Source organism: Stenotrophomonas sp. CASM101 (genome assembly GCF_049384845.1).
GTDB lineage: Bacteria > Pseudomonadota > Gammaproteobacteria > Xanthomonadales > Xanthomonadaceae > Stenotrophomonas > Stenotrophomonas hibiscicola.
Window position 1 is genome coordinate 1 of sequence record NZ_JBMRFR010000001.1, and the last position, 53,741, is coordinate 53,741.

Genomic DNA, 53,741 nt, shown 5'->3' on the forward strand with positions numbered 1-53,741 from the left:
GATGGCGCTCTACGAGGCACGCAGGAGCAGCTTTTGCCGTCCCCCGCCTGCCCACACCGCCCCACCCTCCCACTGAAGCCCGGCTTTTGACGTCGCCGTTGCGTCTGCGGGTGCCGGGTGCAACCCGGCCGAAACCCCTTACCCCCGCAACAGTACGAACGGCAGCAGCACCAGCGCAGCGGCAGCGGCCATCCCCAGCAGCACCAGCATTACGAACAGCGGCCGCCGCCGGAACAGGCTGCCGAAGGTCTCCGCCGTGCCATCACGCAATGCCTGCTCACGCTCGGCACGGATGCGCGGCCCGCGTTCGGCCTGGTACTCCGCCATCAGCGCCTTCGCACGTGGATGATCGGCGTCCTCGCGCAGCCACAGGCCTCCGTTGGAAATGCCCCAGGGGCTGGGTTCGGTGCGGTACCAGGCGATGCCGTGCTGGTCGAGCAGCGTGCAGACATCGGCGTACTCGTCGTCACCGACATTGCGCAGATTGAGCAGGAGTTTTGCCATGTCCCCATGATACCCGGCGCCGATGCGCTACCCTTGCCGCCCTCGACCTGCGCCCTACCGGAGACGCCCGATGCGCCGCCTGCTGCTTCCCCTGCTGCTGTCCCTCGCCGCCGCTGGCTGCTCGACCGAACCGTCCGGCCCGCCGCCCGGCGGCACCCTGACCGGCTTCGAGCGGATCGATACCGTGCCAGGTACCGGTGCTGAAGCTGTTCCCGGCAGCAAGGTCACCGTGCACTACACCGGTTGGATCTACGACAACCGTACCGAGACCAAGCACGGCAAGACCTTCGACAGCTCCTTCAAGCACGGCCAACCGTTCACCTTCGCGCTTGGCGCCGGCCAGGTCATCCGCGGCTGGGATGAGGGCGTGGCCGGCATGAAAGTTGGCGGCAAGCGCACGCTGATGATCCCGCCGGACTACGGTTACGGCGACCGCAAGGTCGGCCCGATTCCGGCCGGATCGTCGCTGGTGTTCGACGTCGAGCTGCTCGATGTCAAACCGTGATGCCGCCATGCCCCACCGCGTCACCGTCATCGGCGGTGGCCCGGCCGGCCTGTTCGCCGCCGAGCGCCTGCGCGCCGCCGGGCTGGACGTCGACCTGTACGAGGCCAAGGGGTCGCCCGGCCGCAAATTCCTGATCGCCGGCAAGGGCGGGCTCAACCTCACCCATTCCGATCCGCGTCCGCTGTTCGACAGCCGCTACCGCGAGCAGTCCACGGCCGTGGGCCGCTGGCTGGACGACTTCGATGCGCAGGCGCTGCGCGACTGGGCCGCCGGCCTGGGCGTGGAGACCTATGTGGGCAGCTCCGGCCGCGTGTTCCCGGTCGACCGGAAGGCTGCGCCGCTGCTGCGTGGCTGGGTGCGCCGGCTGAAGGAACAGGGTGTGCGCCTGCATGCCAACCACCGCTGGATCGGCTGGGGTGAGGATGGCGCGCTGCGATTTGAAACCGAAGATGGCGCCGTTGAAGTACATGCCGATGCCACCCTGCTGGCCATGGGCGGCGGCAGCTGGCCGCAGCTGGGCAGTGACGGCGCCTGGGTCGCGCCACTGCAGGCCCGTGGCGTGGACATCGCACCACTGCAGTCGGCCAACTGCGGTTTCGACGTGGGTTGGACCCCATTCTTCGCCCAACGCAATGCCGGCGCGCCGTTGAAGCCGGTGGTCGCGCAGTGGATCGACCTGGCCGGACAGCCACGGTCGCTGCAGGGCGAATGCGTGGCCAGTGAGTACGGCATCGAAGGCAGCCTGATCTATGCGATGGCGGCGGACCTGCGCGAGACCATCAACCGCGAGGGCCACGCGATGCTGTGGCTGGATCTGGTACCGGGCCGCGACGAGGCGCGCCTGCTTGCCGATCTGTCACGCCCACGCAAGGGCCGCAGCTTCGGCGAGCACCTGCGCCGCCAAGCCGGCCTGGATGCAGTGAAAGCCGCACTGGTGTTCGAGATTCTGGGTAAAGAAGCGGGCAGCGACCTGCCTGCCGTGGCGGCTACGCTCAAGCGCCTGCCGCTGCGCCTGCTGCGTCCCCGGCCGATGGCCGAGGTGATCAGCACCGCCGGCGGCGTGCGCCTGGATGCGCTGGATGATGGCCTGATGCTGCGGGCAGTGCCCGGCGTGTTCTGCGCCGGCGAGATGCTGGACTGGGAAGCGCCGACAGGTGGCTACCTGTTGACCGCGTGCTACGCCAGTGGCCTGCGTGCTGCGGAAGGCGTAATCAGGTGGCTGGCCGGGCGGTGACGCCTGCCTTGTAGCGTCGAGCCATGCTCGACGGCGTTACCTGTAGAGCCGAGCCCATGCTCGGCTTGAATCAAAAGCAGCCGAGCGTGGGCTCGGCTCTACAGAACGCAGAAAACGAGCACTCACCACGGCCGGCGCATGCTCACTGAAGCCAGCGCCACGCCGCTGGGATGCGGGTAGGCCTCTTCGCGCACGCTGACGAACCCCTGGCGTTGATAGAACGGCACGGCGTTGAGCGAGGCCGACAGCACCACCTCACGTTCACGATCGGCCATCGCCAGCAGGCGCTGCATCAACGCCTGGCCAATGCCCTGGCCGCCATGATCCGGATTGACGAACAACGCATCGACTTCATTGGCATCGGCATCAAAGACGCCGAAGCCGAGCAGGCCACCCTGCCCGTCCTCGGCCACTACGCATCCGCCCTGCGACAACAGCCGCGCATACTGCGACGGTGGCGGCGAGGCAGACCAGGGCGCAATGACTTCGGGCGGGTAATGGCTGCTGCAGGTCTCGCGCACGCAACGCGTGCGCAGCGCCCACAACATGGCCACGTCATCCATGGTGCCGGTCCTGAACTGCATGACATCTCCTTGTAGAGCCGAGCCTATGCTCGGCTGCTTCTCGATCACGCATCGCGATGTTGGAACGAAGATCAGCCGAGCATGGGCTCGGCTCTACAACATCACGTTATCGCGACTTGCTGGCGCGCAGCGCCTGGATCTTCGGCGGTGGCTGGAACGAGTCGCTGCGCGCATCGGCCCAGAACGCATGGAACACCGCATGGTCGGGCACCTTGTGCAGCAGTTCGCCTGGCTCCAGGTAGCGGTACAACGAGGCCAGCGAACGGATCTCCACCGGCGAGACACGGCGCAGGATGTGTTCCGGCCCCAGCTCGGCCGGATCATTGAGGCCAGCGGCACACAGCAGTTCCTTCAAGGCATGCAGCGTGTGCTCGTGGTAGCTGTAGACACGAGCAGCCTTGTCCGGTGCATCCAGATGCTTCCAGCGCGCGGGATCCTGGGTAGCGATCCCGGTCGGACACTTGTCGGTATGGCAGCTCAGCGACTGGATGCAGCCCAGCGCGAACATGAAGCCTCGGCCGGCATTGCACCAGTCGGCCCCCAACGCGATGGTCCGTGCGATGTCGAACGCACTGGTGATCTTGCCGGCCGCGCCGATGCGGATGCGCTCACGCAGGTCGAGGCCGACCAGGGTGTTGTGCACCAGCAGCAGTGCCTCATGCATCGGCACGCCGACATGATCGACGAACTCGGCCGGTGCCGCGCCGGTGCCGCCTTCGGCGCCATCCACCACGATGAAGTCCGGCAACAGGCCGGTTTCCTGCATCGCCTTGGCGATGCCGAACCATTCCCACGGGTGGCCGATGGCCAACTTGAAACCGACCGGCTTGCCACCGGACAGTTCGCGCAGGCGGGCCACGAACTGCAACAGTTCAACCGGCGTGGAGAACGCCGAATGGCGCGACGGCGACACGCAGTCAACGCCCATCGGCACGCCACGGGTCACCGAGATCTCGGCGGTCACTTTCGGTGCCGGCAGCACACCGCCGTGGCCCGGCTTGGCCCCCTGCGACAGCTTGATCTCGATCATCTTGACCTGATCGTGGGTAGCGTTGGCAACGAAGCGCTCCTCGCTGAAACCACCTTTCTCGTCACGGCAACCGAAGTACCCCGAGCCGATCTCCCACACCAGGTCGCCGCCCATTTCGCGGTGGTAGGGCGAAATCGATCCTTCGCCGGTGTCGTGGTAGAAGCCACCGCGGCGCGCGCCTTCGTTCAGTGCGCGGATCGCATTGGCTGACAGCGAGCCAAAGCTCATCGCCGAGATGTTGAACACGCTGGCCGAATAAGGCTTGGCGCAGTTCGGGCCGATCAGGACGCGGAAGTCATGCTTGGCAATCGTCGTCGGTGCCAGCGAATGGTTGATCCACTCATAGTCCACCGCATAAGTGCTGCGCAGGGTGCCGAACGGCACCGTGTCCATCTCGTTCTTTGCGCGCTGGTAGATCAGCGCGCGCTGCTGGCGCGAGAACGGCACGTCTTCCAGGTCGCTCTGCACGAAGTACTGGCGGATCTCCGGACCGATCGACTCCAGCCCGTAGCGGAAGTGCGCCATCACCGGATAATTGCGGCGCAACGTGCTGCGTTTCTGCAGCAGGTCCCAGGTCCCCAGCGCCACCATCGCGGCAGTCAGGCCGACGCCCCAGTACCAGGCTGGCCAGATCGTGGCCAGCCACAGGCATATCGGGAACATCAGGATGGCGAGCAGGTAGACGATATACCGGTGCATGGCGTTCCTCGGTTGCAACTGCCCCCGAGTCTACCGCGCCGTTCGCAGCCGGGGCTTACAAACGATCGTCAACCACGTTGCGCGGCCAGGCCGATTTCACGTCGTAGACCAGGCCACCGGGCGCCAGCAGCGCCCGGATTGCGGATTCATCCATCGCCTTGAAACGGGCGTGGGCCACCGCCAGCACCACCGCGTCATAGCGCCCTGCCCCGGGCTCGGCCAGCCAGTCCAGGCCCTCGCCGGTCAATGCCGCCGGGCCGACCCACGGGTCGCTTACCTCGACCCTCGCACCGGCATCGCGCAAGCGCTGTGCCAGTTCCAACGCGCGACTGTTGCGCAGGTCCGGGCAATCCTCCTTGAAGGTCACGCCCAGGACCAGGATGCGTGCATCCGCCGGCGCACGGCCACGCTCGGCCAGCATCGCCAGCACCCGAGCCGCTACGTGCTCGCCGACGCGGTTATTGACCTGTCGCGCGGTGTGGATCAGGTCCGGGTGGTAACCCACGCTCTCGGACTTGTGCAGCAGGTAGTACGGATCGACGCCGATGCAGTGACCACCGACCAGGCCCGGGCGGAACGGCAGGAAGTTCCACTTGCTGCCGGCGGCATCCAGCACGTCCTGGGTGTCGATGCCGAGCCGGTCGAAGATCAGGGCCAGCTCGTTGACCAGCGCGATGTTGACGTCACGCTGGATGTTCTCGACCACCTTGGCCGCTTCAGCCACGCGCATCGAAGGGGCCGGGAACGTACCGGCGGCAATGATGCGCTGGTACAGACCATCAATCACCCCAGCGACCTCCGGGGTCGATCCGGAGGTGATCTTGCGGATGTCGGCAAGGCGCCGCCGGCGGTCACCGGGGCTGACCCGTTCGGGGCTGTAGCCGCAGTAGAAGTCTTCGTTGAAGCGCAGGCCGGACCTTTGTTCCAGCAGCGGCACGCACACTTCCTCGGTGGTTCCGGGGTAGACCGTGGACTCATAGATCACCAGATCTCCGGCGCGGAGATGGCTGGCAATCAGGCGCGTGGCCGAACGCAACGGCTCCAGATCGGGCTGTTCGTAGGCATCGATCGGGGTCGGCACGGTGACGATGTAGACATTGCAGGCATCAAGCAGTGCCGGATCGCTGCCGTACTGCAACAGGTGCGCACTGGCCAGCTCGTCGGCTTCCATTTCCAGTGTGTGGTCCTGGCCGCTGCGCAGCTCGGCGATGCGACCGGCGTCAATATCGAAGCCCAACGTCGGCCACTGCCGGCCAAACGCCACCGCCAACGGCAGGCCGACATATCCCAGGCCGACCACCGCAAACCGAGGGTCACTGGCGGCCGCAACCGGCACACTCATCGGCACATCCCATGCAATCGATGCAATCGCACATACGCTGCCATGGCCTCGGCCAACACACTCATCTGCTGCACCACTCCGGAAAACCTGCGCCAGAAAGGCTACAGCCTACCGGCCCCGGCGCCCTGCCGCCAAGGCGGGCTCAGGACCCCAACGCCACCGCCGCCGGTTCCAGCTCACCGTCGGCACCGGTCCAGGCCTGCAGCAGGCGTTCAAATCCACCGCTGCCAAGCAAGAAGCCGGGCCAAGCGGCGTCGACGATCTGCGCCAGTGGTTCTGGCTCGATGCGCCGCGTACCCATCGACCAGCGCGGAAATGCCCGCTGCACCACCGGAGCGCGGCACAGTACGTGCAGCTGCCCATGGCTGCGCGCGTTGAGGATGCGCTGGAACACCGAATCGATGCCGTCCTGCGGGCCTTCGAGATACTGCAGGAAACGGCTGCCATCGAACATCAGGACGCCGGTGACTCCAGCTACACGATTGAATGCCGTGGCATCGGCCAGCAGGCGGTCAAGATCGGTTGTCTGCAGATCGGCGCGGGCCTCGCTGGCATAGGCAATCGCGTGCAGCGACATCAGATGGCTCCCCCCCTGGGAACGATGGCAGGGACTATGACATGAATACGATCGGCAGTTAAGCACGCGACCGCCGTGATGCAAACAGGCCGAGGCACCGCAGGTGGGCTACAATCGGCGCCGCGCTGCTGGCCCGGATGGCGAAACTGGTAGACGCATCGGACTTAAAATCCGCCGGGGGCAACCCCATGCCGGTTCGATTCCGGCTCCGGGCACCATACGCACGCCGCGCAACCCACACTCAGATCGCCCGCGAGTAACGCGGTTGCTCGTGAGTGGCACGCAGGTACGGATCGAAGCACATCGCCAGCAACCGCAGCAGCGGTCGCCCCGGTTCGCTGGAACGCACTACGCCATCGCGGTATTCGGCCAGCCCGTCTTCCTGCAGCCGCTGTACCGAATGCAGGTCCTCGGCAAAGTACTGTTCGAAATCCACGCCGTGGCGCTGACCCAGCTGCACGCCATCGACCTCGCCCTGGCACATCAACTGCTGGATCAGTTCCGCACGCAGCTGGTCGTCAGCGCTCAGCGCCACGCCGCGCCACACCGGCAGCTGCCCCTGGTCCACGGCATCCTCCCATGACGGCAGGTCGCGCGGATTCTGGCTGTAGGTGGCACCGATGTGGCTGATCGCACTCACGCCCAGGCCGAGCAGATCGGTATCTGCGTGGGTGGTATAGCCCATGAAATTGCGATGCAGCTGCCCGGCGCGTTGTGCGCGCGACAGATCTTCTTCCGGCAATGCGAAGTGATCCATGCCGATGTACTGGTAGCCGGCCGCAGAGAGCGTCTCCACCGCCAGACCCAGCAGCGCCAGTTTGTCCTCCGGCGAAGGCAAGCGGCTTTCGTCGATCTGCTTCTGCGCACGGAACAGATGCGGCAGATGCGCGTATCCGTACACCGCCAGGCGGTCCGGACGCAGCGCCAGCACCCTATCGAGGGTGCGGCCGAACCCCTCCAGGCTCTGCCCGGGCAGGCCGTAGATCAGGTCGACGTTGACCGAACGCATGCCGCTGTCGCGGCAGGCACTCAGGATGTCCAGTGTCTGCTGCACGCCCTGGATGCGGTTGATCGATTCCTGCACCTGCGGGTCGAAATCCTGCACGCCCAGGCTGGCCCGGTTGAATCCCAGGCGCGCCAGCATGGCGACGTCGCGGGTGTCGATGAAGCGTGGATCGAGTTCGATCGAGAAATCGCGCTGCGGTGAATCGCTGAAATCGAAGCGCCGGCGCAGCCCTTCCACAAGTGTGGTCATCGCCTCGGCCTCGAGGAAATTCGGCGTGCCACCGCCCAGATGCAGCTGGATGACCTCACGGCCGTCCTCGAACTGCGGCGCCAGCAGGTCGGCCTCGGCCAGCACGCGCGACACATAGCTGTGGCCACGTCCGCGGTCGCGGGTGATCACCCGGTTGCAGCCACAGTAGAAGCAGGGGCTGGAACAGAACGGCACATGCACGTACAGCGACAGCGCGCGGGCCAGCTGGTTGCTGTCGGCGATCGCCTGGCGCAGCGCCGGCGCGTCGAAGCCATCATGGAAATGCGGCGCGGTCGGATACGAGGTGTAGCGCGGGCCCGGCCGGTCGTGCCGGCGCAGAAGGTCGGGGTCGAAGGTCCAGGCCAGGCCACCGGCGGCGGGAGAGAACGTGTCCATGCCGCCAGCATCGCGCCAGGCGGCCTGTGCCGCCTTGACCCAGATCAATGCTTGCCGGCGATCCCCAGTACCGGCAGGCCGACCTGCGGCCAGCGCAGCATCTGGTAGCGCTTCCAGAAGGTGTCACCGATCCGCGCAGCCACGTCGTTGGCCAGTTCCTGCATCGGCGGGTTGCCGCACTCGGCAGTGGTGACCCGGAACAGCACCAGCCAGCGATCAAACAGGTCCTTGTCCAGCTCGATGGCCATGTGCTTGGACATCGGCGAGCCCTTGAAGCGGCGAGTGCCACGCAGCATCGCCGACCAGAAATCGACCAGCTGCGCCAGGTGCCCGGGCCAGTCGTGCACGTGCGCCTCGAACACCGGTCCCAGCCGCTCTTCCACTCGCACGCGGGCATAGAAATCGTGGACCAGTCGGGTCACTTCCTGCTCGGTGCACAACCCGGGCGAGGCGACGGGGAGGACAGGCGGCTGTGTTGCGTTCATCGGGGCATCCAAAGCTTGCAGGCAGGCTGCCGCACCCAGGCGGCAGCGCCGTTGATCCAGATCAATGTCGGCGCAATCCGCTGCGCCTAGGCTGGCACGCTTGCAGGAAGCATGCCCTGCGGATACGGCGCCGATCCTGGCGAAGTATACGCGCCGCCCACTTTTCGATCGGGGACAGCATGAACAGACCTTTTCCCAACCGCCGCCAGCGGCTGATCCAGCACTGGGGCGCGATCCTCTGGCCCAGCTTCATCGCCGCCGGCGTTGCCAGCGTGGTGTTCTTCGCCTTCGTCGATCCATTGCGCCTGCAGGCCATCAGTTTCCCGGGCACGGCCATCAGCCGCGAACTGGGCTATACGGCAGGATTCTTCATGTTCTGGTCGGTCACTGCACTGTCCAGCGCGGTCACCTGGTACCTGCAGCGGCCCCTGCCGGGCGATGACGACGAGGAGCTGCCGCTGGGATGAGCACGTCCTGCACCCGGGTACCCCGTCCCTGGCATTGGCGCGGCACGCTCAGCGCTGCCCTGCTGGTGGTGTTCTACGCACTGCCGTGGCTGCGCTGGGAAGGACGCCAGGCGCTGCTGCTGGACATCAGCGCGCGGCGATTCGACCTGTTTGGCTGGACCTTGTGGCCCGGCGACGTCGGCGCGCTGATCGGCCTGCTGGCGGTACTGGTAGTAAGCCTCGCGCTGCTGACCCACCTCGCCGGCCGCGTCTGGTGCGGCCACGCCTGCCCGCAGACGCTGTGGCGCCGTGCCTTCGACTGGATCGCCCGCAGCGCGGCGCGGGTACTGCCCGCACCTGCGGCAGGCCCAGCCACCCAGCTGGCCTGGGGCCTGCTGTCAGTGTGGACCGGCATCACCTTCGTCGGCCTGTTCAGCCCGATCAGCGGATTGCTGGCCGCCGCGCCAAGCGCTGGCTGGAGCGGCTGGGAAACGTTCTGGGTGCTGTTCTACGCCGCCGCCACCTGGGGAAACGCCGGGTTCCTGCGTGAGCAGGTGTGCCGTTCGCTGTGCCCGTTCGCACGCATGCAGCCGCTGCTGACCGATCCGCATACGCCGCGCATGCTGTACGACGCCCGCCGCGGTGAGCCGCGCGGGCCACGCCCGTCCGGTCTCGGCGGGGTGCTGGGCCGTGGCCGCGGCCTGCTCGACCCGACCACTGCGCAGGACTACGTATTCCGCGCTGCGCATCCGCTGCTGGCAGGACCGATGCCGACCTTCAGCGCCGACCGCCTGGGTGACTGCACCGATTGCGCAGCCTGCGTCCGTGCCTGCCCGATGCAACTGGACATCCGCCAGGGACCGCAGGCCGATTGCCTGGCCTGTGGCGCCTGCCTGGAGGCCTGCGCACAACAACAGCTCCGGGCCGGTTTCGGTCCTGGGCTGGTGCGCTACTGCAGTCCGCAGGCGATGGCCGGACAACCGAAGCGCCTGTGGCGCCCCCGGACGTTGGCCCTGCTGTCCTTGTTGCTCGCGCTGCTTGCCTGCGGCGCCTGGCGCCTGCTGTGAATCAACGCGACGCGTTGGCGTGCGGCGGCACAAGCTGGGCGCGCCGGACGATGCCCAACTGTTCGATGATCAGCGCCATCTCGTTGGTGACTTCGGTACGCTCGGTCCCCTGTGGGACCAGGCGATCCAGCACCTGCTGGTAGGTATCCCAGAACGCCGGACCGCATCCGTGTTTGTGATAACTGGCTTCCAGTTCGCGGCGTACCCGTTCAGCCAAGCCATTCATGCCGTATTCCATACGACCTCCGTTGGACTTGTTCTGCATCGTTGACGGACTACCGACTCACTTGCGTGCTACTGAAAGACTCCCAGGCTTCACGACTGGTTGACTCCAATTAGTCACAGATTTCACGACAGGTCAATTACATGCAGCGACTTTCGTGATTGAAATTATTAATCGTTCACGAAACTACATACGGGGCCCTGGGGGTGCCGGATGGGGCGAAGCCGACAGGCGTCAGGAAGCACAGCACGACGTCCGCAGTAGGCGGCACTGATTATCAGCTTGGGATCGATTGAACTTGCCTATTTTGCTAAGTGTACTTAGCGCATCGGGTTAAGCAGGCTGGATGCGACAAAAGGCGGCGCAAATCAGATGGATTCGTCTGCCCGCGCTTCAGTTGTCGGAAAAAGGTTCGGGTAGCGCTGATGGAGGATGTACTGCCGCAATGGAGGAATGGGAAAGTCCCTCGGCCATTGCGACACTGCGGAACGGCTGATGCCAAAGAAGCGCGCCAGTTCCGCGTCGGTGCGGAATCCCAGCCGGGTTCGTACCTGCCGCTTGCTCCAGAATTCGGTCACGGTCGGTCCTTCTGTTAACCAGACTGATTCTTGCGGCAAGGCTTCTTCGCAATCCACGCGTTAAGCTGGCTTGCATAGATGAATACTCTCGGCCAACGACTCGCGGCAGCCATGAAGAAAGCCGGGCACCCACGCCCGGCCGATCTGGCACGCGCCGCCAAATCAACGACAGCAACCATCAGCAACTGGCTCAACGACCACGTGAGCGCCTCGCACGTAAAGGCCGAACAGCTGTTCCGCATCGCCGATGCGGCTAAGCTGGACGCACGCGAGCTGCTGTACGGGGTCAGCGGGCTTGGCGTCGGTGAGCCTGGCAATGCCTACATCCCCAGCCAGGCCCACCTGGATGTCTGGCAGGACGCCTACGAGCTGGTCAGCCATCTGGTGGCCGAGAACGGTCTGGAGATCGACCACCGGCGCCACGCGGCCTTGGATCTGCTCGCGTTTGAACTGCTGATGGACGGCTTCAGCCGCAGCAAGGTTGCCCGGGTTCTGACGACCTCGATGACGTAAATGCACCGCCGCTGGTAGCATGGGCCTCGATGGGGATGGGGCTCCCCCGATAACCGCCTGAGAAGGCTGATGGCTCCTGCCATGACGAATCCGGTGTTCGTCGACGGCGGGTCGTGCCTGCCCTCGGCGTTCGCCATTGACCCTGCGAACCCGTATTCGAGGCACCCCATGCACGCACTGAACGGCTATTTCCTGGTCTTCATCGGAGGCGGCATCGGTGCCTGCCTGCGCCACGCCTGCAATCTGCTCGGCGCGCGGGTAGTGGCCGGCAGTCCCTGGCCCTGGTCGACCTTCCTGATCAACATCAGCGGCGCGCTCCTGATGGGCGTCGTGGTCGAGGTCTTCGCGATGCGCAATGGCGCCTCGCCACAGCTGCGATTGTTGCTGGCCACCGGCATCCTCGGCGGCTACACCACGTTTTCCACCTATGCACTGGAGATCGGCCTGCTGCTGCAGCGCGGCCAGCATGGGCTGGCGGCCCTGTATGCCGGCGGCTCGGTGGCACTGGGCCTGGCCGGCCTGTTCGGCGGCATGAAGCTGGCCCGGCTGCTGCTGGGCTGAGCGCTCAGGCCGCGCTGGCCCGGGTCTGCCCGCGCCATTCCCGCGGCGACAGCCCGGTATGCGCCTTGAACGCGCGCGACAGCGCGGCTTCGCTGCCATAACCCACGTCGTCGGCAATCCGTTTCAGCGGGCGCCCCTGACGCAGTGCCTGCTGCGCCAGGCCCACCCGCCAACCCTGCAGGTACTGCCCGGGCGTGGTACCCATCGCCTCGCGGAAACTGGCAGCAAACACGCTGCGTGACATGCCGGCAACCTCGGCCAGGTCTTCCAGGGTCCAGGACTGTGCGGGCGCCTCATGCATTGCTACCAGTGCCAGCCGCAGCCGTGGATGACCCAGCCCGGCAAACAGGCCACCACGCATCCCGCCCCCTTCCATCAGTTGGCGCAGCACCTGGATCATCACTACCTCGAACAACCGGTTGACCATCACCGCACGTCCGCAGCGCTGCTCGAAGGCCTCCTCGAACAGCAGTTCCAGCGCTGCGTTGCCGCCATGGAGATCCGCCAGCGGCATGCAGATGAAATCGGGCAACGCGGCGCTGATCGGGTTGAGCCGACCGCCCTCGAAATGCAGGTTGGCGCAGGCCATGTCGGCGCCGTGCTGCGGATCAGTGCTGAAGCGATGCGGCATCGGTCGCGGGTACAGCAGCAGGCTGGGGACTTCGACCTGCACGGTCTGCCGGCCGTGGCTGACCTGCAACGGGCCGCGCCGCACCAGGTGCAGCTGCCCGGCCTCATTCTCCCCCTCCAGCATGTTGATACCGCACAGCGCACCGGCATGGAACACCGAGGCAGTGACCGCAAAGCGTTCAAGCAGAATGGCGAGACGGTCGACCATGACGGGACCCTGGGTAAAGTAGAAAGAGATCAAGGCGACACATCGTATCGGAATCCTCCCGTAGCGGACGTGATCGACTCGGGGAGCGCCCCCCGCCCTTCCTGCGGCAGTGCAGCGCGCGCAGGCTGCTGGCGGGGTCTAAGCTGACGCCATTCCCGGATGGAATGCCCGTGATGTGTCACTTGCTACGATGTGCCCTCACCCTCGCCCTGCTATTCCCGGCGACACCGGTGTTGGCCGCACCCGCTGCATCACCGCGCACGTTCAGTGGCCAGTTGCAGAGGGCCCCGTGGCGCCTGGACGTGCCGGCTGACTGGAACGGTGACCTGGTGATGCTGGCGCACGGCTACGAGCCGGTAGGCATGCCACGTGCTACGCCAATGGCTGCCAATGACGGCACCGCGCCACTGCTGGCTGCAGGCTACGCCGTCGCGCAGAGCGCCTATGCCAGCCAGGGCTGGGCGGTGGCCGATGCGATCACCGACATGGAACGCCTGCGCCGGCATGCAGTGGCCGAACTCAAGCATGTGCGCCATATCTGGATGCTGGGATTTTCGATGGGCGGCGCCGTGACCCTCGCCAGCCTCGAGCGGTTCCCGCAACACTACGCCGGTGGTGTGTCGCTATGCGGCGCCAATCTCAGTGGCGAACAGATCGCGAGTGATCTGCTGACCACGCTGGTCGCTTTCGATTACTTCTTTGCCAAGGCCGAAGGCCTGCCGGGTGCGGGACTGCTCTCACCCGAAGCGGCTGCGCTGCCACAGGGCGAACTGTACCAAGGCATCTCCAATGCGCTGCAACGCAGCCCGTCACATGCCGCGTTGCTGGCACAGCGGCTGCAGGTGTCCGCTGATGCACTGGCCGGCACGATCAGCCTGCATGCACTGGTCCTGCACGAACTGGCCACGCGCAGCGGCGGCATGCCGGTGGGCAACAGAGGCGTGGCTTACAGCGGCTTCGGTGACGACATGGCGTTCAATGCCGGCGTGCGACGTGTCGATGCCGTGCCTGCCGCGCAGGCCACTGTCCGCAGGGAGCTGGCATTGAGCGGTGCGTTGAGGCGACCGCTGGTGATCCAGTTCAACAACAACGACCCGACGATCGTGCCGCGCATGCAGACAGTGTATCCGCAGACGGCCGCACGGGCCGGCGCCCGTCCGCTGCCACAGGTGCTGCCGCCCGTTGGCGAAGGCCATTGTGGCTTCTCCGGCGCGCAGATCATCGAGGCGTTGAAGGCCGCGCAGCGTTGAGCAATCGCGGCCCGCGCGCAGCTCAGCCGCCCAGCGTGCCCATCGTAAAGGTGTAGCCCGAGCTCATCAGGAATTCGCGCATGCGCATTTCCGCGCGACGCGGCGAAGCCAGATTGGCCGGCGCATAGAGGGCGTAGACCAGGCCCGACCCCTCGATATGCTCACGGCGCACCCCGCAGCGGGCGGTTTCCGAAGCGATGATCCAGCCATCCTTCAACCGGTCCGGCCCGATGGATTGCCCGTTCTTCAAGCGGAAGGTCAACCAGCGCACATCTGCCGTGACTTTGCTCATTTCCGTTTCGCTCCGTGGCTGGAACGACGCGTGATGTCTGTGCTCGCCATTGCGGCTCCCTGAGACGTGGAACTCGACCATAGCGCCTTTCCATGTCGTGGCCGGCTGAGACTGGCGATCGGGACGTGGCGAACGGCTGCAGGTGAAGCAGCGCGGCGTCGGAAATGGCGGCGGCAGGGAGCATCCTGCCGGCGCAGTTCACAGGCAGGGAACCCGACTCACGCAGCGCGGTCGCTGCCCTGGTTCAAGGCTTGCAGCGCATCGGCCAGCGCCTGGATTTCGGCACGCAGGGCCAGCCGCTGCAACCACCGCCCGGGGATTCCGCGCGCACCATGGAATGCCCCCGCCAGCTGCCCGGCGATGGCGGCCGTGGTGTCGGCGTCCTCGCCAAGATTGGCCGCCTCGAGTACGACGGCTTCAAAGGTGTCGTGGCGATCAAAGCACCAGAGTGCTGCTTCCAGACTGTCAACAACATAACCATTGCCACGGATCTGCTCACGCGCGGCACCGCGGTAGCCGCCCGCCGCGATCTGCTGCAGCCGCGCGCTCTTGACGGGAACATCGCTGAGATCCAGCACTCCGTCGCGGGTGCTCCCCGCCAACGCCCGCTCCAGCGCGACCGCCAGCAAGCGGCACGCCTCCAGGCACTCCTGCGCAGCGTGCGTCGTTCGCGAACTCAGCTCGGCCATGGCCTGCAGATCGGGAGTCCCGGCGTAGCGCAATGCTACCGGCGCCAAACGCATGATCGAGCCATTGCCAGCGCTGCGTGGGTCGTCACTCCCCGCCAGCGGATGGCCGTCCTGCAGGAACCGGTCGATCGCAGCTCGCGTTGCCATACCGATATCGAAGCACTCGCCGGTCGCACTCCAGTAACCGTGCCGGTACCAGTTGGCGTAGCGGTTCATCTGATCGCGCGGGTCGAAGGTGTCGCAGCGCGCCAGGCTCTCGGCCAGGCACATCGCCATGGAGGTATCGTCAGTCCATTGCCCCGGCTGCAGGTGGAACGGCCCACCACCCACCATATCGGTAATCGGGGTGAAGCTGCCACGGGGCTTGAATTCCAGCGTGGTACCGACGGCATCGCCGCACGCGAGGCCGAGCAAGGCCCCGCGGAAGAGATCAATCTGGTTCATCAGACCAGTGTAGCGCCACCGCATCTGACATGACTGACTGCCGGGCGGTGATCGCGCGAGCGGGGAATTGATCGCAGCCAAACAAAAAAGCCCTGACCGGAGTCAGGGCTTTTCAATTGGAGGCCTCAAGCGGAATCGAACCGCTGTAAACGGATTTGCAATCCGCACCGAAACGTTATTTTTCAATGACATATACCACCTTGCCACCCCATGAGCCGCCCAGCTGACCCTAGCGACGCGTAGGACGCGCCCCGCCTGACCACTACGGCCCCCAATGCCCCTTCGACTGCGCATGCTCCCTCTCGAACGCCATCTACCTGGCTTGCGAGAACACTTCCTGCAGCTGCTTGATCAAGCGCTCCAGAGACGGAGGGACGTATCCAAGCACCGCCATCGTATCGGCAGCCGCTCGGGCGAAGGCCATTTTCCGCTCTGGGATTACCGAATTGGCGACGATCCTTCGGTGGGCTTCAGAAGCAACCCGCGCCTCGATCAACTGCACCATAGTCATGTCGCCGCCGAGCTTCTGGAAGTTGAGCTTGAGTAACTCATCAGTTCGAGGCTGAAGCCATCCCTTCCCTTCGGCTTCGCCCCAGTCGAACGGGTCGCACAATTCATCAAGAGCCCAAGAGATACCCATGCCGCTTTGCTTTATTGCCCTGACATGGTCGTCACCGTTGTCCCTCCCCACAAAGATGCACTTCACCCTCCCCGCCCGACCAAGCGCTTCACACACCATTCGAATTCGCTCAGCTGCCGCCCGACCTGCATCGTCATCATCCAGTAGGGCAACGGTTTTGCCAGACACATCTGCCAAGGCCGCGCGTGCAATACACCTGTCCGCCACCCAATTCGCACCGCCCCCCCTGCCTTCTACGACCTCTATCTTGGCGTCGAGCTGAATTTCCATAACCTGTAGCGCGCCGAGCAGAATCACCTGATCCGAGGAGCCCTCAATGAAAAGTGCATTGCCCTTGTAGAGCAAGCCTTCATCGCGAAGCTGTGACAGCGCTTCCAGCACTTTCTGCCGCTCCACTTCCGCACGATCCAAGTATGGCTCCACGAATGGCATCAGCCCCAAGGTCCCGTCAACGGCCTCAGGCAAGGGTTCATCACGAAACTGAGTCCGACCATCGATTCGAGCAGCAAATTGAATGGACCCAGACTCGCTATCCTTTGCCACCTTATAGAAGGCCGGCGAGTGGGTACTTACAACAATTTGCACATCCTGTGCATATTCACCAAATTCACGAGCAACCTCGACTTGCTTGGCAAGCTCAAGATTATTCTCCGGCTCCTCAAACCCCCAAATGGTCTCAGGCGCGGGCTTGCCCTTGGCGGAATTCTTTTTCCGCTGTTCCGCCAAAAACTTCAGGATAAGTGGGACGTGCCGCCCTTGAACGCCATCGCCTCTGTTGTGAAGCGCAGTCAGGACCCCGACATCTGACGAGCTGAACTCCAGCGCCTCAAACAGGTCGCCAAGATCTTCGGGTAGGGAGAACTCTGTTCTCAGATCAAGCAGGCGGAGCGAATCCTGTTCAATCTTCGCGACTTCTGCGCGAAGGCCCTCAAGAAACATTCCTGATGCTTCCTTCAGCTTTTCTGCCACAGTTGCTGCCAGTGCAGCATGAAGGCGTCGTTTTAGAATATTGAAGAAAGGTCTGCCACGAACAGCTGGAACGTACTCGAAGGCGAGGTTTCGCGCCCAATAGTTTACTTTGGAGTTCGGGGAGAAAGGCTTGCCATCTTTGCGCCTAATTTCATCCGGGAATGGAGTCTGCTGACCCGCTCGATAGACCTTTCGCCAAGTAATCGCATCGGAATCGCGATAGTGCGCTGGCGGCTGAAGCTCTAGCTCAATAACAATTTCGCGCGCCTTCTTCTTACCAACTCGGGCCTTCTGAGAGAAGTCCCTCTCGAACACCAATGGCTCATCAATATCCGTTTCCTGATTAAAGAACAGATTGAGCGCGCGAAGAACATTGCTCTTACCCGCATCATTAAGGCCAACTAGAGCGGTGTAAACCGTAAAATCGACATGCAAGTCAACGAGCGACCTGAAATTGGTCACCCGCACACTAGAAATGAACATCTGTCCCTGATCCCCTGGCTCACGTGATGCAAGCTGGTTTTATCACACTACGATCAGGTTTGGCTCAATGACTGGCCGCCGGCTTAGAAGGCTGGCGTACTGTGCGTTGTAGTCAACAGCTTAGATTGAGTTCAATTCAGGAGGCCTGCGAACAGGCCCCTAGTCTCGCAATGGGCAGCTCCCGTGTATTCGGGAACCCTCTCCGCTCACCAACCACGTAGATCGCGCAGCCCTGCCCTCAGCCATGCCTTACGCGCATCCCTCGGACGGGGTTTCGTCTCGGCCGGAGGCTTACGCGGCTCCAGCGCTGCCTTGATGCGCTCCACCTCCTTCGCCCCAGCCTCGGCCAAGCGCCGGGCCTGTTGCTGCTGCTCGCGGGTTGGTGGCAGTCCGGGCAGTGGCGGCGGCGGCTGGATCGGGGTGCTGTCGGTCAGCCGGGCGACGGCCTCGCGAAGGGGTAGATCGGGATACAGCCTGGCCGCGCACCAGCGCTCGGCGTAGCGCTTCGCCTGTCGGACGTTGGCGGCGCGCGCTTCCTTGGTGTGCCACATCTTCTTGCCTTCCATCCATAGCCGGACCCCATGACCGCCATCGGGCGTGACACTTGCCGTCTCGCGACCGTTGTACCAGAGCGCCCAGCGCTCGCCAGTCTGGACCCAGCCAGAGGGAATTGGGGCGGTGCGGAAGCCGTGGGAGGAATACATGGCGGGAAGGATACGGCCGGCCGTCGCAGATCCTGCGAACGCGGCGGCCACCTGCCTGAACCGTTCGGGGAAGGAATTGTTACGCGCTGCATCGGCGATTTGACGAAATCGTCAATTTGCCCGAATCGTCTTGCGGGGTGCCGGCGCGGCGCTGCTCACGCGCCCCCGGGTTGAGCTGCCTGCGGCCCCGGATCCGGCACAGTCAGAATGCCCGCCTTGGCCGGCCGGCACCATCGGGCAACCTCGCCCTGTCGGGTCGGGCTGTCCCTACACGCCCCGGGCACGGCCGGCCGGGCTACCCTCCGGCCATGTGCGGTCGATTCGTCCAGCTCCCCGTGATCGACTTCGGCCAGCCGGGGCTGGCTGACCTTGCACCCGGCCTGGCCGAGATCCAGCCCAGCTACAACCTTGCGCCGACGCAGCGCGCATCGGTGATCCTGGACCGGGGCGAAGGGCGGCAAGTCACCCGCCTGGCATGGGGCCTGCTACCGTTCTGGGCGAAAGCCAAGGGCCTGCAGGGATCGACCATCAACGCCCGGATCGAGACGGTGGCCACCAAGCCCGCCTTCCGAACCGCGTTCAAGAAGCGCCGCTGCGTGATACCGATGGCCGGCTACTACGAGTGGTCGGTCAGCCCCGAGGACGGGAAGAAAGACCCGTGGTTCATCCACGCCACCGGGCCGCTGCTCGCCGCCGGCCTGTGGGAGGACACCAGCCCGCTGCTGCCCGACGGAAACCTGGGCACCTTCACCATCATCACCGGCGACAGCAGCGGCGTCTCGGCCGACATCCACGACCGCATGCCAGTCTGGCTCCAGGTTGACCAGATCGATGATTGGATGGCGGCCAGCCCCGACGACGCCATGGCGATGCTGCTGGCAAGCTCGCCTCCATCCATGGAGGCGTACAGGGTCAGCCGCGCAGTCAACACGCCACGAAACAATCGCGAAGACCTGCTCCAGCAGATTGCGTGATGCCTACAACAAGGTGGCCTGGCTGTCGTCCCAGCTTTTGATGATCAACTCCCCGAACTTCCGCCCTCTGCCCTGCCCGCCGCCGATGGTGTAGTCAAGCTGCAGCGGCACCAGGTCGAAGCCGGCGAACACTTCGCGGATCTGGGGGTGGTCATTGATCGAGACCACAAAGCGCCCAGCCGAGGCGCGCATCAGATCCGCCATGGCCTCGTACTCCGCGAAGGGGAATTCGACGCCATACCCCTCTGTTTCCCAATACGGCGGATCGAGGTAGAACAGCGTCCCCTGCCGATCGTAGCGCCGCACGCACTCCTGCCACGGCAGGCACTCGATCACGGTGTTCGCCAGGCGGAGATGCACAGCACTCAACTCCTCCTCGATTCGAAGAAGGTTCAATCGTGGACCGCCGGCGGTCACGACACCAAACGACTGCCCCTGCACCTTGCCCCCGAAGGCGAGCTTCTGCAGGTAGTAGAAGCGCGCTGCGCGCTGAATATCGGTCAACGTCTCCGGCCGCTCCATCTGCGCCCACTCGAACATCTGCCGTGACACCAATGACCAGCGGAACATGCGCACGAACTCGTCCAGGTGATGGCGCACGCAGCGGTAGAGGGACACCAGCTCGCCGTTGATGTCGTTGAGGACTTCCATCTGGGCCGGATACGGCCGCATCAGCAGCGACGCGGCGCCGCCGGCGAATGCCTCGACGTAGCAGTCATGGGTTGGGAAGTGCGGATAGAGGTGCTTCAGTAGGCGGCGCTTGCCGCCCGGCCAGGAAATGATGGGCTTGGGCATGGGTTCTCAGTATTTGCGATAGGAGGAGCCGACAATCCCGCCGCTCTCGCGAGGGCGACGGGGCCACGGCCAATGCCAGGTGCTGAGCTCACCTGTGTTGCGGCGCTGCCTGGATGCTTGCCGGCATCTGGGCAGCGCCCTGTTTCGCTAGACGACTACTTCCACCAACGGGAGATTGGGCGCGGCTTCCAGCAGTCGGCCACCACTGACCCAAACGTTGTACGGAATAGGCTGCTGCAGCTGACCGAACGCACGCATCTGCGCGCCGTCATAGGTTGTCAGGCTACTGGTGCCATCTGCATTGTGTGCAGTGACCGTTGCCAACAATCGCGGCCGTACGCTGACGAGTTCGCCGAATTGATCCCACAAATCAGTCCGCATCGGTGAAATGCCTCTCCAGAGTTGCTGTCTGCTCGATCACGACAGCCTGTTGATCCACGACGACCTCAATACGGATCGACTCGCATTGGCCGTGCCAGGTTCCTTCAGAACTCAGCACCTGCACCAAGTCCAGCGGCAAGATCACCCCGATCTCCCCCGCCTTCAGCGGCCTCGGGAAAAGCGGCACCGTCAGGTCCACCGCCGCCTGCTCACCGCGATCGCAGAGGATGTTGCGCCCCCTCTCAGCTGCGGCAGCAGCGACGTTGATCAAGGGGCTACTTACCTGCTGCGCGAAGAGCTGCCCCGCCTCCCCGCCCTTTCGTACCTTGCAGGTAACTCCCTTCCCGGCCAGCTCCCCCGTGACCACCACTGCGTCATACAGGGGCGCACTGCGCATCTGCAGGCTTTCGGTCAGAACAATGTCCTCCTGCAGCACGTGATCCGGCGTTGTCTCCCGCCACAGCCATGGGCTAGCCGGGTAGCTGGCGCGGACAACCAGGGCCAGGTCCGAGGGATGGGACTGCACGACCCCGCCACTCGCACCAGCGAGCGCACTGATGGCATCCAGTGGTGTGCTTGCGTCATAGAACCAAGCGCCAGGCGGGACCGGCCAATCCACTGTTTGGTAGTCGCTGGCAAATCCGGTATCAACCAACTCTTCGGCCACAAGCTGAGCCATGCTGCGCTCTTCCGTCGTGGCTTTGACGCGAGCCGGAGCGTAAGGCGGTGCCAGCAGTGCTGTCCTTGAACGCCCACTCAAACGCACACCACCCCCAGCAAACTCGCGCTGTTTCTGGAAGCTCTCGATGATGCCCGTCCAGACGTAGCCGTTCAGCACCAGCTCGAACTGTCGCGGGCCCGAGGCTGTGGGCTTGAGCAGCCCAAGCTGATCGGCATCGGCCAGCTCGATGTCAAAGGTCCAGCCCCAAGCCGAACGGCCCGCACTGAGAGAGACGCGAGCCAACTCGATCGGCACCCGATCAGGAAGCCGCACAAATGAAACCTCATTGATCACGACGTAGGTCCTACGTTGGGGGCGCACCACATAGCACGCCGAGATACCAAGATTCAGGGGGGCCAGACCAGGAACGCCTATCACGGCGCAACCGAGGTTGAGGCCGACACGGTTGCCAGGCGGGAACGTGGGATCTGGATCAGGGTCGGGCCCCGGGCCAGGCGTTGGGCGGACTCCCCAAGGAACTCGACGCGCAGCGCCCCAAGGCAACCGGAAGGCCCTTCGGCTGGCAACTGGATTTGTCCACGCAATCAAGCTATCGGCACTAGCCGGGGTCAGCCGACTACCCCATTGCAAACCGCGAGAGATCCCCTCGGCAGCAAGCCAACGAGCAGGCAACGCGGTCAATCGCCTCAAGCTGTGCATCGAAGAGTGCCACGCGTACAGCGCCTGGCAGACTGCAAGCGGAATGCCCCCCCATCCCGCTCGCCACTTGTCACCAACCGGAGCCATGCCGGTTCGCCACACAAACCCTGCCTCCCCTTGGATCAAACCGCTCAGCCCCCAACTGATAGAGACTTCCCGCCCTACTTCAAGCGTTTCTCCCCAACGTTGGTGGACAACCACATCAACCGCAGCAGATCTCTGCCAATGGAGCGATGACAGCCGACCGAGCCGCCCAGATGACGCCCAGGCGATTGCAGCGACCTGTCGAATTCCCCTGATAACCGGCTCTGGAGCATCATCGTCCCAGTACACCCCAAGGTTGAGCCCAGCTCGTCGCGCATCGGCCTCAACGGAAGACCCCAGATTCAGCCGTAAGCGCAAAGGAGGAGAATCGATCATCAGCTTTCGGCGTAGGGCTGAACCCAGTCCTGAATTGCCGAGTTGACCTCACCCGTCCCGTCTATTCCTACCACCATATAGCGGTGGCTAGGAGACAGTCCGCTGACCAACCACTCTCCAGTACCGCTGCTAAGGGCCTGAGCGCAGCAGACGAGCGTGCTTCGTTCCAGCACAAGCACTCGCCCTCGGAAAGGCTGATTCAGCTTTCGAAGGCGCCCGTCGCTGCCAGTCTGATCTGGTGGCAACCCACCGATGACCCCCCGCCCACAAAACTCCAGCGGGCGCGATACCCTCATTAAGAAACCCTGCGCATTCATTAATCCCATGCTCCACTTATGCGAATGAGTAGCGCACCACGCCATCGCCCGTCGACTTCGATGTTGCACGCACGGTTGATTCGAACAACCAGAACTCGATCCGTCACAGTTCCATCGAGCCCCTCAATGATCATCCCATCCGGAAGACTGTCGACAATCCCGATCTGTTGCATTGGTGCAAGCGCCCCAGGAAGCTCACCGCGCGGAAACCAGGCTCCATTTACAAACCTAACGGACTCGTAGAGGAGCCCCAAGGTCGAGCCACTTGGGTAAGCCCCGGTGCCAGAACCGCCGAACTGCAGTCTCCCGCGAAGAATCCCAAAGAAATTGCATGGCACCGCACCGATCGCAAGAGTATGCGACCTGGCAACATACAAGCCGCATGAGCTTTCACTTGGAGAGAAGGTGTAGTCCTCCCAGCTCAACGAATAGGCGCTTTCCACATACCCACCATTCCACTCCTGCGGATCAACGCACGCAATGACGAATCCATGCATATCGCCAGGCTTGTAGCTAATGCAATCACCGGCAAACCAACTAAAAAAGCTACCTGCGTTGCGTGTGTCGATGAACAGGTAGATAAATCGTTCGTTGGCAACAACTCGCCAGCGGCGAGAAGTTCCATCCAAAGTTATCGACTTCGGCAGAAGCACGCCATTGGATTTCTGAGCAGCAGCGGGCACAGGGTTATTGCCTGATGACGCGGAGGTCATCGACTGATAGCCACGCGCAAAGCCATGTCGGGCGTTCCCCACGGTTGCGGAGTCATCAATGCGGAGGAAGTACCCGCTGCCGCTGACCAAACTTCCTCGGTACGCACGCACGTTCAGAGCGCTGAACTCACGGGTCCATCCCGCTCCGGTCTTCCTCGATGCCCCCACGCCATACCCATCCACGAGAACGGCATCTAACAGCGCGACCAGGCTGCCAACCTGGCCAGTAAGCTGCGGTGCTCCCGGATCGGTGCTTTCGTAAACGGTTGGTACAAGACTCATAGATGATTACTCGCTTGGAATATTGCCGATGACCTGAAAACGGGTGGAGTCAGTTGCACCCTCCGGCGTACCCGGGAGCGTCGTACGCATCATCCAAATGGGTGCCAAGCCACCGACGGTGTTAAAGCGAACAACGTTGTTCGTAGACCACCCAGTTCCCCACCCCTCCTTCTTCATCACGAAGTACGGCTGCCCGGTGCGAGGATTGATGGGTGTGAGATCGGTGGTGGTGTTTCCGGCAGAAATCGTGCCGACCGTCTCGCCGATCACCTCAAACTGGGTTGCACTGGTAAACCGCACCGCCCAACGCTCAGTGATCGCGTCCTTGTTCGTCACGGCGAGCGGATAGTCCGTGTCGTTGTAGGTGCCGGGCGCAACACTGCCGCTCGGGGAATCGGCCCACACGTTGCTCCATGCGGCCTGGTCGAACAGACTCACCACACGCGCCTGCAGGTCCAGCGACCCGTTGGCCTCGCCCAAGCGCAGTGCGGTGCTGATCATCGCCTCCCCCACGGGATAGTCGTGCGTCAGGGAGGTGTTGATCTCGATTTCCCCGGTGATCTGAGGCTGAACCACCAAGCGCCGGTCCTCGACGCGCTCACTGATCGTCAGCGGTAGCGTGTACGCGGCTAGGTTCAGCGGGTCACTGAAGCGCAGATTGCCAACGTCCAGATCCGCCGTGAACCATGCGGCGTCGACCGGACGTCCGGCCGCGTCACGTACTTCGATGCCTGCAATCCTGCCGCGACCAAAGGTGACGAGCTGTCCCGCTTGTGGCGACGGCACCACGTGCTTTGCCGTGTGGTGGATCAGCACGGTCTGTCCCGGCTTGAACGCTGGCGCACGGCCGTCGCTGGGCAGACGCACAGACGACAAGCCGATCACGACCTCCGACAGTGGGATCGATCGATACACGACCGCGCCCATGTAGATCGTGCCCGGCAGTACGAGCGTCGGCCTCCAGACCTGATCCCCCTCCACCTGATCGGGATCGAACCAGGGCTTGCCCTCATTCCCGGCCACGGGTACCAGCTGGCCGAACTGAACCTTGACCACGCCACTTTCCCAATCGACCTTGCCACGAATTTCCGCAGCTGATAGCACGCCGTTAATGTCTGCAGTCACCGTGAGCAGCTCACCGTCGATACGGGTCGCGCGCAGCGTGAACATGCCTGGCCGCAGTGGTGAACCTGGCGCACGGAAAAAGCTGACCGCCACGCCCGGATCGGCGATCCGTGTCAGGAGGGATTGGATCTGGACACTGTTCGCGCCGCCTGCCAGCCACTGCACCAGGTTCACCACACCTGCGGCGTAGTCGATCGTCCCTGCGTAGATGCCCGAACCAGTGGTGGGATCGATGGAGTGATACAGCCCGCCGCTACGGTCAACGTAGGTGCGCCCACGGAATGCGAAGCGGACGCTACCCGGAACGATGCTGTCGCTGATCGTCGGGGTGAGCTGCAGCTGGACCGCAGGCAGCGGCATGACTTCCTGCGCAGATTGGGCGGCTTCGCCGGCGAGCATCCAACCGGCTGAAACGATACTGCCGGCGGAGAACTGCGCCAGCACGTCCAGGCGCTCGTAGCCAACCAGCTTCAGACGCCCGGAGCGGATCTCGTACACCGGATAGGAAACCTGACGGACCATGAACTTCCCTGCCTGCAGCGAGACCGCGCCAGTGCTGTAGTTCACAGCACCCAGCACAGTGCTGAAGACCGTGTCCCCAACCGAAACCCCGACCAGGTTGCCTGCGCCATCATCCTTGGCGATGACCCGCATCGCCTGAGGCGCCGACGACAGGTCATCGCGATCGCGCCGCACACTCACAAGCCAGTCGAGAAGCACTGTGCCTTGCCTCACCGGTCCCTGCGGCAGGGTGAACGAGACGATCCCGGCCGAGTCCGGAACAGGTTGCGGCGCCGCGTGGAGCGGCTGCCCCCAGTCATAGGCAATCGAGAGCTGGCTATCCGCATCAGGCAGATTCAGCGGTCGGAGCGAGATCTCGCCGGTCGAGTAGCTGATCTGTCCACGGACCTGCCCGCCGATCAGCAAGCCACCGTTCCCGTTGTCGGTGACCGCCACATTGGCGCCGCCAACTCGCAGCGTCAGCTGCACCGTCCCGGGAACCGCCGAGCCCTCTCCCAGCACAAAGCGGAGCGCCGGCGGCAGGATGGCAGTATCGCCGACCCGGGCTTCCGCGATGATTGGCGTGCCCCAGTTGGAGATGATGCTGCTCTTCAGATCCGGCAGCGCGCCGGCGGTTACCACGACAGAGCCAGTCTGGTAATTGATGGTTCCGGTACCTTGGCCGGGCTTGCCGAGCAGGCGGCCGCGGCCGTTGTCTGTGAGCCTGATCCAGCGCCCCAGGGCGCGATAGTCGACTACTACCGTACCCGGGGCCGGCAGCGGGGTCAGCTGGAACAGCCAGACCATGCCCTGGTTGTTCTGCGTCACCTCAATCTCGTCGGTGAAGCCCTGCATGGGGATGGAGCCCGCCGGGGACGCAGTGATGCTGACACTGGTACTGCCTACGCCGCTCGCGTGCGTCAACGCTACGACCCCGCTCTGATAGTCGACCGTACCGCTCCAGGGCGTCGCCACGGCGGAAGCGAGCCCGCCCGTACCGTCGTCGGTGAGTTCGACACTGCCTGCAACCACCCTTACTGCGCCCACCACCAACCCAGTACCGAGGTATCGGCTGACCGGCACGCCAGCAGCAAAGCTGGCACTGAAGTTCTGGCCGAGGCTGCCGGCAGGGCCGGACGGGACCTGGCTGATGGTGCCCATGCCGGCCAGTACATCACTGACCGGGGTTTCGGCCGTGGAGGTGGGAACGATGGAGACGTACGGGGTATCGACCTGCACAGCCAGATCGCCAGGCTTCCCAGCGACGGTGAGGCGCTTGACGCTGTGATAGCTCGTCGCCTCCACCACGTTGGTTTCGTAGATCCTGGTCGCGGGCTTGGTGGCCGAGTAACGCACCACTTCTTGGCCGTAGAAATCGCGCAGCAACGCGTTAACCAGCTCGATCACCAAGACATCCCGCTCAAATGCCCCTTGGTCATCGGTAAAAGTCCGTGTCGTACGGGAAAGCACGCCTTTGACCCGCACGTACTGCTCGGCCGGATCATGCCCGGAGCTGGCGAGCGTCAGCAGCGAGAAGTTGTCATTGATGTCGGGGCTCGGCGCGTCTTTCATCGCGTAGACCTGGATCGTCATCTGGCCGCTGAAGTGGTTGCCGAGCAGCACAAAGCGGGACTCCGTGCCGCGCGTGATGTAGCTCTCCACGCGGTTCTTGGCATCAAGGCGCACGTCACTGTAGGAGCCCGTCGCAAACATCGTGACGGTCACGCGCGGATCTGCGGGCGGATCGATCAACACAGCGATCGCGTCCTTCAGGACGTCCGGTGCGGGCGTATCCACATGCACAAACATCTTGCGGAGAGTAGTTCGGCCGGTAGTCCGCTCTTCATCACCGATATCCGGGAACAGGTTGTTCATCGCCCCGTCAACGATTTCGGTCTGGACCATGCGGCCACCGCCGTCAGGGTTATCGGTCAAGCGCTGCGACTGCCGCAGCTTGATATCGGTAGCAAGAATCGTCATGGATTACACCGTCATGAGGCGAAGGGTGATGGAGAAGAGATCCGCATCAAGCGCGGGGACAGCAAAGCGGGTGGGATCGACTTCGATGGCCGGTCCATCGGTGCGGCGCCATCTCACCTGGAACGACCGCTCGCCGCTGTTGTGGGCAGGCATGACCAGATCCAGTGGCGCCAGGCGGGCCTCGCTCTCACTGGCCTGCAACGCTCGTAGCACGGGCAGGCTGACGACACCGACATAGGCGGTACCGTCCCGGGTTGTCTGAAGCGTGATCGGCCGCCCGGCCTGTCGCGCAGACTCTTGAACGATCAAGGCACCCGTCAGGCTTGTACGCGCCTGCTGCCCTACCTTCCAGGCTGTGAACTCGTCGGTCCATTGAAGGTCGGCCGGCAGTTCGATTCCGGCAAGAACAATGCGGGTCATCAGCCACGCCCCCGCACAGAAACGGCCCTGCTTTGCTGAACCTGGCGCAGGACCAAGGGAGCGACGAGGCCCGCGAGGCGCTGCGCTTGCTGCACCTCGGCTGCGGTGGCACCGGCCACCACCTCCTTCGAAGGCAGCTTCCAGTCAATGACGATGACCTGTTCATTGCTGCCGTTGCTGCCGATACGGGCGGCGTCCGCCCTCGCCTGAGCCTCTGCCTCAGCTTCAGCCTGCTTGCGACGCTCGGCGAGCGCGGCGGCGGCTTCCTGATCTCGCTGCTGCCGCTGCCGCATGACCTGGGCCTCCAGTTGCGCCACCTCTGCGATTTCACCCTTGCCCACGTAGTCGAACTGCCCTGCCAGCCGTTCCTTCGCTGCTTTGGAGAGTTCGTCCTCAGCTTCGGCGGTCGCTTGAAGCTCTGCCTTGTACTCGGCCAGCTGCTTGCGCTGGTCAGTAACCCGGTTCAGCGCATTTGCAAACTGCACAAGCGGGTTGGGCCCGCTGAGCTTGCGCATTGCCTGCAATGCGGATTCGGAGACCTCGCCAATACTGAACGCCATTCCTTGCGCAGCGGCCCCGGCCTGCCCCATCTGCTTGCCCATGCGTTCGGAGCTACTCCCTACCCGGTCAACCTGGTCCGCCGCACCTCCCGCGCTCTCGCGCACCTCCTCCAGCCGCTCGCGGCTGCGGCTGGCACCGTCTTGCAGCTGCCGCATTGCCACATCGCTCACGTCGCCCAGCCGCTGCATGCTGCGCTCGGTGTCGTAGATCGATTCCTGTACTGCGAGCTGGCTATCGACGTTGTCCCGGCGCCACTGGTCACTGTCTGCGGCTGCAGCACGGGTTGCATCGGCATATGCCCGGAAGGCACGACGCACGTCCTCGACAGAGGCCTTTCCGCGAGCCGCGCCGTCACGGATCGCCTCAAAGGCGCTTTTGGCAGCGTCACGCGTCGCATTGAGCGACGCCTGGGACTGGATGCCAAGCCTTGCAAACTCGTCGGCCAGCGGGTCGATGGCAACCTGAATCTCGCGGATGCGAGCGTTCAGCGCTGCAGCCGACCGCGCGGCCGCATCGAAGCCGACCTTGCCCTGCCGCCCTGCTGACTCCAGCAGCGCACCCAGCGTTCGTGCTTCGTCCAGCGTCGCGACCTTGCCAAGCGCCGCCTTGAAGGCCGTCTCGATTTGGACGCCGGTCGCGATCGCGCTCTCAGCCACCGCACCGAAAGCGGCGATCGCATCCTTACCACCAGCGCTGAAGCTGACGCCCATGCGCGATGCGGAAACACCAAGCCGCTCCATTGCAGTAACAAGCGTGGTCTGCAGCACGGCGGCGGCATTGGTCGCGCCTTGCGGCATTGCCTCAAACGCCGACTGGGCCGATGCCTGGAAGCGGAGCAGCTCCTCCCCGGAGAGCTTCTTCAGCGTCTCCAGCAACCCATCGCGCACATTGCGCTCTGCGGCAGCGCCTTGGGAGGCGATATAGCCCAACGCCGCTCCGACCGCCTCCAGGCTCGCCGTGTCTGCAAAGTTGAGCCCTTCGAACACCTTGCCGATCGATTCCTTCGCGAGCTTGGCGTTCCCGTCGATGCCCGCCAACTGCTGCACCACAAGCTGTGCTGCCGGGCCGATGCCGTTCTTGAGCGCGTCCGCAGCCGTCTGGACGCCACCCCGGAGCGCCGCAAAGCCCGTCGACACCTCCAGCAACTTCTGTGTGACCTGACCCAGCTGCTGCAGCTGCTCAGCCGTCGCGACGCCGGCCTTCTGCTGCATCAGCAGGAAGCCTTCCTGCGCCGTGAGGTACTGCTCCAGACCGGACAGGCGCTTCTCGTAAGCCTGCCGCTCCGCCTCGCCCAGCTTGGCGACTTCCTCGGCTGACTTGATGACCACGTCACGGTATGCGACGAAGGACACCGCCTGTTCACGCAGTTGCAGCGCAGAATCGCGGACCTGGCTGATGTAAGCGCGCTGCGCTTCACCGGCGCGCTTCAGCGCAGGGTCGTGCTGCTTCCAGATGTCCTGCGCCACGGTTTTGAGGACATCCAGCCCTCCCATCGCCGCTTCCAACCCCAGCACGGCCACCGTAATGGGGACTGCCTTCGGCAAACCGCGCAGCAACGCACCGAACCGACCGATTCCCCGGCTGCCGCTTGCGACCGCTGCATTGTTGGCAATCTGCGCGTTCGTGGTTGCGATCAGCGCGGCGCGCCATGCGTTCAGCTGGATCAGGGCCCCCACGATCTTGAACTGCGCGTATGCGGCCGCCATCAGGCCGATCACGCGAGCGTGGTCCACAACCCACTGCGTCGCGCCCCTCACCGCCTCGGCCATGGTGATGATGGCCCGGGCGGTCTGCTTGGCCCAGCGCGACAGGCTGCCATCGGCGGCCAATCGATCCAGCGTGGTCAGCAGGGTGGTGAGCTGTTCCTTGAAGTAGGTCAGCACCCCCTGATCTGCGACCTCCTGCTTCCAATCCTTGAAGCGATCGGTGGCGGTCTTCCACAGGCCGGCGATGGTGCCCACCTTGGCCGCTGCAGCCGCACCACCATACGACTCGGCCAGCAGGTCGAGAATAATCGCCTGAGCCTTAGCCACCTGGCCGGTCGCTTCCAGACTCTTGATCAGCGACTTCTGGCTGTCATCCAGCGTGAAGCCTTGCTTACTCAGGCTCTCCATTGCCTTCGACGGCGTCTGCAGAGCCTTGCCTACGACCTCGGCAGACTGCTCCAGCGACATGCCCAGCCGCTGGGCCTGGTCGATGGTGATCTGCATCGCTGCCGGGAACTGCTCGCCCACGATGTTGGTGTAGGACAGCAAACGCACCTGGGCGGCGCTGATCTGCCCATCGTCAAACAGCCCACTCTGCAGCTGCTGGCGCATGGCGGCCAGGCTCTGCGCGGTGAACTCACTGGTGCGCCCCGTGGCGTGCAAGGCCGCTTCCAGCTGAGCCAGTTCCTGCTCAGCGTCGCTGCCCTCCTTCACGATGGCCTTGATGCCATCAACCACCCGGTTCAGGCCGACGAACGCGATCGCACCAGCGGCGACCGCCTTGAGCCTGCCGAACCAGCTGACCGTGCTCTCCGTGGCGTTTGCCAGGTCGCCGCTGCCGGCGGCGGCATCAGCGGCGCGCTCCCTGTACTCAGCCAACGACTTCGCGGCCGCCTTGCTGGTGTTAGCCTGCTTGCGGAAGGCAGCCTCGCCCTCCTCAATCTGCTGCTTGCGCCGCCGCCCCGCCTCGGCCTCTGCTGCAGCGGCCCGGGCCTGCTCAGTGAGCGCTGCCGCGCTACGGGTCGCCTCGATACGCAGGCGCTGCTGGTGATCGGCCAGGTTCGCGGTGTTGACGCCGAGCGAAGAGAGCTCGTCGTCGGCTTTGCCTACGGCGTCCCATTGCTCGTTGAGCGCCTTCTTCAGGCGCTCGCCTTCCTTGCGAAGATCCCGCTGGGCTGCCAGTACCTCGCGGGAGGGCTTCTCCATCTCCCCGATGCCGAGGCTGAGCGCCAGCGCGGCCTTCTGATTGTCATCAAACTGCTTTTCCAGCTCCGCGAGATCGGCCAGCATGCCGTCGAAGGCATCCGCTTTCGCCGCCGCCTCGTTCAGCCCAGTGAGCGAGTCGAGCAACTTCGTCGCCTTGCCAGCGGTCTCGACCGAGACATCCCCCAGATCGCCAAACGCCGCACGCAGTTCATCCACGCCCTCGCGGCCCTGCGTTTCGATGACGACCCGAATTGCTTCTTCCAGCCGATCAGCCATTGGAGCTTCCGTTGACGCGCCACTGGCGGCGCAGTTCAGTCAGGTAGGTGGTGTGGAAGCGTTCGATCAACCGGCGACGGGCCTCCAGGGCGCGGCTGTTGCCATCAGCACCCGAGAGCATCTCGAACGGGCTGGGCCCTCGGAGAATGCGAACGGGGCCACGGCCGTGGCGCTTCTGCTGCGCGCGATCCCAGCTGCGTACCCGGATGGCCCTGCGACCCTTGATCGTTGCGATGAACGCACCGTCGTAGGTCTTCGACTCGCCCACGCCAATGCCGGCCGTGGCACCCCGGGATTTGCGACCGGCCCAGCGACCACCGAACTCGATCAGCGAGATCTGCCGCGTGCTGGCCCAGATCGAAAGGAAGTCATCCCTCCCACGTTTGCCGGTGCTGTAGCCGCGCTCGCCCGTCTCCACGCGATACTTCCCGCGCAGCGCAGAGGCGCGGATGTTGTAAGAGGCACGGACCTCCTGCGCAGTAGCCGGCCCAGCCCGGCGCTGCAGACCAACGAACGCCCGCTGCACCGACATGTCGTACCGATTCAGCACCTCGCCGGCCAGGTCGGTCAGGCCATGGAAGCCTTTTGCCCGCCGGCCGCTGACGTAGTACTTGAGCAGGTTGTTGTTGCGATTGGATGCCACAGTGCCCTTCCTGTTTCAAACCGGGAGGGCGCCTTCCAGGCACCCTCCCCTAGCCGAAGTCACCGGTATGCTCAGCCCGCCGACTGCGCGGCGATCTTGAAGGTGTAGAGATCGGTTTCGCCGGCCTGGAAGATGACCGGGCCAGTCAAGGTCACCTGAATCGGCTCATCGCTGAACCAGTCAACGTCGCCATCGACGGTCAGGTCGACATTGGGGATCGTTAGCAGCCCTTCGTCGCCACTGATGCGGTCCTGCATATCGCCCAAGACCTGGAACGACTTGCTCGGGGTTGTGCCGCCGCTGATCGCGGTTTCCAGATAGGCATCGAAGCTGTAGTCGGCAGCCACAACATCGCCGGCCTGCAGCGCGCCACCCTTCTTGGGGATCAGCAAACCATGACGGGGCTCGAGGTCATAGTCGGTGCCCTTCACCAGGTCCACTTCGCCCTTCTTGAACACCGGGGCCGGCGTTGCTTCGATGAAGTTGTGCGGCAGCTTGACGGGGGTATCCACGCTGCCAACAGTGACCGACACAGCGTTTGCCGAGCCGGCGGCCACGGTGGTGTTGACCAGGGTGCCATACAGCATGCGAGCCAAGAAGGCCGGCGGCACTTCCAGCGCGGTGATCGAGACGTTGGTGACGCCCGGATTCGAGTCCTTGTGGATGATCTGCTGATAGCGAGCATCACGTCGCTTGCTCTTGATCTCCACCGAATCGCCGGCTTCGTAGCTGAAGGTCAGCGAGGACTGCTCCAGGGGCTGATTGCCGAACTTGTCGGCGGGCTCGGGGATGACGGGGACGCGAACGCCCTCGGAGCCGTGCTCCCAGAAGCGCAGGTCACCTGCGAATTTGCGGACTTTTGGCTGTGCCATGGTTCTGGTTCCTTTACGGGTTGGACACGGGCTCAAAGGTCTCGGTCAGACCAGCCCGCGCGGTGATCTGAGCGACTACGGCGGTATGCCCGGCATCGTCCTCCAGGGTCGCCAGCTGGGTTTCGAGCAGCTCGAAACTGGTCACCCCCAGCGGCAGCGACTTCTCTTTGAACGTCAGGGCGCGGATCAAGTCGTGGCGCGCGCGATGAACGAGCAGCCTAGGATTCGCCTCATTACTGCCACGCGGAACTTCGAACTCGATGGTGATGGCCGCATCGGAGCTGGACTGGGCCACACCGCCACCACTGCGCGAAAGCTGACGGACAGAGATGATCGTTGCAGGCTCGGTGCCGTCCTCGCTGATCTCGGTTTCATCGATGATTACGGCACCCGCACCGATGTCGGTGCGGAAGCCACTGCTGCGCGTGATCAGGCGGACGCGAGCAGCCAGGAACTCCACAAGCTGCCACGACAGCGGCTCTGCCAGGTCAGCCACGGCTCACCAGCCAGCGGCTCTGCGAGCCGTCATCACTGATCTTCTTACTGTTGACGAAGACCTCAGTACCGAACGCACTCGAAACCAACTCGAAGCGATCGCCCTGGTCAGGCGTCACGTCCGAACGCAGGTACGCGATCTCCACACGGCCTGACCTGAACTGGCGCAGTTCACCGATGGTCTCAACGTCGCGCTCCACATAGGCACGCACGCCTTCGGTGATCGGACCATCCTTGGCCGTGTACCGACCTTGCGCCGCCATGCCCGCCAGCGCAAAGGCGGCGTGCAAGGTGCCATCCAGATCGCGGAGGAAGTCGACCTCGCTCACCGCGCACCTCCCGAACACAGCATCGCGTAAGCCTGCAGTGCCCTCACCTGGGCGTCGCACTGGGCGGCGGCGCCAATAGCTCGGCCCGCACTTTCAATTCGGTCGTCGGCTCGACCATCAGGCTGGCTGCCGGCAGCGGCGGCCGCGGACAGCGCGGCGGTGGCGACGGACGCTTGCCAACGCTGGTGCAGGCGCTGGTTGCCAGCGCGAAGATCAGCGATGAGGCGATCAGATGCCTTCTGTGCATCGTTCTTTTCCTTTTCGTACTTGGACGCCAGGTTGTTCGCGGCGGCGGCGCTGCCACGCTCTGCCTTCAGGGTTTCGGCTGCGGCATCGGCCTCAGCGCGAGCGGCATCACGCTCGATTTCCATAGCGTCACGGCTGGACTCGGCCTGGTCGGCCGCACGGTGCGCGATGGATACCGAGCCGCGTTGCCAGACGATGACGCCCAGCAGCAGGAGGATGGCGACGACCAGAGCGCGGATCATGGGGACACCACCGGGTCTTCGGGCGGGATAACCGCACCAAGGCCCCGCAGCGTCGATTCGAGCTGGCGCACACGCGTGCGCAGGGCGCTGGCCTCCTCCTGCGCTCTGAGCCGCAGCAGCATTTCAGCCTGAAGCCGCTCATCCTGAGCGGTGACCCTCTGATCGAGGAAGGAGACACGGTCGGACAGGCCCTTGATGAGATCCACGTTGGCGTCGGTCTCGGTACGCTCCTTCCTACGAGAGAGGAACGCCGTCCACGTCTCGCGGAGCAGCCACAGCGCTACCACGCTGCCTGCAGCCCACCAGGGAGCCGTAGCGGTGACGCCGCCGCCGACCATCAGCGCAGCGCCTCTGCAACACCGGCGTCGATCACGTCCGGGCGCCAGTACATTCCGCCGTTTTCATGCTTGGCGATAGCGGTAGCCAGACGGCTCAGGGTGACCGCGTTATCCAAGCGGATGACTTCCGAAGGCGCAACGCCCACCGCAGTGGCAACCTGCAGGACGTATGCACCAGTATCGTTCTCCACCGGGGGTGCCCAGCGCCCGATGATCTCCTTCACCGTGCGCAGGCCATGCTTGCGCTGGTACGTGAGCAGGGTCTTCGCCAGAGCGCGGAACCCGGCCTGCGGGGTCAGAAACACGCAGAAGCGCTGCTCGCGCGCGATGGCCGCGGCGGACCGATCCTCACCCTGCCACGGAGTGCTGGTACGGTCGATGTTGCCAGGATTGTTGTTACGTACGCCGCGCGGCGTGCTGGTGGTGCCCATGCCATCCCCCGTTGTCGCTGTTGAAGAACCGGCACCGCTCACGCCACCCGGGCGTATGTGAGCGGTGCCGGCCTGTTCGGTTACGCGCCTGCTGCGGCGGAGCCCGGGGTCAACCGGACGAAAACGGTCAGCGCACCGGCTGCTGCCGGGTAGACTGCGAAGCCGATGTCGCTAACCTGGCCAGCACCGGCAGCAGCAACGATCGCGTGGCCGGCGGCGGTGTCCCAGTTGACAGTGGCGCCGACAGCGAACACGGCGGCGGGCAGTTTGGGGACCTCGAAAACGCCTTCGACATGCGTCGCAATGATCTCGCCGGCCTTGCCATCGGTGACAGCGACGGCAACCAGCTTGCCCTGTACCACCAACTCGCCACTCTTGGTGTCAGCGGCCAGGGTCACGTCGAGCACGCGGCCGTCCTGATGTGCGTTCTTCATAAATACTCTCCGGATGCGTGAGGGGGTTCAGGAGGCCGCCGCCAATGCGGCGACCTCGATGCGAGACGGTCAGGGGTTACCCGGGTTCTTGTAGATGCCGCGGTAGTCCGCGATGGCCGGCGCCGCATCCAGGCGCACCTTCCAGGACACGCCGTCGACGGTGAAGCCCTGGTGCTGCTCCAGATACGGCGTCTGGTTGCCGTCGAGGTAGCCCACCACGATCCCGTCTACGTAGGCGGGGTTGGAGATGCCGTACCAGGCCTGTGCATCCTTGGCGTCCAGACGCCCGTCGTCCCAGACTTCGAAGGTCTCGCGCACGATGTTGGGGTCGTTGCTGCCAACGCCCGCCCCCACGGCAAACTGGGCGGTGCGCACGGTTTTTGCCAGGCCACTCAGCGCCACCGGCGTCAACAGACCGCGCATCGGCACCTGGATGAGATTGCCGTCAGCATCCTTCTGCAGGCGCATCGCAGCCTGCATCGCGCCTACGCTGGCAGTGCTGATCAGCGCGGCAGGCAGCAGGTTCTTGTGGTCAGCGTGGAACAGGCGCTTGCCGTCAGCCAGGATCGGGTTGCTGTTGATGAGGTCGAACACCGCCTTCGCGAGCGTGCGGCGTGCAGCCTGGCCCATCTTGCGCGGCACGTCGCCGAACACTCCCAAGTCGTCGTTAATGATGGCCTGGCGGGTGATGGTGAACAGCTTGCCGTAGGTAACGATCTTCATGGCCTGCGACTGCTCAGAGAACGAGCCCTGCTTGTACTCGCCACCCTCCGGAACAATGTCCAGATCCGAGAATGCGCCCAGTCCGACCAAGTTGGTCGGCTTGAAATCACCCACGTTCACCGCTCGGGTGTACTGGTCGAAGGTTTCTTCAACCTCCTGGTAGCCTTGCAGCAGCGCCCGGCGCGAGGCGTCGCCCAGCAGCTGCGGGAAATCCGAGCTGCTGTGGGTGAACGCCATACCGACCACTTCCAGTCGTTCCATACCACGGGTATCCACACCGGCCTGCTGCACGCAAGCACGGGCGATCTCGGTCATGGACATGCCACGGAAGGGGTTACCGTCCGTGGCCTGAACCAGGCCGGCGCGGGCCTGGATTGCGTTGGACATGGCAGCGCGGCTCAGATCACGCTGATCAGCGCCTGCGACGACGCCCGAACCGCCGTTGAGCGGAGCAGCATTGCTGCCCAACAGCGCCAGGATGTGGCGGCCCACCGCATCGGCGGTGATGTTGGAGTCCGCCTGCGCGATCACGCCATCCACGTACTCACGGACCTGCGCGTTGCCCATGTGGGGCAGCGCGATAGCCTGAATCTGGGTATTGCGCTCACGCAATGCACCCAGAGCGGCCTGGACCGGATCACCCGCGGCCGGCGCAGGAGCGGGCGCCGCAGCGACGACCGGAGTGACGGGCGTGGCAGCGGTGGTTGCGACTGCCGGGCTCTGTCGACCGGCGTTCGCGAGGATGGCGCTGTACTGCTTCTTCATGGTTGGATCCTCGATATGGCCGATCACGGCCGACTGACTGACCTCGGGAAGCGAGGCGAATACTTGCGGAGAGAGGCTGGCGACGATGCTGCGGCGCAGCTGGGAAAGAACTGGCGCGCCAGCACCCTCGATGGACTGCAAATAGCCGCTGATGGCGACGGTAGATGCCGACGTCCACATGGCCGTGGCACCGGGGTCGGCGTCCACCACCAGATCGGCCAGACCGGCATCGACGGCCTGCGGACCGGAGAACCAATGGTCGGCGTCGTCGGTAAGCAGTCGCTCCATCTCTTCACGCCGGCCGGAGCGGGCTGCATAGGCCTCCAGCATTGCCGACGCGTGCGCGTCCAGCGCCTCTGCGTTCTGGCGGAATGCGGTAGCGCTGCCGGCAGCCACGGTACGTGGCGCATGAACCATGACCAAGGAGCTGGCATAGACCCGGCGCTCATCGCCAGCCTGCAGGATCAGCGAGGCGATGGATGCGGCCTGCCCCTCCACGGTGACGATCTTGTGTGCCGGATGGGCCTGCAGCGCGTTGTGGATTGCCATGCCATCGGCGACGACACCACCGACACTGTTCAGCCGAACGTGGATGGTGCCCGACGTGATCTGACCGATCCGCTCGACCAGGTCGGCAGCGGAAACCGACTCTTCGAACAGGTAGCCACCGATGGCGCCATAGATCATCACGTCGGCGACATCGGCCTCTGCCCGGACCTGATACAGGGCCGGGCCAAGCTCGGCTTCGGTTGCCGCGTCCGCGCGGATGGTGTTCTGGATCGCGCTGGCCAACAGGCGTGCACGCATGTCATTCGCTCCTAGAAAGATCGCGCGTCAGCTGGCCCAAGACTTGGGCACGGGCTTCTGCACTGGTGTTGGGCGCCGGCGGCGCAAGGGTCTGGGTCTGTTCCTGCCAGTCCTGACGCTGACGCAGTACCTCAGCGGGGTTGTTGCCGTACTGAAGGGTGTTCTGCTGCGGCGACACCCAGCCGCGGTCCTCCGCCTCGCCGCGTGCGTAGGCCTCCTTCAACGGATCAATCCACGGCATCACCGGGCGGACGTACGTGGAGGCGGCCAGGTCCCGCAGCGTCCATCCACGGGGCAGGCGCACGCGTCCCGAAAGCACGCATGCCTCCACGAAACGCATGCGCTGCGGTCGCACGCACAGGGCAATGAAGCGCTCGGCCAGCATCAGGTAGCTGCCCCACTTCTCGACCAGCTCCTGACGCTGCGCCGAATAGGTACCGTTGTAGTCCAGCGACAGGCTGGAATAGCTCACGCCGATGCCGCCGGCAGCTGCGCGCAACTGTTCCTTGCGCCAGGTCGCGGCATTGGGATTCGGCCGGTCGGTACCCAAGCTCTCAATCGACTCGCCAGGCAACAGATCATCGAAGATCGCACCAGGGGCAAGGCGCAGCTCACGAATCGGAACACCGTCCTGGAGGATGGCCTGGCCGCCCAGATCCGCGCCGTATTGCTCGCCGCTGCCCTTCTTGATCTGGAATGTCATCGACGCCGCCACCTTGGCAGCAATACGTTCGGACTCTTCGTAGTCCTTCACGTCCTCGAAGCGGGACATGGCACTCGCGAACACGCTGAGCCCTCGCACCTGGTGCAGACGCTTCATCAGCGCGATGCAGTGCATGAACTCGGCAGAAACCCGCTTGGTCTCCAGCCGCGCGCCCATCGGATCGCCTGGATGACTCTTGTAGACGTGGAACGCGATAGGCCGGCCCCATGCGTTGCGCTCCACACCTTGCAGGATGTTGCGCGCCGGATCGTTGAAGTCCAGCGGCACCAGGTCGGCTTCCAACATCTCGAAGCTGTACGGCACAACGGTGCCGTGCTCGAAGTAAGGCACTGTGCCAATCAGGTCCTGGTAGAACGCATCGCCGTCGCGGAACCAGCTGCGTGCCAGCAGCTGCTGGCACATGCCGTAATCGTGCGTCCGGGTGGCCTCTGGCGCATCCCACCAGGCGTCCCAGAGGTCATCCAACTGCAATGCCAGATCGCGGTTGATCGGCTGCCCCGGAAGTCGAGGTGCAGAGAGCACGTCGATGCCAGCACCAACAGTGTTCTGGACCAGGACGTTCAGCGCGTTGTCCGCCAGATCCAGGTCGCGCTCCAGATGGCGGGCCTGATCGCGGAGCTGGCGCGCATCCATGCCTGCGATTGCATTGCCGCTGCCCCAGTCCCTCGCCAGCTTTCTGTTTCGTGATGGGCGCGTGACTTCGTGCGCGCGGGCGATTACCGGGGCCATCTGAGCCCGCGCCGATTGAACAGCGCGATCGGCGCCGAGAGCGGCGCCCAATCGTGCCTTGGCGATCTGCGCGGAGGACATCAGGTCACCCCACCGAAATGGGCGTTGGCCCAGCGTGCCCGCCGACCGGCGACCGAGCCTGCACGCAGGACCGCAGCCTGCCACTCTTTCCGACCGGAACGGATCTCAGCCAGGTCCACCCGGGTCAACTGGCGATCACCGATGCGAACGGTCTGGCCCGAAAGAACGGCGACCTCCGCGTCGATGTAGAAATCCAGCATTTCCTGAGCAGTCTTCATGACTACATAGGCTACGGATAGCACTGTCCACGAACTCAATAAAACCGTGGACAGCGGCCCCCTTAAGTTACTGATTCAAAAGGCGCAGAAAACTAATTTGTCTCCACTTTCATTGAAACCGTGGACGACACCTGTTTTCCCTTTCTCGGAAGCCCGCCAGGGAACAGCTCGTGCAGCTTTGATCTGGACACGTCAAAGTCTCGCATGACCTGTTTCACTGGAATCCCAGCTTCCAGAGAGCGACGAATTTCCGCCAAGGGGTAGGTTCGAACTGCTGCAGGAAAGTACGGCTGCTCTCCGGCAAAGCACTGCATCACCGATTCAACGAACGGAAGCGCCATGCGCTCACTGATACCTATGTCGGCCCGCATGGCGGCCAGGATCCGCTCCCTCAACTCTTCGGCTGACTCGGTACGTTTCGCCATCAGAGCGCCCACCCATCTCGCGCCAGCCCGCTGCTACGCGGACGGACCTGTTGCGTTCCACGCGAAACACTCTTCGCCTGGACATCGGCCGGCGCTGCCTCTGTTTCACGGGAATCAGCACTGTTCACGGTCAGCAGCAAGCGGGCCTCCAAAACGTCCCAGTCTGCACGCGTGTAGCGATGCAGGCGGACCTCCGGGTGATGCGCGGCGGCGTAGGCATAGACCCAAGTGTCCAGCGGCTCGTTACGTGTAACCCTCTTCTCGAATCGGTTCTTCACCGGGTTGTAGACCTCCGACACCAAACCGGGGAAGTATTCGTCCGGCAACTCATCGCTGAAATGCACCAATCGCGTCTCGACAGCGCGCTCCGCATCGGCGGAGAGGCGGCTATACAGATAGTGCTTCGCAGCCACGGTGCCGACGTGGTGAATGGTGATGCCACGCTTGTCAGTTTTGCCGTTCCAGGTTACGTCAGCCAGCTTGCCCTTCGACAGCACGGGGGCGTTGTTCGGAACGGCGCCGAAAATACACATGGGCCTGGTGACACGCCGCTGGCGGACGTAGTTCTTGACCGCCTCCGTGCGGTGGCCACCAGCGTCGATAGCGACCGCCATCGGGCGCAGAAGAGCGCCGTCCGCTCGCTCGATGGCGCGATTCAACAGATCCGTCAACGCAACCCACACGGCATCCTCTGCAGGGTCACCCTGCAGTTCCACATAATCCAATGTCCAGGCGGTCATGCCGCGCCCCCAGCCAATGGCGTGCACTGCGAGGCGTCCGTCTTGGGTATCGACACCCACTGTGACAGCCAGCACCCCGAGCGGAGCCAAGCGCAGGGCGTAGGGCTCGGCGCGATCCTTGATCACATTGTGCTTGACCGCGCGCATCGACGGGTCTTCCCACGTCTCGGCCAGCCGGTCATTCACGAAGGTTTTGAGGGATGCAGGATCACCCTGCGCCTCCAGCCACTCTTTTACCAGGTCCAACCAGCGCGGCCCCAGCCCGAACTGGTAGTACAGGCAGTTGATGGTGTAGCCGCGAATGGGCGAGTCAGGGTTGGCCGCCACCCAGCGGCCGTTGGCAATCATGTCGGTTTTGAAGTGTTCCTCGATGGCGACGCCACATTCGCAACAGGCGTACCACGCGTGGCTCCTGTCGGCCGACCACACGAGGCCACTCCACTGCAGCGCCTGGTAATAGCCGCAGTGGGGACACGGCACGTGGTACCGGCGCTGGTCACTCTTGTCGTACAGCTTCGCAATCCGGCTGAGCCCGGCGATGCCAGGCGTACTGATGTACTGACGCTTGTAGGTGGTCGGGAAGGACGATGTGCGGCCATCCAGCATCTTCACCGGGTCGTCGCCGGTGGAGAGCTGCTGCGGCGCTTCGTCGATTTCATCCACCTGCAGGTACTTCACCGTCGAGGACTTCAGGCGCTGCGGGCTGCCCATATGCTCCACGAACAGCTGGCCACCAGCGAAGTCCTTGAACGTGCGCTGGTTGGCGCTGTCGCGGCTGGCGGTACTGGTCAGCGCCTTCTTGACCGCCGCGCACACCTCGATCATCGGGTTGAGCTTCTGGGCGATCCACTTGTTCATGGATACCTCGCCCGGCAGTGCGTACATCATCGGGCCAGGCGCATAGTCCATCCAGTAAGCCATGGCGTTGGTCGCCAGTTGGCTCTTGCCGAACTGGATCGGGAACATGCAGACCTGGTCATGCACCGGGCTACGCGCGGACATGTTGTCCATCGGCTCACGCAGTGGCGGGTTGCGGTCCGTCACCCAGCGCCCGGGTTTGCTGCCGCTCTTGGTGGACAGGCGCATGTGTTCATCGCACCACTGCGACACGCTCATGGGCCGCCGCGGCTGCAGCGAGCGCGCCAGTACCGCCGCCAGGCAGCTCTGTGCCTCCATCATTCCACAGCCTCCGCTGCCTTGGCCGCCAACGTACGGAAGCCCTGGCTCAGTTCTTCCAGTGCGTGGCTCACCTCATCCCACACCAGACGCCGGCACCCAGCCTCATCCAGCGTTGCAGCCAGCTGCGGCGCCAGCGTATCGGCCAAGCGCTCCATCGCCCCCCGAAAGGTCGTTGCGTGCTCAGCAAGGAAGGCTTCTACGTCCGCACGAGGCAACAGCAGTCCCAGCTCCTTCTGCAGCGCGATGTGCGCCAGGTGCGCATCGGTCTCGGCCTTGTCGGCCAGCGCTTTGGCCTTGCGCGCGGAATCCGGGGTCTGCGGCCGACCGGCCCGTGAGGGCTTGGAATCGTCCTCGTCGCTGTCCTCTTCATCGTCATCGATGTCGGGGTCGATAGCATTGGCACCCTCCCCACTCCCCACCAGCGAGCTGCCACGCTCATCGGCGTGGCGCTGGGCTACGCCGGCATAGACCGGATCTGCGGTACGAGCGTAGAGATCCAGAGAGGCGGTCTTCAGGAATCCCTTTCCGCCAGCACCCACCACCACCCTACCCTTCTTCCTCAACTCGACCACGTAGGACGGCTTGCAGCCGATCAGGGAGGCCAACTCTTTGCCAGTGATCGTCACGTCATCCTCAGCCATTGCTACCCCCTACTCCATTTACTTCGAAGATTGTTAAAACGGAAAAATGCGCGCGCGCGAGCATGTGCGGGCTGTGCGGTGACCTGTGCGGCTTCGGGACGAGACTGAATCGCTGCGGCAGTAGGCGTGTGCGGCACGTGCGGGATGTGCGGGACCCCATATACACGCGAGTGGCTGCTAGGCGTTTGTGGCGGGAACGATCACGCTCACCCGCGCCCGCCCATGTAGGCCGAATCCCGCACATCCCGCACACGCCTACTGCTGCAAGAGATTCACGGCAATTAAATGCCCGCACATCGGCCCGCACATCCCGCACGCGCCGCACATTGATGGGTGTAGTGATCACGCACGCCCCTTGTAGTCGGAGAACATGCGACGGAAGGACACGACCTGGTCTCCCAGCCATGCTGCCTCTGTCTTCCCGTCAGGCACGGTGCAGTTGCCGAGCATCAGGAAGCCGTGAGGTCCGTTCACGCTCTGCTCGATCTGGTAGCGCTTGCGCGCCCGATCGGGATGGGTGATCTGGCGCTTGCGCACCAGCGCGTTGATGAACTTTGGTGACGGCGCCGGGCGCGGCAGGCCCTCTCGCGCACACCAGGCCTTATAGACCTCGTACCACTCCTTCGAGAGCGCCGGCATGGGCTTGAGCCCGGGGATGTCGTCGCCGTAAAGCTCGTCCAAGAACCGTTGCGGGCTATCCTGGCTCAGGCCAATCAGCTCCTCTTTCGCCTGGGTCATCGGCGGGTTGGTGCCATTGGTGAAGCCAGTCAGATCCACCTGCAGCAAATAGTGGTGCAGTGCCGCCGTGGCGCCATTCCGGATATCGGCCAACACCGCGGTGTAGAACTCTTGGCTGAGCTTGTCCGGCGTCCAGATCACCGCGTGACGCCGGTCATCCTCCTCCAGCACGACAGGCATCGCCTCGTTGGAGAGGAACACCAGGTTCGCGTGGTTGTCCTCCTCGTAGGCCTGAATGTTCTTCGGGTTGATGCGGATGCGGTCGCCCGTGATCAACGCCTTGAGCTTGTTCTTCAGGTGGTACACCTCGGTGCGTGCGACCACTTCGTCGGCCAGCAGGAACAGCTTGCGGCTGGCCCAGTCATTGAACTTGTCTTCCAGCGCCGCCTGGTCCAACACGCGCCCATAGTCACCGTAGAGCTTCATGTACTCATCGAAGAACATGTTCTTGCCGGTGCCCTGCGGACCATGAATGACGATGGTCGATTTCATCTTGGCGCCAGGATGCTGCAGCGGGTAAGCAAGCCACTTGACCACCCAGTCGTACAGCGCCTTCTGGTTGGCCTCGTTGCCGCACATGTGCCAGAGCAGCTGCAGCAGCCGGTCGCAGTTGCCCTCTTGCGGTACGGTCGGCCAACCGGCAAAGAGGTTGCAGGTTACCCCTGGCTTCTCGCACGAGGGGTCGAAGTCCACTTCGCGCACCCGCACGATGGACCGATCCGAATGCTCCATCCACGCCCGGTGCAGTTCCTTGCGCACGCAGGCATCGCGCATGTCGCCCAGTGCGACCAGCATGTGTTCTTTGTGGTCGAACACCGTGCCGCCCTGCCCGTAGACCAGAGCGAAGCGCTCAAGCAACTCGTTCAGCGAGTGGATCGGTGCCAGGCGATCATTCCCCTCGCCCCCGTTGCTGGTGATTGAAGGCGCGCGTTTTTCGGCAGGCACCCGCCACGACAGCTCCGTGAGGCGGGCCTCCACTTGGGCGCGAACGACATGCAGGCCTTCCTGGGCGTGCAGATCGTTGAAGTCGCTGACCTTTCGGCCGTTGTCGATGAAGCGCTCACGTCTGGCCGGCTCGTCGGTAAAGACTGGGTGCAGCACCGCTCCGCCCACGTCCAGTGCTGCTGCCTCGGCACCGAGCAGGCCGGCATTCGACGCGCCATGCGGCTGCGCGCACGATGGGCAGAACTGCGGATGGTCGGCCAGCACCAGGCGGCTCTTGCAGTGCCGGCACTTCTGCAGCACGTCGTCATCGGCACACAGCAGCATCTTGATGCCGCGATAGCGCTTCGCCAGGGCCGAGGCGACGGCCAGCATGTTGCCAGCATCGAACGCCACAGCCACCGGGTAGCCCGTCGCCATGTGCAGCGTTGCCGCAGTGGCATAGCCCTCGGCGACCAGCAGGATCCACTGCGGGCTTCCGCCGATCAGGTGGAAGTGGCCCTTCTTGACCATGCCTGCCGGCCAGTACTCCTTGGCCGGCTTGCGTCCTGCCGCCGCCAGCTTCGCGCTGCGCAACACCTGTAGGCCGTGCACCTGCCCGTTGACGTCCAGCAGCGGAACAAGTGCGGCGCCCGTCGTGCCATAGCGCAGGCCGAAACCCTGCACGCCCTTGCTGACCAGGTAATCAGCCTCGCCAACTGCATTGGCCTTGGCCCAGGCGGACGACGCCCGCTCTGCAGCCCGCTTCGCTTGGGTTTGGCGGGCAGATTCCGCACGGCGGCGGTCCTCCGCCAGCCGATTGCGCAGCGCTTCGCGCTGCTCATCGGAGAAGGTCTTGTCGCGCTTGCGCAGATCGACCTTCGTTGCGCCGTTCTCGTTGCCGTGCCAGACGCCGTATGTGCCGACGACCAGCACCTCGCCGGCCGAGGTGTTCAGTTCGTGCAGCGCGTACCAGCCGCGGCGCTCGCGTGAGCCCTCGACTCGGCACCGGACCATGCGTCCGGTGGTGTCCAGTTCGGTGATCAGCAGGCCAGCGGACTGCAGCTGCTGCAGTACATCCCCATAATTCTCAGACATTCAGTAGTTTCCCGAGCCGCTATCTACCCAGGAAATGCGCGTCGGAATACCCGCGTTCGTCAGGTCCAGGGAGGACCCAACGCTGGTATCGAGAATCGCTCTCAATGCCAGGGCGGATTCAGTAGCGCGGCCAGCACGTGGCCTTCCACAAGCCACCCGGGGGGATGGGGCCGAATCAATGCTTGCGTGGTACATCAGGGTTCCCCAAAGGCAGGCAGTGCTGCCGGTTGTCTTGCTGCTCTTGTCGCTGGCGGATGCGCTCGCGCTCTACCAATGCCTCATCGCCTATCAGTCCCGGCACCGCGTCAGTTAGCGCGAGTGCTGCGAGTTCCATGGCATGCCGCGCAGAAGCGCTGGCCTGACCACGCCGTCGATACTTGGATCGATGGGCGCGGTGAACTGCCACGTCAGTCCTCAGCCCCCTGCTGACCAGCAGCGCGGCACGCATTCCGCTCCAGCCTGAAGCAGAGCGTGCGCACTTCGCGGGACAGGTCCTGGATGCGATCAGCCTCTGGAATGCTCAGCCGTCGGTCGGCCAGTGCATCAATGCCTGCCCCAGCCAGTTGGCCTGTCAGTTTGTGCAGTTCGAGGAGCTTGCTCTGGATCGCCGCCAGCTCGTCAGGCCAACCGCCGACAGGTGGCGCTGGCACGTAATCCACCATCAAGCCGAACTGTCCAGCCAATGAGCACACCCAGTCGGTTGCCATTGCCTGCGTACCCACGAATCGCTGTAGGTACTCGGTGAGGATCTCGGCCATCTCCATGGAGACAGACTCGCCCTCGATTCCACGCAACTTCTTCCGCAGCGTCTCTGTAGTAATGGACTTACCGCGACGCTTGCTCACGTGTGCAGCAGCGTCTTGCACACCACCTGGTGCGCAGGAAACTGCATTGTTTAGGGCGTCCCGCCAATGCAGATCAGAGCGAAGGCAAGTCATGCGCCCTTCCCCTGAAATGCCGAGCATTTCATCGTTCCATGCTGGCCGGTGCCGCCCTCAAAATTCCGGCTATGCCAGAGATCATCAGCTTCCCTCAGCGCATGCGCTTTCAGGCCATTCGATCCTTTGACGTTCGCACCGGGACAGGCGGCGTTGTTGCGGTCTTGTGGGCGCCCTTGCACTCCGAACGCCAGAAGGAGAATCATCGCCAGAAGCATCAAAACCACCCCGCCCTTGCGGAGCTGCTGCCGAATCAGGTGCAGGCGGTAATGCTGGTGCCCGCGAACCCAACCGAAGCGAGCTATGGCGACGGTTAGGGCAGGATCACGGGCTGGCATTAACGACCCCCGTCGATCCGACGACTCTCTTGAAATAGCCCACGATTGCGCCGTCAGCATCACGCTCCCAGCGCACACCCGGGATCAGTTCATCGGCAGTCACTCTTCCCCCGAGGGTATCGGCGCGCAGCGCAGCGTCCTGGTTCTCGGCCATCGCCGACGCAACGGCCCGCTCAATGGCAATCGCCACCTCCTCAGTCACACCGTTCTTGCGCCAGTGATAGACATAGCCCGTGGCGGGCTTGCCGGTAACCCGACGCGCCAGCTCACTTTGGGTGCCACAGATCGCGATAGCCCGTTGCAGAGGGGTCATGGAATGCCCGTTCACAAGAATTCTTGCGGTAAATTAGCGCAATCTTTCTTGCGAATCAACAGTGCAAGATTGCTTGCATGTTGATAGGTGAAATCACACGGGGCCTTATGGAGGCCCACGGACTTGGCGTGGAGGCTCTTGCAGCCCGTGTCCGCGCGGCGGGCGCACCCAACGTGAAGTACCAGCACATCCAGCAGTTGCTCGACACTCCAACCCGCCGCCCCCGGTACATCCCGGAGCTGGCACGCGCGTTCGGCATGTCTGTTGAGCAGTTCCTGACTTGGGACAAGGGCGAGCCGCTCTGTGCCCTCTCAGCACCCCGTTCTGCACAATCTCAACCAGTGCAACTCGACGCCCCTACGCTTGCCGCGTCGTACCAACTTGTCCGCCTAGCCTGCCTTGCGCTCGGGTCTTCATTCGATCCTGAAGACGCGAACGACGCCTCGATTGTCATCTTGGCTCACAACTACCTGGCCGCCCGTCAGGAGAAGGCAGTTACGCCAGACAACGTGGTCGACTTCACCGCACACCTGCGGAAGCGCCAGATTTCAAAGGGGGTTGATCATGAAGGAAGCGGCAGCACTGGAAGCTCTCGCGCAGGCACTCGCTAGCAAAGTTCGGCAGCAGGCACGGCCGCCCGACACAAGGTGCCCACGACAGTGCCACGCGACAGCGTCAAATGACGCGATCGCCTTCGCCTACATCCGCAGGATTCGCCTGCTATGTGAAGCCTTCCAGCTGAGCTGGCTAGTCGACCAGCACCTGGTCCTGAGGCAACGCCTAACCGACCTTTCAGCGAAAGAGCTTCGTGCGTTGCTCTGCGAGATGGAAGAAGCAAGGGAAGCCATCATGGAAGGCTTCCCGCTTGAGCAGACTGGGCTCATCAAGAACATGGCTGAAGTACTGCCGAACCCTTGACGAGGACGGTTACGGACTATGCCCGCCACGTTCCCGGATGAAGTCCTGTAGCGTCTGCGGCTCACGGTCATCTTTGGACGTGGCCACGCCTGCCACGTCCCCTGCCTCAAGTCCTTGGTCCCTCAACCCCTGCCTAGCCAGCAGCCGATTGTTCCTGCGTTGCTCCTCGATAAGCACCCGCAGTAGCGGCTTGATGCCGAACACGGCAAAAGGCATGAGCAACCCCATAACCACCAATGCCAGCACGGCTAAGGCAACCAGCCAGACGCCCAGAGCGCCCAGTGTGCTGAAGAAGACTTCCATACAGCTCCCCTCCCTCCATAGAAGGCCTGAAGGTTAGCATTCGAGGGCGCATTCAGCTGCGGCGAGGACTGTCTCCTGGCCGGCACTAGTCCACTTCAATCGCATCGACGCAAGTTTTCTTGTTGACGAGCGCACAAGTTTGTTTGTAGAGTCCGCCCTGCCAGCTCTCCAGCTGGCGGGCGACCGGCGGGTCGCCACCCTACTGGCCTCTCCCCTGGCCGGTAGCAGCCGCCCCCTCGGCCCCTGACCCGCCGGCGCCCTCCTTCGAACAGGAGCGCGCCATGTCTCATCGCTACGCCGATCCAAGCCCCTGCCTGCTGCCGTTGTTGGCCGTGAAGGCCCTGCGGGCCGTGGCAGCACGCGATCACAGCACCGCCCGAACCCTGTGGGTTCGCAGCAAGGGCGAACACAGCCGCAACCAGCTGCGCCGCTCCCGGCGCATGGGCGTCGCCAGCCTCCGCCTGGAAGCCTGCTCGCGCGACATGTCGGCCGAGGTGCGGGCATGAGCGCACGAACTGCAAGCGCGATCTGGCGCCGTCTCGACCGCTTGGCGTTCAGCCAGCTCTGCGCAGAGGCCGCACGTTTGGCTGTCGAGAATGAGCGCCTCCGGGAACAGCTGTGGCGAGCAGAAGACGCCGCTCAATTCTGGCAAGAGGACGCACTCGACCTGCAGCAGGCCCTGTGCGACGCAACGGGCGGGCGTCCTGGAATCACCCGCGACGGCACCCTTGTCCTCGTGCAGGCAGGTGCCGCATGAGCCAGCGCCTCCGCCTCGCATGGGCCGCCGTAGCGCTCTTGGCCGCCGTTGTCGTGCCGCTGCGCATCGCCGAGATCCACCAGGCGCACGCAGACCGCGATGCGGCCAAGGCGCGCTGGGCCCTCAGCACCTCGGTGAGGGGCTGACCATGCGCCAGACCGCTCGCCCGCTCCCCGATTCAGTGCCGCTGTGCGGCCCCGGCCATCGACCGCAGATCGTCGTGACCGCAGGCGCCCCGACCGGCCATCGCCTGGGCGCGCCCTGCCCTCCGCTGCTGCACATCGAATGCCATCGGTGCGGCCTCGCCACCCGTCCGGTACCGATGGAAAAGGCCGCGTTGGCCGAGCTGCGCTGGACAGATCCGAGCCTTGCCCACCTGCGCACCCCGATCTCCCTGCTCGCCCGGCATCGCGGCGAGGTCCTGGCCGAGATCGCTGCTGCTTCCTCTTCCACGCCCATCGCTGCCTGACCAGGAGAACTGCCCATGGCCGCTCCACTGAAGCCGAAGGAAAAAGCCGCGTTGCTCGCAGCGCATGGCGCTTCGGATCACACACTCCACCGTACCGCCAACGGGTTTGCGCCCCGCAACCGACCCGAGAAGCTGTTCACGCGCCGCGTCATGAACTGGCTGGATGAGCGCGTGTTGATCCGGTACGACGACCCGCAGCTGCCGCGCAAGGCGACCTTGACCGCCATCGGCATCGCCGCCGCCGAGGTCGAGATCGCCAAGACCCGTGACCTGGCGCTGTCGGCATGAGCGCGCAGCCAACGCTGCCCGTGGAGCAGCAGTTCGCCACCGGCCACCAGGGTGAGTCGCTCGTGCTGATGGTGTGCCATGGCTGGCTATGGGCCGGCCTCTACACCGCTGCCCCGCGCGAGTCGCTCCTGAAGGTCGCCGCCAGCGCCAGCCGGAACGTGGGGGTATCGCACCACTCGCTCACGCTCGGCGGCGTCACGTTTTCCCTCAACCGACTTGCCGCACAGGCCGCGCACCGCTGGCTCGACCGCCAAGGCGTGCGCGTTCGTTCGATCTCCCCCAACAACCGCGCAACGCGCCACACGCGAGGAATCGCCGCATGAACCGTTCTGTTGTCATCTACGGGCCGCAACGCTGCGGCAAGACCTCCAACGCACAGGAACTGCGCGCGCACTTTGGCCTGCGTGAGGTACTGGACGACTGGGACGGCCACACCGCGTATCCCCTGGAGGACACGCTCGTCCTGACCAACAATCCGGATGCCGTTGCTCACCACTCGTCGCGTGTCCTGCACCACGGCTGGGCAATGCGCGAACTGCTCGCGGAGGCCCGCGCATGAGCGCCCGCCCGCAACAGATCGGCCGGGCCGCCGAAGTGCGTAAGGTCCTGTCCATGTTCCCGCAAGGCGCAACAGTCGAACAGATCAAGACCGCTGGACGCATCAACAGCACCCACCAGGCCATCGGCTACACACTGAAGGGGCTGGCACGCAGCGGCCAGGCCATCTGCCACCGCTCCGGCGTGCGCGGGATCTGGCGCTTATCCACCCACACCCAACATGCGATCGCACCGCTGCGTGCGGTACCCGTGCGGGAGCGACCGACCTGCGTGGTAGGTCCGCTCACCGGCGTCAGTGACGCGGCGACCACGATTCGACACAGGGAACTCGACCGGCAGCAGTTGGCCGACGACCTAGACGCCTTCCTCGCAGCAGGCGGCCACATCGAAGTGCTGGGGCACACCCCGCTTCGCCCGCTGATGAGCCGTCATGCGGCCAACCACGGTAGCTATGCAGAGCGCATGGCAACCCACGACATCGACTGAGGCCTCCATGAGCAGCAATTCGCACGCAGCGACCGTCACGGAACCCGGTAGGCCTGGCAGTACCTATTCCGATGGCCCGGTCTGGCAGGCCTTCGGCCTCAGTCGCGCCGCCTACCTGGTGGTGCCGCGCCGAACCCTGCAGTCCATGCCCATCGACTGGCAGGAGCGCTTTGTCGCGCTGATCAAGGAGGCCCGCGAGGCATTGCCTGATGAGGCTTTTCCCCAGTACCAGGCGGTGCGGCTCAGAGACGGGAAGTACGCCGCTGATCCCAACGGCCGGTACCGCCGCATGCCGCCGTTTCCTCGTCGCCGCTCCGGGGACGCCAACGCCGCATGCGAAGCGCCGCTCGCTGGCGCCTTCGTGAACACCTTCACTCTATTCGATCAGGCCCGCCAATGACCGCGAACCTCACGCTTCTCCCCACGAACTGCCCCGTTCTGCGCGACGCATTTGACACGATCACCGCGATCGCGGTCGAGGCCGTGTGGCTGCCGAACCAGGCGAAGGCCATCACCGTCGCCCAGGCGCAGACCGCGCTGCGTGACCTGCATCATCGCCTGCCCCGGCAGCAGGATCTGCGCGTGTTCGAAGCCCCCGTAGCCGCGTATGTCGCGACGCTGCGTAGCAGCCTGCAGGACGGCGACACCCCGCTCTGCGATACCACCCGTGCCCGGCTGGCGCAGGCGACTGAACTGCTGGAGCTGGTCAGGAATCAGACTCGCACTGTGGTCGACCCAGCGGACCCTTGGCGTGGCATGTACCACCCGAGTCGCCTCCCAGCGCGCAACGCCGACGGCGAGATTCTGTGCCATCCGGACGTGCCAATGTGGGCTGACGGTCGCGAGGTATCGCTGCGGCCGCTGTTCCTCGCACAGGGCTTCGACCTGGCCGTGGTCGAGGGCGAATTTTCCGAAGAGGGCATCGGATCGGGCGTTTACAGCGCCGCACAGGAACTGCACGACTGGAACCCGGAGGCACCCGGAGAGGACTGGCGTCTGGCGTGGCTAGGCGAGACGGAAGACGGTCTCGCTGCGTGGTTCGTGCGGCCCCTGGCCATCGCTGCCATGCACGAGCGGAATGGCGCAGCCTGATGGACCCAACGCTGAGCGAGCGGCACCACCGATACCGGGTCAAGGCCGGCAGAGCAAAGGCCGCGCTTTACGCCCGCGTGGTCGAGAACAAGCGCTACACGATGCGCCAGATCGCTGACGAACTGGGCGTGTCGTTGACCACAGCAGACACGCGGGTGAAGCGTGGTCCATATCCCCTCACCCGGGAATCGCTGCGCCTGGCGCGCCTTCCCGCCAACAACAAGGACATGCAGGCATGAGCAACGACATCAGGACCCTGGCGGACGTGCGGCCCGGTGGGAGGGTGAGGCTGGGGGACTGGCTACCGCCGCTGCCCCCGATGGTCTACGAAGAGCGCGGGACCGGCATGGGGCCGCATGACGTGTACTACACGCCCGTTGCGTACACCGCCGAGCAGATGCGGGACTACGCACGCGCCGCCCTCTCCGCCCAGCCCTCCCGGCCCAGCAGCCTCGACCTGGAAGCAATGCTCGCTGCATGTGTCCCCGGGGGCGACATTGCCGACCCGCAGGTGATCGCTGACAACATCCGTCGCTGGTTCGCCGCCCAGCCCTCCCCGGGTGGTCAGGGGGATGCTCCGTTCACTTGGAGTGATCGCGCCAAGGCGGATGCACTCGAAGCCGGCCAGTACGCGTTCACCGAGGCAGACGGCAAAGACCTTGGCTACACCGCCTGCATTGAGGCGTGCGTGGACGCGATCTGTCTGGTGCTGGAAATGCCTGAACACCGTCTAGCCCTCGCCGCCCGCCAGCCGGTGGGCGAGCCGGTCATCGACTACGAAGACCTGTTGGACCAAGCCAAGGACTTGATCCACTGCGGCTGCAGCGTTAACGGTGCCTTCGAATGGCTGCTGGAACAGTTGACTGACGAAGAAACACTCGCCGCCCGCCAGCCGTCCAAGCAACCGGATAGCGTTGCTCTGGGCGAAGCAACGGAATTCTGCAGCGAGAAGGGCGACCGACAGCCGGTGGGGGAGCCGGTGGAAATGTCCCCTGAGTTCACCGACACGGCGCGCGCAGCCATTGCATGGGTGCTGTGGCACCACCAGGGAGGCAGCAGCCCTGTCGGCCAGCCGCTGCGGTTTGCCCTTGGGATGGGTCAGCACGACCGGATGACCGATTATCAGATCGCAGAGGCGAAGCGATTTGCGGCATGGGCCGGCGCCACCATCGAAGGATTCCACCGCCGCGACCCCGCGCAGGCAGTGGACCTGGGTGCCGGCGTCAAAGCCATCGCTGCCGAGCGCGAGCGACAGCTGCAGGCCGAGGGCTTCTCCCGAGATTGCGACCAGCAGTATCGCGAGGGCGAACTGGCCAGGGCCGCGACCGCTTACGTGCAGTTGGCTGCCATGGATCTCCAAGTAGGCACCCGCAGTCACATTGCCTTGCAGGAACCGCCTTTCTTCTGGCCGTGGGCACCGGAGTGGTGGAAGCCAGTTGATGCACGCCGTGACCTGGTGCGCGCTGGTGCGCTGATCGCCGCGCAGATCGACTTGATCGACAGCCAGGCGGTGGGCAAATGAGCATCGACAGCGCAACCGAGCGCCGGAAGCTGCAACGGCTGATTGACCGCACTGCCAAGGCGGCCAGCGCGTTCTACCTCGCGAACAAAGAGCTGTGCGAATTCTGCGTCGAGAAATACGGCTGCGAGCCTGCCGACGTTGACTGCGACCAGATCATCGACGCGGTCCAGGGTGGCGCGGGGGTGTCTGCTGGACTTCCGGCCGATGACTTCGATGAGGCGATGGTCGAAGCGATGGAGCTGGCAGGCCATGGCTGACCAGCTGCTCACCGCTGCACCATGGAAAGGCAAAGGCGTCATCGATCAAGATCTGGCGTTCAAGATCGCCGACGGCATCGTTTCGCGGAGGCTGGTCAAGGGATGGTCGCGTCAAGCCATCCTATCCAGCATCGAGGGAGGTCCCTCGCCATGCGGGCGTGCGTTCTACCTGATGCGCGGCGGCGTCGTCGTCGTCGCCCTCTTCCCGATGACGCAGCTGAGCGATATGAACGGTCGCGGGTACTGGTACTCGATCCGCGACCTGTTCCCGCCGCTCCCTGCGCGCACTCACTCGGGTATTGAAGAGCTGCAGCCGTTCCAGGTCGGTGACAAAGTC

Annotated in this window: 63 protein-coding genes, 2 tRNA genes and 1 riboswitch (1 of these 66 running past the window's edge); of the genes, 26 read left to right on the forward strand and 39 right to left on the reverse strand. The window is 64.3% G+C overall.

The features are described from left to right. Positions 1 to 138: 138 nt before the first annotated feature. Complete coding sequence (locus tag VG543_RS00005; RefSeq protein ID WP_021204401.1) at positions 139 to 504, reverse strand: DUF6164 family protein; 366 nt, start codon at positions 502 to 504, stop codon at positions 139 to 141. A 70-nt stretch (positions 505 to 574) separates the two neighbouring features. Between VG543_RS00005 and VG543_RS00010 the strand changes: the two genes are divergently transcribed. Both VG543_RS00010 and VG543_RS00015 read left to right on the forward strand, forming a co-directional pair. Beyond that, positions 575 to 1,009: an FKBP-type peptidyl-prolyl cis-trans isomerase gene (locus VG543_RS00010; RefSeq protein WP_423177384.1), complete on the forward strand. Its 435-nt coding sequence runs from the start codon at positions 575 to 577 to the stop codon at positions 1,007 to 1,009. Then, a complete protein-coding gene (locus VG543_RS00015; protein WP_423177385.1) occupies positions 996 to 2,243 on the forward strand; it encodes a TIGR03862 family flavoprotein in 1,248 nt (415 codons plus the stop codon). Before VG543_RS00010 ends, VG543_RS00015 begins: the two co-directional genes overlap by 14 nt. 122 nt (positions 2,244 to 2,365) lie before the next feature. On the opposite strand, the gene VG543_RS00020 is transcribed toward VG543_RS00015, so the two are convergent. From VG543_RS00020 to VG543_RS00035, 4 genes are all read right to left on the reverse strand, one after another. Continuing rightward, the gene (locus VG543_RS00020) at positions 2,366 to 2,827 is read right to left on the reverse strand and encodes a GNAT family N-acetyltransferase (RefSeq protein WP_111102018.1); all 462 of its coding nucleotides are present in this window, start codon (positions 2,825 to 2,827) and stop codon (positions 2,366 to 2,368) included. A gap of 106 nt (positions 2,828 to 2,933) precedes the next feature. Further along, on the reverse strand, positions 2,934 to 4,556 hold the full coding sequence (locus tag VG543_RS00025) for an FMN-binding glutamate synthase family protein (RefSeq protein WP_021204397.1): 1,623 nt from the start codon (positions 4,554 to 4,556) through the stop codon (positions 2,934 to 2,936). A gap of 55 nt (positions 4,557 to 4,611) precedes the next feature. Beyond that, the gene (locus VG543_RS00030) at positions 4,612 to 5,898 is read right to left on the reverse strand and encodes a nucleotide sugar dehydrogenase (protein ID WP_423177387.1); all 1,287 of its coding nucleotides are present in this window, start codon (positions 5,896 to 5,898) and stop codon (positions 4,612 to 4,614) included. A gap of 142 nt (positions 5,899 to 6,040) precedes the next feature. Then, positions 6,041 to 6,475, reverse strand: a complete 435-nt coding sequence (locus VG543_RS00035; protein ID WP_019658901.1) for a BLUF domain-containing protein — start codon at positions 6,473 to 6,475, stop codon at positions 6,041 to 6,043. Between the two features lie 131 nt (positions 6,476 to 6,606). On the opposite strand from VG543_RS00035, the gene VG543_RS00040 reads away from it, so the two are divergent. After that, positions 6,607 to 6,693: transfer RNA gene (locus VG543_RS00040), tRNA-Leu, on the forward strand. A gap of 23 nt (positions 6,694 to 6,716) precedes the next feature. Here VG543_RS00040 and hemN read toward each other — a convergent pair. Then, on the reverse strand, positions 6,717 to 8,126 hold the full coding sequence (gene hemN, locus VG543_RS00045) for an oxygen-independent coproporphyrinogen III oxidase (RefSeq protein ID WP_058980175.1): 1,410 nt from the start codon (positions 8,124 to 8,126) through the stop codon (positions 6,717 to 6,719). A gap of 44 nt (positions 8,127 to 8,170) precedes the next feature. Continuing rightward, positions 8,171 to 8,611, reverse strand: a complete 441-nt coding sequence (locus tag VG543_RS00050; RefSeq protein ID WP_058980161.1) for a group III truncated hemoglobin — start codon at positions 8,609 to 8,611, stop codon at positions 8,171 to 8,173. 179 nt (positions 8,612 to 8,790) lie between these two features. Between VG543_RS00050 and VG543_RS00055 the strand changes: the two genes are divergently transcribed. After that, positions 8,791 to 9,078 (forward strand): hypothetical protein, encoded by a 288-nt coding sequence (locus VG543_RS00055; protein ID WP_019658969.1) that lies wholly within the window; start codon positions 8,791 to 8,793, stop codon positions 9,076 to 9,078. Continuing rightward, positions 9,075 to 10,124 carry a 4Fe-4S dicluster domain-containing protein gene (locus VG543_RS00060; RefSeq protein ID WP_058980163.1) on the forward strand — a complete coding sequence of 350 codons (1,050 nt, stop codon included), beginning with the start codon at positions 9,075 to 9,077 and terminating at the stop codon, positions 10,122 to 10,124. The genes VG543_RS00055 and VG543_RS00060 overlap by 4 nt, the downstream gene beginning before the upstream one ends. 1 nt (position 10,125) lies before the next feature. Here VG543_RS00060 and VG543_RS00065 read toward each other — a convergent pair whose 3' ends face one another. Both VG543_RS00065 and VG543_RS00070 read right to left on the reverse strand, forming a co-directional pair. Next, positions 10,126 to 10,362, reverse strand: coding sequence for a hypothetical protein (locus VG543_RS00065; RefSeq protein WP_019658971.1), 237 nt, complete (start codon positions 10,360 to 10,362; stop codon positions 10,126 to 10,128). Between the two features lie 353 nt (positions 10,363 to 10,715). Further along, on the reverse strand, positions 10,716 to 10,925 hold the full coding sequence (locus VG543_RS00070; protein WP_019658972.1) for a hypothetical protein: 210 nt from the start codon (positions 10,923 to 10,925) through the stop codon (positions 10,716 to 10,718). Positions 10,926 to 11,036: 111 nt separating this feature from the next. Here VG543_RS00070 and VG543_RS00075 point away from each other — a divergent pair, with 111 nt between their 5' ends. Together VG543_RS00075 and crcB are read left to right on the forward strand one after the other, a co-directional pair. Then, positions 11,037 to 11,438 carry an XRE family transcriptional regulator gene (locus VG543_RS00075; protein WP_019658973.1) on the forward strand — a complete coding sequence of 134 codons (402 nt, stop codon included), beginning with the start codon at positions 11,037 to 11,039 and terminating at the stop codon, positions 11,436 to 11,438. A gap of 22 nt (positions 11,439 to 11,460) precedes the next feature. Then, positions 11,461 to 11,524, forward strand: a riboswitch (Fluoride riboswitch). 82 nt (positions 11,525 to 11,606) lie between these two features. Beyond that, a complete protein-coding gene (crcB, locus tag VG543_RS00080) occupies positions 11,607 to 11,999 on the forward strand; it encodes a fluoride efflux transporter CrcB (RefSeq protein WP_021204393.1) in 393 nt (130 codons plus the stop codon). A 4-nt stretch (positions 12,000 to 12,003) separates the two neighbouring features. On the opposite strand, the gene VG543_RS00085 is transcribed toward crcB, so the two are convergent. After that, the gene (locus tag VG543_RS00085; RefSeq protein WP_019658975.1) at positions 12,004 to 12,837 is read right to left on the reverse strand and encodes an AraC family transcriptional regulator; all 834 of its coding nucleotides are present in this window, start codon (positions 12,835 to 12,837) and stop codon (positions 12,004 to 12,006) included. 173 nt (positions 12,838 to 13,010) lie between these two features. Here VG543_RS00085 and VG543_RS00090 point away from each other — a divergent pair, with 173 nt between their 5' ends. Next, positions 13,011 to 14,087, forward strand: a complete 1,077-nt coding sequence (locus VG543_RS00090; protein ID WP_423177389.1) for an alpha/beta hydrolase family protein — start codon at positions 13,011 to 13,013, stop codon at positions 14,085 to 14,087. A gap of 22 nt (positions 14,088 to 14,109) precedes the next feature. On the opposite strand, the gene VG543_RS00095 is transcribed toward VG543_RS00090, so the two are convergent. The 5 genes from VG543_RS00095 to VG543_RS00115 form a co-directional block, all read right to left on the reverse strand. Further along, a complete protein-coding gene (locus VG543_RS00095) occupies positions 14,110 to 14,379 on the reverse strand; it encodes a hypothetical protein (protein WP_020723485.1) in 270 nt (89 codons plus the stop codon). Positions 14,380 to 14,597: 218 nt separating this feature from the next. Then, complete coding sequence (locus VG543_RS00100) at positions 14,598 to 15,512, reverse strand: ADP-ribosylglycohydrolase family protein (RefSeq protein WP_423177390.1); 915 nt, start codon at positions 15,510 to 15,512, stop codon at positions 14,598 to 14,600. 117 nt (positions 15,513 to 15,629) lie between these two features. Then, positions 15,630 to 15,732: transfer RNA gene (locus VG543_RS00105), tRNA-OTHER, on the reverse strand. A gap of 93 nt (positions 15,733 to 15,825) precedes the next feature. After that, positions 15,826 to 17,604, reverse strand: coding sequence for an ATP-dependent nuclease (locus tag VG543_RS00110; RefSeq protein WP_423177391.1), 1,779 nt, complete (start codon positions 17,602 to 17,604; stop codon positions 15,826 to 15,828). A gap of 206 nt (positions 17,605 to 17,810) precedes the next feature. Further along, on the reverse strand, positions 17,811 to 18,308 hold the full coding sequence (locus VG543_RS00115; RefSeq protein ID WP_423177392.1) for a hypothetical protein: 498 nt from the start codon (positions 18,306 to 18,308) through the stop codon (positions 17,811 to 17,813). 308 nt (positions 18,309 to 18,616) lie between these two features. On the opposite strand from VG543_RS00115, the gene VG543_RS00120 reads away from it, so the two are divergent. Then, entirely contained in the window at positions 18,617 to 19,282 is a 666-nt protein-coding gene (locus VG543_RS00120; protein ID WP_423177393.1) for an SOS response-associated peptidase, read from the forward strand. A 3-nt stretch (positions 19,283 to 19,285) separates the two neighbouring features. Here the strand turns inward: VG543_RS00120 and VG543_RS00125 are convergent, their stop codons facing one another. From VG543_RS00125 to VG543_RS00230, 22 genes are all read right to left on the reverse strand, one after another. After that, on the reverse strand, positions 19,286 to 20,077 hold the full coding sequence (locus tag VG543_RS00125) for a DNA adenine methylase (protein ID WP_423177394.1): 792 nt from the start codon (positions 20,075 to 20,077) through the stop codon (positions 19,286 to 19,288). A 370-nt stretch (positions 20,078 to 20,447) separates the two neighbouring features. Beyond that, positions 20,448 to 21,473, reverse strand: a complete 1,026-nt coding sequence (locus tag VG543_RS00130; protein WP_423177395.1) for a hypothetical protein — start codon at positions 21,471 to 21,473, stop codon at positions 20,448 to 20,450. 1,102 nt (positions 21,474 to 22,575) lie between these two features. Then, positions 22,576 to 23,571, reverse strand: coding sequence for a hypothetical protein (locus VG543_RS00135; protein WP_423177396.1), 996 nt, complete (start codon positions 23,569 to 23,571; stop codon positions 22,576 to 22,578). 6 nt (positions 23,572 to 23,577) lie between these two features. Next, positions 23,578 to 27,177, reverse strand: a complete 3,600-nt coding sequence (locus VG543_RS00140; RefSeq protein WP_423177398.1) for a hypothetical protein — start codon at positions 27,175 to 27,177, stop codon at positions 23,578 to 23,580. A gap of 3 nt (positions 27,178 to 27,180) precedes the next feature. Next, the gene (locus VG543_RS00145) at positions 27,181 to 27,597 is read right to left on the reverse strand and encodes a hypothetical protein (protein ID WP_043402241.1); all 417 of its coding nucleotides are present in this window, start codon (positions 27,595 to 27,597) and stop codon (positions 27,181 to 27,183) included. After that, a complete protein-coding gene (locus tag VG543_RS00150) occupies positions 27,597 to 31,346 on the reverse strand; it encodes a Laminin subunit alpha-2 (protein WP_423177400.1) in 3,750 nt (1,249 codons plus the stop codon). Before VG543_RS00150 ends, VG543_RS00145 begins: the two co-directional genes overlap by 1 nt. Then, positions 31,339 to 31,989 (reverse strand): hypothetical protein, encoded by a 651-nt coding sequence (locus VG543_RS00155; RefSeq protein ID WP_423177401.1) that lies wholly within the window; start codon positions 31,987 to 31,989, stop codon positions 31,339 to 31,341. The genes VG543_RS00150 and VG543_RS00155 overlap by 8 nt, the downstream gene beginning before the upstream one ends. 71 nt (positions 31,990 to 32,060) lie before the next feature. Then, positions 32,061 to 32,861: a hypothetical protein gene (locus tag VG543_RS00160; protein WP_423177402.1), complete on the reverse strand. Its 801-nt coding sequence runs from the start codon at positions 32,859 to 32,861 to the stop codon at positions 32,061 to 32,063. Positions 32,862 to 32,874: 13 nt separating this feature from the next. Further along, on the reverse strand, positions 32,875 to 33,357 hold the full coding sequence (locus tag VG543_RS00165; protein WP_423177403.1) for a hypothetical protein: 483 nt from the start codon (positions 33,355 to 33,357) through the stop codon (positions 32,875 to 32,877). After that, complete coding sequence (locus tag VG543_RS00170) at positions 33,350 to 33,685, reverse strand: hypothetical protein (protein WP_423177404.1); 336 nt, start codon at positions 33,683 to 33,685, stop codon at positions 33,350 to 33,352. The genes VG543_RS00165 and VG543_RS00170 overlap by 8 nt, the downstream gene beginning before the upstream one ends. After that, positions 33,682 to 34,173 (reverse strand): endopeptidase, encoded by a 492-nt coding sequence (locus VG543_RS00175; RefSeq protein ID WP_197574845.1) that lies wholly within the window; start codon positions 34,171 to 34,173, stop codon positions 33,682 to 33,684. Before VG543_RS00175 ends, VG543_RS00170 begins: the two co-directional genes overlap by 4 nt. Next, positions 34,170 to 34,511: a hypothetical protein gene (locus VG543_RS00180; RefSeq protein WP_125894702.1), complete on the reverse strand. Its 342-nt coding sequence runs from the start codon at positions 34,509 to 34,511 to the stop codon at positions 34,170 to 34,172. The genes VG543_RS00175 and VG543_RS00180 overlap by 4 nt, the downstream gene beginning before the upstream one ends. Beyond that, a complete protein-coding gene (locus tag VG543_RS00185) occupies positions 34,511 to 34,942 on the reverse strand; it encodes a structural protein P5 (RefSeq protein ID WP_423177405.1) in 432 nt (143 codons plus the stop codon). Before VG543_RS00185 ends, VG543_RS00180 begins: the two co-directional genes overlap by 1 nt. A gap of 80 nt (positions 34,943 to 35,022) precedes the next feature. Then, positions 35,023 to 35,376 (reverse strand): DUF2190 family protein, encoded by a 354-nt coding sequence (locus tag VG543_RS00190; RefSeq protein ID WP_423177407.1) that lies wholly within the window; start codon positions 35,374 to 35,376, stop codon positions 35,023 to 35,025. 69 nt (positions 35,377 to 35,445) lie between these two features. Beyond that, entirely contained in the window at positions 35,446 to 37,671 is a 2,226-nt protein-coding gene (locus VG543_RS00195) for a ClpP-like prohead protease/major capsid protein fusion protein (RefSeq protein ID WP_423177408.1), read from the reverse strand. A gap of 1 nt (position 37,672) precedes the next feature. Continuing rightward, positions 37,673 to 39,205, reverse strand: a complete 1,533-nt coding sequence (locus VG543_RS00200) for a phage portal protein (protein WP_423177410.1) — start codon at positions 39,203 to 39,205, stop codon at positions 37,673 to 37,675. Next, complete coding sequence (locus VG543_RS00205; RefSeq protein WP_423177411.1) at positions 39,205 to 39,423, reverse strand: primosomal replication protein PriB/PriC domain protein; 219 nt, start codon at positions 39,421 to 39,423, stop codon at positions 39,205 to 39,207. The genes VG543_RS00200 and VG543_RS00205 overlap by 1 nt, the downstream gene beginning before the upstream one ends. A gap of 92 nt (positions 39,424 to 39,515) precedes the next feature. Further along, the gene (locus VG543_RS00210) at positions 39,516 to 39,848 is read right to left on the reverse strand and encodes a hypothetical protein (protein ID WP_197573113.1); all 333 of its coding nucleotides are present in this window, start codon (positions 39,846 to 39,848) and stop codon (positions 39,516 to 39,518) included. Continuing rightward, complete coding sequence (locus VG543_RS00215; RefSeq protein ID WP_423177412.1) at positions 39,848 to 41,767, reverse strand: phage terminase large subunit family protein; 1,920 nt, start codon at positions 41,765 to 41,767, stop codon at positions 39,848 to 39,850. The genes VG543_RS00210 and VG543_RS00215 overlap by 1 nt, the downstream gene beginning before the upstream one ends. Continuing rightward, positions 41,764 to 42,408 carry a hypothetical protein gene (locus tag VG543_RS00220; protein ID WP_423177413.1) on the reverse strand — a complete coding sequence of 215 codons (645 nt, stop codon included), beginning with the start codon at positions 42,406 to 42,408 and terminating at the stop codon, positions 41,764 to 41,766. Before VG543_RS00220 ends, VG543_RS00215 begins: the two co-directional genes overlap by 4 nt. Positions 42,409 to 42,750: 342 nt before the next feature. Beyond that, a complete protein-coding gene (locus VG543_RS00225) occupies positions 42,751 to 45,003 on the reverse strand; it encodes a DUF5906 domain-containing protein (RefSeq protein WP_423177415.1) in 2,253 nt (750 codons plus the stop codon). A 569-nt stretch (positions 45,004 to 45,572) separates the two neighbouring features. Beyond that, positions 45,573 to 46,010, reverse strand: a complete 438-nt coding sequence (locus VG543_RS00230; RefSeq protein WP_253119652.1) for a hypothetical protein — start codon at positions 46,008 to 46,010, stop codon at positions 45,573 to 45,575. 131 nt (positions 46,011 to 46,141) lie between these two features. On the opposite strand from VG543_RS00230, the gene VG543_RS00235 reads away from it, so the two are divergent. After that, the gene (locus tag VG543_RS00235; RefSeq protein WP_423177416.1) at positions 46,142 to 46,420 is read left to right on the forward strand and encodes a hypothetical protein; all 279 of its coding nucleotides are present in this window, start codon (positions 46,142 to 46,144) and stop codon (positions 46,418 to 46,420) included. Between the two features lie 7 nt (positions 46,421 to 46,427). On the opposite strand, the gene VG543_RS00240 is transcribed toward VG543_RS00235, so the two are convergent. After that, positions 46,428 to 46,754: a hypothetical protein gene (locus tag VG543_RS00240; protein ID WP_423177418.1), complete on the reverse strand. Its 327-nt coding sequence runs from the start codon at positions 46,752 to 46,754 to the stop codon at positions 46,428 to 46,430. Between the two features lie 77 nt (positions 46,755 to 46,831). Between VG543_RS00240 and VG543_RS00245 the strand changes: the two genes are divergently transcribed. Then, on the forward strand, positions 46,832 to 47,365 hold the full coding sequence (locus VG543_RS00245; RefSeq protein WP_423177419.1) for a hypothetical protein: 534 nt from the start codon (positions 46,832 to 46,834) through the stop codon (positions 47,363 to 47,365). Further along, positions 47,319 to 47,672, forward strand: coding sequence for a hypothetical protein (locus VG543_RS00250; RefSeq protein ID WP_423177420.1), 354 nt, complete (start codon positions 47,319 to 47,321; stop codon positions 47,670 to 47,672). The genes VG543_RS00245 and VG543_RS00250 overlap by 47 nt, the downstream gene beginning before the upstream one ends. Positions 47,673 to 47,681: 9 nt before the next feature. On the opposite strand, the gene VG543_RS00255 is transcribed toward VG543_RS00250, so the two are convergent. Beyond that, positions 47,682 to 47,975 carry a hypothetical protein gene (locus tag VG543_RS00255; protein WP_423177421.1) on the reverse strand — a complete coding sequence of 98 codons (294 nt, stop codon included), beginning with the start codon at positions 47,973 to 47,975 and terminating at the stop codon, positions 47,682 to 47,684. 281 nt (positions 47,976 to 48,256) lie between these two features. On the opposite strand from VG543_RS00255, the gene VG543_RS00260 reads away from it, so the two are divergent. The 14 genes in view from VG543_RS00260 to VG543_RS00325 are tightly spaced (at most 15 nt apart) and all read left to right on the forward strand, a layout consistent with a single transcriptional unit that may run on beyond the window. Further along, entirely contained in the window at positions 48,257 to 48,481 is a 225-nt protein-coding gene (locus VG543_RS00260; protein WP_049400533.1) for a hypothetical protein, read from the forward strand. Continuing rightward, complete coding sequence (locus tag VG543_RS00265) at positions 48,478 to 48,732, forward strand: hypothetical protein (protein WP_423177422.1); 255 nt, start codon at positions 48,478 to 48,480, stop codon at positions 48,730 to 48,732. The genes VG543_RS00260 and VG543_RS00265 overlap by 4 nt, the downstream gene beginning before the upstream one ends. Then, the gene (locus VG543_RS00270; RefSeq protein ID WP_423177423.1) at positions 48,729 to 48,878 is read left to right on the forward strand and encodes a hypothetical protein; all 150 of its coding nucleotides are present in this window, start codon (positions 48,729 to 48,731) and stop codon (positions 48,876 to 48,878) included. Before VG543_RS00265 ends, VG543_RS00270 begins: the two co-directional genes overlap by 4 nt. A 2-nt stretch (positions 48,879 to 48,880) precedes the next feature. Beyond that, the gene (locus VG543_RS00275; RefSeq protein WP_423177424.1) at positions 48,881 to 49,201 is read left to right on the forward strand and encodes a hypothetical protein; all 321 of its coding nucleotides are present in this window, start codon (positions 48,881 to 48,883) and stop codon (positions 49,199 to 49,201) included. A gap of 15 nt (positions 49,202 to 49,216) precedes the next feature. Then, entirely contained in the window at positions 49,217 to 49,489 is a 273-nt protein-coding gene (locus tag VG543_RS00280) for a hypothetical protein (protein WP_423177425.1), read from the forward strand. After that, a complete protein-coding gene (locus VG543_RS00285) occupies positions 49,486 to 49,812 on the forward strand; it encodes a hypothetical protein (RefSeq protein ID WP_423177426.1) in 327 nt (108 codons plus the stop codon). Before VG543_RS00280 ends, VG543_RS00285 begins: the two co-directional genes overlap by 4 nt. Beyond that, positions 49,809 to 50,048, forward strand: a complete 240-nt coding sequence (locus VG543_RS00290) for a hypothetical protein (RefSeq protein WP_049442269.1) — start codon at positions 49,809 to 49,811, stop codon at positions 50,046 to 50,048. Before VG543_RS00285 ends, VG543_RS00290 begins: the two co-directional genes overlap by 4 nt. Then, positions 50,045 to 50,533, forward strand: coding sequence for a hypothetical protein (locus VG543_RS00295; protein ID WP_423177427.1), 489 nt, complete (start codon positions 50,045 to 50,047; stop codon positions 50,531 to 50,533). The genes VG543_RS00290 and VG543_RS00295 overlap by 4 nt, the downstream gene beginning before the upstream one ends. A 7-nt stretch (positions 50,534 to 50,540) precedes the next feature. Continuing rightward, the gene (locus tag VG543_RS00300) at positions 50,541 to 50,933 is read left to right on the forward strand and encodes a hypothetical protein (RefSeq protein WP_423177428.1); all 393 of its coding nucleotides are present in this window, start codon (positions 50,541 to 50,543) and stop codon (positions 50,931 to 50,933) included. Further along, positions 50,930 to 51,625, forward strand: coding sequence for a hypothetical protein (locus tag VG543_RS00305; protein WP_423177429.1), 696 nt, complete (start codon positions 50,930 to 50,932; stop codon positions 51,623 to 51,625). The genes VG543_RS00300 and VG543_RS00305 overlap by 4 nt, the downstream gene beginning before the upstream one ends. Continuing rightward, positions 51,625 to 51,864 (forward strand): hypothetical protein, encoded by a 240-nt coding sequence (locus VG543_RS00310; RefSeq protein WP_423177430.1) that lies wholly within the window; start codon positions 51,625 to 51,627, stop codon positions 51,862 to 51,864. The genes VG543_RS00305 and VG543_RS00310 overlap by 1 nt, the downstream gene beginning before the upstream one ends. Beyond that, positions 51,861 to 53,147, forward strand: a complete 1,287-nt coding sequence (locus tag VG543_RS00315) for a hypothetical protein (protein ID WP_423177431.1) — start codon at positions 51,861 to 51,863, stop codon at positions 53,145 to 53,147. The genes VG543_RS00310 and VG543_RS00315 overlap by 4 nt, the downstream gene beginning before the upstream one ends. After that, positions 53,144 to 53,404, forward strand: a complete 261-nt coding sequence (locus tag VG543_RS00320) for a hypothetical protein (protein ID WP_423177432.1) — start codon at positions 53,144 to 53,146, stop codon at positions 53,402 to 53,404. The genes VG543_RS00315 and VG543_RS00320 overlap by 4 nt, the downstream gene beginning before the upstream one ends. After that, on the forward strand, positions 53,397 to 53,741 hold the start of the coding sequence (locus VG543_RS00325; RefSeq protein WP_423177433.1) for a hypothetical protein. Its footprint extends 387 nt past the window's final position; only the first 345 of its 732 coding nucleotides appear in the window; it begins with the start codon at positions 53,397 to 53,399; the stop codon falls past the right edge of the window. The genes VG543_RS00320 and VG543_RS00325 overlap by 8 nt, the downstream gene beginning before the upstream one ends.

Bases quoted from the DNA above. Each gene is read 5' to 3' on its own strand.
- VG543_RS00150 (WP_423177400.1), bottom strand. From the start codon at position 31,346: ATGGCTGATCGGCTGGAAGAAGCAATTCGGGTCGTCATCGAAACGCAG.
- VG543_RS00060 (WP_058980163.1), top strand. From the start codon at position 9,075: ATGAGCACGTCCTGCACCCGGGTACCCCGTCCCTGGCATTGGCGCGGC.
- VG543_RS00125 (WP_423177394.1), bottom strand. From the start codon at position 20,077: ATGCCCAAGCCCATCATTTCCTGGCCGGGCGGCAAGCGCCGCCTACTG.
- VG543_RS00115 (WP_423177392.1), bottom strand. From the start codon at position 18,308: ATGTATTCCTCCCACGGCTTCCGCACCGCCCCAATTCCCTCTGGCTGG.
- hemN (WP_058980175.1), bottom strand. From the start codon at position 8,126: ATGGACACGTTCTCTCCCGCCGCCGGTGGCCTGGCCTGGACCTTCGAC.
- VG543_RS00085 (WP_019658975.1), bottom strand. From the start codon at position 12,837: ATGGTCGACCGTCTCGCCATTCTGCTTGAACGCTTTGCGGTCACTGCC.
- VG543_RS00285 (WP_423177426.1), top strand. From the start codon at position 49,486: ATGAGCGCGCAGCCAACGCTGCCCGTGGAGCAGCAGTTCGCCACCGGC.
- VG543_RS00025 (WP_021204397.1), bottom strand. From the start codon at position 4,556: ATGCACCGGTATATCGTCTACCTGCTCGCCATCCTGATGTTCCCGATA.
- VG543_RS00140 (WP_423177398.1), bottom strand. From the start codon at position 27,177: ATGACGATTCTTGCTACCGATATCAAGCTGCGGCAGTCGCAGCGCTTG.
- VG543_RS00050 (WP_058980161.1), bottom strand. From the start codon at position 8,611: ATGAACGCAACACAGCCGCCTGTCCTCCCCGTCGCCTCGCCCGGGTTG.
- VG543_RS00295 (WP_423177427.1), top strand. From the start codon at position 50,045: ATGAGCGCCCGCCCGCAACAGATCGGCCGGGCCGCCGAAGTGCGTAAG.
- VG543_RS00110 (WP_423177391.1), bottom strand. From the start codon at position 17,604: ATGTTCATTTCTAGTGTGCGGGTGACCAATTTCAGGTCGCTCGTTGAC.
- VG543_RS00255 (WP_423177421.1), bottom strand. From the start codon at position 47,975: ATGGAAGTCTTCTTCAGCACACTGGGCGCTCTGGGCGTCTGGCTGGTT.
- VG543_RS00010 (WP_423177384.1), top strand. From the start codon at position 575: ATGCGCCGCCTGCTGCTTCCCCTGCTGCTGTCCCTCGCCGCCGCTGGC.
- VG543_RS00310 (WP_423177430.1), top strand. From the start codon at position 51,625: ATGGACCCAACGCTGAGCGAGCGGCACCACCGATACCGGGTCAAGGCC.
- VG543_RS00095 (WP_020723485.1), bottom strand. From the start codon at position 14,379: ATGAGCAAAGTCACGGCAGATGTGCGCTGGTTGACCTTCCGCTTGAAG.
- VG543_RS00290 (WP_049442269.1), top strand. From the start codon at position 49,809: ATGAACCGTTCTGTTGTCATCTACGGGCCGCAACGCTGCGGCAAGACC.
- VG543_RS00020 (WP_111102018.1), bottom strand. From the start codon at position 2,827: ATGCAGTTCAGGACCGGCACCATGGATGACGTGGCCATGTTGTGGGCG.
- VG543_RS00315 (WP_423177431.1), top strand. From the start codon at position 51,861: ATGAGCAACGACATCAGGACCCTGGCGGACGTGCGGCCCGGTGGGAGG.
- VG543_RS00210 (WP_197573113.1), bottom strand. From the start codon at position 39,848: ATGGCGAAACGTACCGAGTCAGCCGAAGAGTTGAGGGAGCGGATCCTG.
- VG543_RS00320 (WP_423177432.1), top strand. From the start codon at position 53,144: ATGAGCATCGACAGCGCAACCGAGCGCCGGAAGCTGCAACGGCTGATT.
- VG543_RS00250 (WP_423177420.1), top strand. From the start codon at position 47,319: ATGAAGGAAGCGGCAGCACTGGAAGCTCTCGCGCAGGCACTCGCTAGC.
- VG543_RS00015 (WP_423177385.1), top strand. From the start codon at position 996: ATGTCAAACCGTGATGCCGCCATGCCCCACCGCGTCACCGTCATCGGC.
- VG543_RS00175 (WP_197574845.1), bottom strand. From the start codon at position 34,173: ATGATCCGCGCTCTGGTCGTCGCCATCCTCCTGCTGCTGGGCGTCATC.
- VG543_RS00185 (WP_423177405.1), bottom strand. From the start codon at position 34,942: ATGGGCACCACCAGCACGCCGCGCGGCGTACGTAACAACAATCCTGGC.
- VG543_RS00065 (WP_019658971.1), bottom strand. From the start codon at position 10,362: ATGGAATACGGCATGAATGGCTTGGCTGAACGGGTACGCCGCGAACTG.
- VG543_RS00305 (WP_423177429.1), top strand. From the start codon at position 50,930: ATGACCGCGAACCTCACGCTTCTCCCCACGAACTGCCCCGTTCTGCGC.
- VG543_RS00135 (WP_423177396.1), bottom strand. From the start codon at position 23,571: ATGAGTCTTGTACCAACCGTTTACGAAAGCACCGATCCGGGAGCACCG.
- VG543_RS00270 (WP_423177423.1), top strand. From the start codon at position 48,729: ATGAGCCAGCGCCTCCGCCTCGCATGGGCCGCCGTAGCGCTCTTGGCC.
- VG543_RS00280 (WP_423177425.1), top strand. From the start codon at position 49,217: ATGGCCGCTCCACTGAAGCCGAAGGAAAAAGCCGCGTTGCTCGCAGCG.
- VG543_RS00235 (WP_423177416.1), top strand. From the start codon at position 46,142: ATGCTGGCCGGTGCCGCCCTCAAAATTCCGGCTATGCCAGAGATCATC.
- VG543_RS00275 (WP_423177424.1), top strand. From the start codon at position 48,881: ATGCGCCAGACCGCTCGCCCGCTCCCCGATTCAGTGCCGCTGTGCGGC.
- VG543_RS00030 (WP_423177387.1), bottom strand. From the start codon at position 5,898: ATGAGTGTGCCGGTTGCGGCCGCCAGTGACCCTCGGTTTGCGGTGGTC.
- crcB (WP_021204393.1), top strand. From the start codon at position 11,607: ATGCACGCACTGAACGGCTATTTCCTGGTCTTCATCGGAGGCGGCATC.
- VG543_RS00035 (WP_019658901.1), bottom strand. From the start codon at position 6,475: ATGTCGCTGCACGCGATTGCCTATGCCAGCGAGGCCCGCGCCGATCTG.
- VG543_RS00055 (WP_019658969.1), top strand. From the start codon at position 8,791: ATGAACAGACCTTTTCCCAACCGCCGCCAGCGGCTGATCCAGCACTGG.
- VG543_RS00005 (WP_021204401.1), bottom strand. From the start codon at position 504: ATGGCAAAACTCCTGCTCAATCTGCGCAATGTCGGTGACGACGAGTAC.
- VG543_RS00100 (WP_423177390.1), bottom strand. From the start codon at position 15,512: ATGAACCAGATTGATCTCTTCCGCGGGGCCTTGCTCGGCCTCGCGTGC.
- VG543_RS00075 (WP_019658973.1), top strand. From the start codon at position 11,037: ATGAAGAAAGCCGGGCACCCACGCCCGGCCGATCTGGCACGCGCCGCC.
- VG543_RS00260 (WP_049400533.1), top strand. From the start codon at position 48,257: ATGTCTCATCGCTACGCCGATCCAAGCCCCTGCCTGCTGCCGTTGTTG.
- VG543_RS00160 (WP_423177402.1), bottom strand. From the start codon at position 32,861: ATGGCACAGCCAAAAGTCCGCAAATTCGCAGGTGACCTGCGCTTCTGG.
- VG543_RS00120 (WP_423177393.1), top strand. From the start codon at position 18,617: ATGTGCGGTCGATTCGTCCAGCTCCCCGTGATCGACTTCGGCCAGCCG.
- VG543_RS00240 (WP_423177418.1), bottom strand. From the start codon at position 46,754: ATGACCCCTCTGCAACGGGCTATCGCGATCTGTGGCACCCAAAGTGAG.
- VG543_RS00090 (WP_423177389.1), top strand. From the start codon at position 13,011: ATGTGTCACTTGCTACGATGTGCCCTCACCCTCGCCCTGCTATTCCCG.
- VG543_RS00205 (WP_423177411.1), bottom strand. From the start codon at position 39,423: ATGAAGACTGCTCAGGAAATGCTGGATTTCTACATCGACGCGGAGGTC.
- VG543_RS00145 (WP_043402241.1), bottom strand. From the start codon at position 27,597: ATGACCCGCATTGTTCTTGCCGGAATCGAACTGCCGGCCGACCTTCAA.
- VG543_RS00215 (WP_423177412.1), bottom strand. From the start codon at position 41,767: ATGATGGAGGCACAGAGCTGCCTGGCGGCGGTACTGGCGCGCTCGCTG.
- VG543_RS00300 (WP_423177428.1), top strand. From the start codon at position 50,541: ATGAGCAGCAATTCGCACGCAGCGACCGTCACGGAACCCGGTAGGCCT.
- VG543_RS00180 (WP_125894702.1), bottom strand. From the start codon at position 34,511: ATGGTCGGCGGCGGCGTCACCGCTACGGCTCCCTGGTGGGCTGCAGGC.
- VG543_RS00190 (WP_423177407.1), bottom strand. From the start codon at position 35,376: ATGAAGAACGCACATCAGGACGGCCGCGTGCTCGACGTGACCCTGGCC.
- VG543_RS00220 (WP_423177413.1), bottom strand. From the start codon at position 42,408: ATGGCTGAGGATGACGTGACGATCACTGGCAAAGAGTTGGCCTCCCTG.
- VG543_RS00195 (WP_423177408.1), bottom strand. From the start codon at position 37,671: ATGCGTGCACGCCTGTTGGCCAGCGCGATCCAGAACACCATCCGCGCG.
- VG543_RS00200 (WP_423177410.1), bottom strand. From the start codon at position 39,205: ATGTCCTCCGCGCAGATCGCCAAGGCACGATTGGGCGCCGCTCTCGGC.
- VG543_RS00245 (WP_423177419.1), top strand. From the start codon at position 46,832: ATGTTGATAGGTGAAATCACACGGGGCCTTATGGAGGCCCACGGACTT.
- VG543_RS00265 (WP_423177422.1), top strand. From the start codon at position 48,478: ATGAGCGCACGAACTGCAAGCGCGATCTGGCGCCGTCTCGACCGCTTG.